The sequence below is a fragment of the Lysinibacillus sp. NPDC056185 genome (genome assembly GCF_047737915.1).
In the GTDB taxonomy this organism is placed as follows: Bacteria; Bacillota; Bacilli; order Bacillales_A; family Planococcaceae; genus Lysinibacillus.
On record NZ_JBLLLQ010000035.1, the window covers coordinates 1 to 46,971 of the forward strand.

General features: G+C 36.9%; 51 protein-coding genes and 1 pseudogene. 13 read left to right on the top strand and 39 right to left on the bottom strand.

Going from position 1 to position 46,971, the window contains the following annotated elements; translation table 11 throughout:
- Nucleotides 1–744 precede the first annotated feature (744 nt).
- Complete coding sequence (locus ACMZ42_RS22980; protein ID WP_142509674.1) at nucleotides 745–1,011, bottom strand: hypothetical protein; 267 nt, start codon at nucleotides 1,009–1,011, stop codon at nucleotides 745–747.
- A 740-nt stretch (nucleotides 1,012–1,751) separates the two neighbouring features.
- Between ACMZ42_RS22980 and ACMZ42_RS22985 the strand changes: the two genes are divergently transcribed.
- Complete coding sequence (locus tag ACMZ42_RS22985) at nucleotides 1,752–2,369, top strand: hypothetical protein (RefSeq protein WP_415732908.1); 618 nt, start codon at nucleotides 1,752–1,754, stop codon at nucleotides 2,367–2,369.
- Between the two features lie 216 nt (nucleotides 2,370–2,585).
- Here the strand turns inward: ACMZ42_RS22985 and ACMZ42_RS22990 are convergent, their stop codons facing one another.
- The gene (locus tag ACMZ42_RS22990) at nucleotides 2,586–3,062 is read right to left on the bottom strand and encodes a hypothetical protein (RefSeq protein WP_415732909.1); all 477 of its coding nucleotides are present in this window, start codon (nucleotides 3,060–3,062) and stop codon (nucleotides 2,586–2,588) included.
- Between the two features lie 447 nt (nucleotides 3,063–3,509).
- Here ACMZ42_RS22990 and ACMZ42_RS22995 point away from each other — a divergent pair, with 447 nt between their 5' ends.
- On the top strand, nucleotides 3,510–3,698 hold the full coding sequence (locus ACMZ42_RS22995) for a hypothetical protein (RefSeq protein ID WP_370078808.1): 189 nt from the start codon (nucleotides 3,510–3,512) through the stop codon (nucleotides 3,696–3,698).
- Nucleotides 3,699–3,916: 218 nt separating this feature from the next.
- On the top strand, nucleotides 3,917–4,363 hold the full coding sequence (locus ACMZ42_RS23000) for a GNAT family N-acetyltransferase (RefSeq protein ID WP_415732910.1): 447 nt from the start codon (nucleotides 3,917–3,919) through the stop codon (nucleotides 4,361–4,363).
- A 108-nt stretch (nucleotides 4,364–4,471) separates the two neighbouring features.
- Here the strand turns inward: ACMZ42_RS23000 and ACMZ42_RS23005 are convergent.
- A pseudogene (locus ACMZ42_RS23005) lies at nucleotides 4,472–4,834 on the bottom strand (IS3 family transposase); the annotation flags it as partial.
- A gap of 72 nt (nucleotides 4,835–4,906) precedes the next feature.
- A complete protein-coding gene (locus ACMZ42_RS23010; protein ID WP_415732911.1) occupies nucleotides 4,907–5,389 on the bottom strand; it encodes a hypothetical protein in 483 nt (160 codons plus the stop codon).
- 477 nt (nucleotides 5,390–5,866) lie between these two features.
- On the opposite strand from ACMZ42_RS23010, the gene ACMZ42_RS23015 reads away from it, so the two are divergent.
- A complete protein-coding gene (locus ACMZ42_RS23015) occupies nucleotides 5,867–6,265 on the top strand; it encodes a BlaI/MecI/CopY family transcriptional regulator (RefSeq protein WP_370078796.1) in 399 nt (132 codons plus the stop codon).
- 2 nt (nucleotides 6,266–6,267) lie between these two features.
- Nucleotides 6,268–8,160, top strand: a complete 1,893-nt coding sequence (locus ACMZ42_RS23020; protein WP_415732912.1) for a M56 family metallopeptidase — start codon at nucleotides 6,268–6,270, stop codon at nucleotides 8,158–8,160.
- A gap of 184 nt (nucleotides 8,161–8,344) precedes the next feature.
- On the opposite strand, the gene ACMZ42_RS23025 is transcribed toward ACMZ42_RS23020, so the two are convergent.
- Nucleotides 8,345–8,587: a hypothetical protein gene (locus ACMZ42_RS23025; RefSeq protein WP_415732913.1), complete on the bottom strand. Its 243-nt coding sequence runs from the start codon at nucleotides 8,585–8,587 to the stop codon at nucleotides 8,345–8,347.
- A gap of 526 nt (nucleotides 8,588–9,113) precedes the next feature.
- Nucleotides 9,114–9,998: a LysR family transcriptional regulator gene (locus ACMZ42_RS23030; protein ID WP_415732914.1), complete on the bottom strand. Its 885-nt coding sequence runs from the start codon at nucleotides 9,996–9,998 to the stop codon at nucleotides 9,114–9,116.
- Nucleotides 9,999–10,128: 130 nt separating this feature from the next.
- Here ACMZ42_RS23030 and ACMZ42_RS23035 point away from each other — a divergent pair, with 130 nt between their 5' ends.
- Nucleotides 10,129–10,887 carry an SDR family NAD(P)-dependent oxidoreductase gene (locus ACMZ42_RS23035; RefSeq protein WP_415732915.1) on the top strand — a complete coding sequence of 253 codons (759 nt, stop codon included), beginning with the start codon at nucleotides 10,129–10,131 and terminating at the stop codon, nucleotides 10,885–10,887.
- Nucleotides 10,888–11,222: 335 nt separating this feature from the next.
- Here ACMZ42_RS23035 and ACMZ42_RS23040 read toward each other — a convergent pair whose 3' ends face one another.
- The 3 genes from ACMZ42_RS23040 to ACMZ42_RS23050 all read right to left on the bottom strand — a co-directional run bounded on the left by ACMZ42_RS23040 (nucleotide 11,223) and on the right by ACMZ42_RS23050 (nucleotide 12,837).
- The gene (locus ACMZ42_RS23040; protein ID WP_415732916.1) at nucleotides 11,223–11,705 is read right to left on the bottom strand and encodes a hypothetical protein; all 483 of its coding nucleotides are present in this window, start codon (nucleotides 11,703–11,705) and stop codon (nucleotides 11,223–11,225) included.
- A gap of 123 nt (nucleotides 11,706–11,828) precedes the next feature.
- The gene (locus ACMZ42_RS23045) at nucleotides 11,829–12,473 is read right to left on the bottom strand and encodes a pentapeptide repeat-containing protein (protein WP_415732917.1); all 645 of its coding nucleotides are present in this window, start codon (nucleotides 12,471–12,473) and stop codon (nucleotides 11,829–11,831) included.
- A gap of 190 nt (nucleotides 12,474–12,663) precedes the next feature.
- Nucleotides 12,664–12,837 carry a hypothetical protein gene (locus ACMZ42_RS23050; protein WP_415732918.1) on the bottom strand — a complete coding sequence of 58 codons (174 nt, stop codon included), beginning with the start codon at nucleotides 12,835–12,837 and terminating at the stop codon, nucleotides 12,664–12,666.
- Between the two features lie 178 nt (nucleotides 12,838–13,015).
- Between ACMZ42_RS23050 and ACMZ42_RS23055 the strand changes: the two genes are divergently transcribed.
- A complete protein-coding gene (locus ACMZ42_RS23055; RefSeq protein WP_415732919.1) occupies nucleotides 13,016–13,420 on the top strand; it encodes a VOC family protein in 405 nt (134 codons plus the stop codon).
- A 215-nt stretch (nucleotides 13,421–13,635) separates the two neighbouring features.
- The gene (locus ACMZ42_RS23060) at nucleotides 13,636–14,793 is read left to right on the top strand and encodes a Ger(x)C family spore germination protein (protein WP_415732920.1); all 1,158 of its coding nucleotides are present in this window, start codon (nucleotides 13,636–13,638) and stop codon (nucleotides 14,791–14,793) included.
- 227 nt (nucleotides 14,794–15,020) lie between these two features.
- On the opposite strand, the gene ACMZ42_RS23065 is transcribed toward ACMZ42_RS23060, so the two are convergent.
- The 9 genes from ACMZ42_RS23065 to ACMZ42_RS23105 all read right to left on the bottom strand — a co-directional run bounded on the left by ACMZ42_RS23065 (nucleotide 15,021) and on the right by ACMZ42_RS23105 (nucleotide 23,203).
- The gene (locus tag ACMZ42_RS23065) at nucleotides 15,021–15,269 is read right to left on the bottom strand and encodes a hypothetical protein (RefSeq protein ID WP_402873708.1); all 249 of its coding nucleotides are present in this window, start codon (nucleotides 15,267–15,269) and stop codon (nucleotides 15,021–15,023) included.
- Nucleotides 15,270–15,365: 96 nt separating this feature from the next.
- Nucleotides 15,366–16,082, bottom strand: coding sequence for an MBL fold metallo-hydrolase (locus tag ACMZ42_RS23070; RefSeq protein WP_415732921.1), 717 nt, complete (start codon nucleotides 16,080–16,082; stop codon nucleotides 15,366–15,368).
- A gap of 566 nt (nucleotides 16,083–16,648) precedes the next feature.
- On the bottom strand, nucleotides 16,649–16,981 hold the full coding sequence (locus ACMZ42_RS23075) for a DUF1093 domain-containing protein (RefSeq protein WP_415732922.1): 333 nt from the start codon (nucleotides 16,979–16,981) through the stop codon (nucleotides 16,649–16,651).
- A gap of 367 nt (nucleotides 16,982–17,348) precedes the next feature.
- Nucleotides 17,349–19,217 carry a hypothetical protein gene (locus ACMZ42_RS23080; protein WP_415732923.1) on the bottom strand — a complete coding sequence of 623 codons (1,869 nt, stop codon included), beginning with the start codon at nucleotides 19,215–19,217 and terminating at the stop codon, nucleotides 17,349–17,351.
- Nucleotides 19,205–19,966: an ABC transporter ATP-binding protein gene (locus ACMZ42_RS23085; protein ID WP_415732924.1), complete on the bottom strand. Its 762-nt coding sequence runs from the start codon at nucleotides 19,964–19,966 to the stop codon at nucleotides 19,205–19,207. The genes ACMZ42_RS23080 and ACMZ42_RS23085 overlap by 13 nt, the downstream gene beginning before the upstream one ends.
- Nucleotides 19,967–20,001: 35 nt before the next feature.
- Complete coding sequence (locus tag ACMZ42_RS23090) at nucleotides 20,002–20,634, bottom strand: TetR/AcrR family transcriptional regulator (protein WP_415732925.1); 633 nt, start codon at nucleotides 20,632–20,634, stop codon at nucleotides 20,002–20,004.
- Between the two features lie 199 nt (nucleotides 20,635–20,833).
- Nucleotides 20,834–21,727, bottom strand: a complete 894-nt coding sequence (locus tag ACMZ42_RS23095) for a DnaD domain protein (RefSeq protein ID WP_415732926.1) — start codon at nucleotides 21,725–21,727, stop codon at nucleotides 20,834–20,836.
- 173 nt (nucleotides 21,728–21,900) lie between these two features.
- Nucleotides 21,901–22,320, bottom strand: a complete 420-nt coding sequence (locus tag ACMZ42_RS23100; RefSeq protein WP_415732927.1) for a hypothetical protein — start codon at nucleotides 22,318–22,320, stop codon at nucleotides 21,901–21,903.
- Nucleotides 22,321–22,687: 367 nt separating this feature from the next.
- Entirely contained in the window at nucleotides 22,688–23,203 is a 516-nt protein-coding gene (locus ACMZ42_RS23105; protein ID WP_370078757.1) for a gamma carbonic anhydrase family protein, read from the bottom strand.
- Between the two features lie 74 nt (nucleotides 23,204–23,277).
- Between ACMZ42_RS23105 and ACMZ42_RS23110 the strand changes: the two genes are divergently transcribed.
- Together ACMZ42_RS23110 and ACMZ42_RS23115 are read left to right on the top strand one after the other, a co-directional pair.
- On the top strand, nucleotides 23,278–24,255 hold the full coding sequence (locus ACMZ42_RS23110; protein WP_415732928.1) for an NAD(P)H-dependent flavin oxidoreductase: 978 nt from the start codon (nucleotides 23,278–23,280) through the stop codon (nucleotides 24,253–24,255).
- Complete coding sequence (locus tag ACMZ42_RS23115; RefSeq protein WP_415732929.1) at nucleotides 24,252–24,659, top strand: PaaI family thioesterase; 408 nt, start codon at nucleotides 24,252–24,254, stop codon at nucleotides 24,657–24,659. Before ACMZ42_RS23110 ends, ACMZ42_RS23115 begins: the two co-directional genes overlap by 4 nt.
- Before the next feature lie 1,223 nt (nucleotides 24,660–25,882).
- On the opposite strand, the gene paaX is transcribed toward ACMZ42_RS23115, so the two are convergent.
- The 15 genes from paaX to ACMZ42_RS23190 all read right to left on the bottom strand — a co-directional run bounded on the left by paaX (nucleotide 25,883) and on the right by ACMZ42_RS23190 (nucleotide 38,452).
- Complete coding sequence (gene paaX, locus ACMZ42_RS23120; protein WP_370078751.1) at nucleotides 25,883–26,707, bottom strand: phenylacetic acid degradation operon negative regulatory protein PaaX; 825 nt, start codon at nucleotides 26,705–26,707, stop codon at nucleotides 25,883–25,885.
- Nucleotides 26,708–26,737: 30 nt separating this feature from the next.
- The gene (locus ACMZ42_RS23125) at nucleotides 26,738–27,505 is read right to left on the bottom strand and encodes an enoyl-CoA hydratase-related protein (RefSeq protein WP_415732930.1); all 768 of its coding nucleotides are present in this window, start codon (nucleotides 27,503–27,505) and stop codon (nucleotides 26,738–26,740) included.
- A 68-nt stretch (nucleotides 27,506–27,573) separates the two neighbouring features.
- Nucleotides 27,574–28,776, bottom strand: a complete 1,203-nt coding sequence (locus tag ACMZ42_RS23130) for a thiolase family protein (protein ID WP_415732931.1) — start codon at nucleotides 28,774–28,776, stop codon at nucleotides 27,574–27,576.
- Complete coding sequence (locus ACMZ42_RS23135) at nucleotides 28,773–29,642, bottom strand: 3-hydroxyacyl-CoA dehydrogenase (protein WP_415732932.1); 870 nt, start codon at nucleotides 29,640–29,642, stop codon at nucleotides 28,773–28,775. The genes ACMZ42_RS23130 and ACMZ42_RS23135 overlap by 4 nt, the downstream gene beginning before the upstream one ends.
- A 74-nt stretch (nucleotides 29,643–29,716) precedes the next feature.
- Nucleotides 29,717–31,225 carry an aldehyde dehydrogenase family protein gene (locus ACMZ42_RS23140; RefSeq protein WP_370078743.1) on the bottom strand — a complete coding sequence of 503 codons (1,509 nt, stop codon included), beginning with the start codon at nucleotides 31,223–31,225 and terminating at the stop codon, nucleotides 29,717–29,719.
- A gap of 16 nt (nucleotides 31,226–31,241) precedes the next feature.
- Entirely contained in the window at nucleotides 31,242–32,015 is a 774-nt protein-coding gene (locus ACMZ42_RS23145) for an enoyl-CoA hydratase-related protein (protein WP_415732933.1), read from the bottom strand.
- Nucleotides 32,016–32,017: 2 nt separating this feature from the next.
- Complete coding sequence (locus ACMZ42_RS23150; RefSeq protein ID WP_415732934.1) at nucleotides 32,018–32,794, bottom strand: enoyl-CoA hydratase/isomerase family protein; 777 nt, start codon at nucleotides 32,792–32,794, stop codon at nucleotides 32,018–32,020.
- Nucleotides 32,794–33,096 carry an EthD family reductase gene (locus ACMZ42_RS23155; protein WP_370078738.1) on the bottom strand — a complete coding sequence of 101 codons (303 nt, stop codon included), beginning with the start codon at nucleotides 33,094–33,096 and terminating at the stop codon, nucleotides 32,794–32,796. The genes ACMZ42_RS23150 and ACMZ42_RS23155 overlap by 1 nt, the downstream gene beginning before the upstream one ends.
- A 20-nt stretch (nucleotides 33,097–33,116) precedes the next feature.
- A complete protein-coding gene (gene paaD / locus ACMZ42_RS23160; protein WP_370078736.1) occupies nucleotides 33,117–33,614 on the bottom strand; it encodes a 1,2-phenylacetyl-CoA epoxidase subunit PaaD in 498 nt (165 codons plus the stop codon).
- Nucleotides 33,615–33,643: 29 nt separating this feature from the next.
- On the bottom strand, nucleotides 33,644–34,444 hold the full coding sequence (gene paaC / locus ACMZ42_RS23165; protein WP_415732935.1) for a 1,2-phenylacetyl-CoA epoxidase subunit PaaC: 801 nt from the start codon (nucleotides 34,442–34,444) through the stop codon (nucleotides 33,644–33,646).
- Nucleotides 34,437–34,790: a 1,2-phenylacetyl-CoA epoxidase subunit PaaB gene (gene paaB, locus ACMZ42_RS23170; protein ID WP_370078732.1), complete on the bottom strand. Its 354-nt coding sequence runs from the start codon at nucleotides 34,788–34,790 to the stop codon at nucleotides 34,437–34,439. The genes paaC and paaB overlap by 8 nt, the downstream gene beginning before the upstream one ends.
- Before the next feature lie 23 nt (nucleotides 34,791–34,813).
- Nucleotides 34,814–35,767 carry a 1,2-phenylacetyl-CoA epoxidase subunit PaaA gene (paaA, locus tag ACMZ42_RS23175; RefSeq protein ID WP_415732936.1) on the bottom strand — a complete coding sequence of 318 codons (954 nt, stop codon included), beginning with the start codon at nucleotides 35,765–35,767 and terminating at the stop codon, nucleotides 34,814–34,816.
- A gap of 72 nt (nucleotides 35,768–35,839) precedes the next feature.
- Nucleotides 35,840–36,079 carry a ferredoxin gene (locus ACMZ42_RS23180; protein ID WP_370078728.1) on the bottom strand — a complete coding sequence of 80 codons (240 nt, stop codon included), beginning with the start codon at nucleotides 36,077–36,079 and terminating at the stop codon, nucleotides 35,840–35,842.
- 28 nt (nucleotides 36,080–36,107) lie between these two features.
- A complete protein-coding gene (locus ACMZ42_RS23185) occupies nucleotides 36,108–37,124 on the bottom strand; it encodes an NAD(P)/FAD-dependent oxidoreductase (RefSeq protein WP_415732937.1) in 1,017 nt (338 codons plus the stop codon).
- Nucleotides 37,121–38,452, bottom strand: a complete 1,332-nt coding sequence (locus tag ACMZ42_RS23190) for a phenylacetate--CoA ligase family protein (protein WP_370078724.1) — start codon at nucleotides 38,450–38,452, stop codon at nucleotides 37,121–37,123. The genes ACMZ42_RS23185 and ACMZ42_RS23190 overlap by 4 nt, the downstream gene beginning before the upstream one ends.
- A 449-nt stretch (nucleotides 38,453–38,901) precedes the next feature.
- Between ACMZ42_RS23190 and ACMZ42_RS23195 the strand changes: the two genes are divergently transcribed.
- Complete coding sequence (locus ACMZ42_RS23195; protein ID WP_370078722.1) at nucleotides 38,902–39,336, top strand: PaaI family thioesterase; 435 nt, start codon at nucleotides 38,902–38,904, stop codon at nucleotides 39,334–39,336.
- A gap of 104 nt (nucleotides 39,337–39,440) precedes the next feature.
- Here ACMZ42_RS23195 and ACMZ42_RS23200 read toward each other — a convergent pair whose 3' ends face one another.
- The 5 genes from ACMZ42_RS23200 to ACMZ42_RS23220 form a co-directional block, all read right to left on the bottom strand.
- Nucleotides 39,441–40,187, bottom strand: a complete 747-nt coding sequence (locus ACMZ42_RS23200; protein WP_370078720.1) for an ABC transporter ATP-binding protein — start codon at nucleotides 40,185–40,187, stop codon at nucleotides 39,441–39,443.
- Entirely contained in the window at nucleotides 40,180–40,977 is a 798-nt protein-coding gene (locus ACMZ42_RS23205; protein ID WP_415732938.1) for an ABC transporter ATP-binding protein, read from the bottom strand. Before ACMZ42_RS23205 ends, ACMZ42_RS23200 begins: the two co-directional genes overlap by 8 nt.
- Complete coding sequence (locus tag ACMZ42_RS23210; RefSeq protein WP_415732939.1) at nucleotides 40,970–42,022, bottom strand: branched-chain amino acid ABC transporter permease; 1,053 nt, start codon at nucleotides 42,020–42,022, stop codon at nucleotides 40,970–40,972. The genes ACMZ42_RS23205 and ACMZ42_RS23210 overlap by 8 nt, the downstream gene beginning before the upstream one ends.
- 12 nt (nucleotides 42,023–42,034) lie before the next feature.
- Nucleotides 42,035–42,916, bottom strand: a complete 882-nt coding sequence (locus tag ACMZ42_RS23215; RefSeq protein WP_370078714.1) for a branched-chain amino acid ABC transporter permease — start codon at nucleotides 42,914–42,916, stop codon at nucleotides 42,035–42,037.
- 90 nt (nucleotides 42,917–43,006) lie between these two features.
- Nucleotides 43,007–44,218 (bottom strand): ABC transporter substrate-binding protein, encoded by a 1,212-nt coding sequence (locus ACMZ42_RS23220; protein ID WP_415732940.1) that lies wholly within the window; start codon nucleotides 44,216–44,218, stop codon nucleotides 43,007–43,009.
- Between the two features lie 493 nt (nucleotides 44,219–44,711).
- On the opposite strand from ACMZ42_RS23220, the gene ACMZ42_RS23225 reads away from it, so the two are divergent.
- Nucleotides 44,712–45,620, top strand: a complete 909-nt coding sequence (locus ACMZ42_RS23225) for a LysR family transcriptional regulator (RefSeq protein ID WP_415732941.1) — start codon at nucleotides 44,712–44,714, stop codon at nucleotides 45,618–45,620.
- A 98-nt stretch (nucleotides 45,621–45,718) separates the two neighbouring features.
- Here ACMZ42_RS23225 and ACMZ42_RS23230 read toward each other — a convergent pair whose 3' ends face one another.
- Entirely contained in the window at nucleotides 45,719–46,027 is a 309-nt protein-coding gene (locus tag ACMZ42_RS23230; RefSeq protein ID WP_370078708.1) for a hypothetical protein, read from the bottom strand.
- 368 nt (nucleotides 46,028–46,395) lie between these two features.
- Between ACMZ42_RS23230 and ACMZ42_RS23235 the strand changes: the two genes are divergently transcribed.
- Nucleotides 46,396–46,908 carry an NUDIX hydrolase gene (locus ACMZ42_RS23235; protein WP_415732942.1) on the top strand — a complete coding sequence of 171 codons (513 nt, stop codon included), beginning with the start codon at nucleotides 46,396–46,398 and terminating at the stop codon, nucleotides 46,906–46,908.
- Nucleotides 46,909–46,971 lie beyond the last annotated feature (63 nt).

Consider the following 46,971-nt stretch of genomic DNA (forward strand, 5'->3'; position numbering starts at 1 on the left):
AAACAAAGCTATTACGACATATTAATAGTAATGTAAAGCTAATTTAGCCTTACACCTCCGAAGCTTGTTACTAAGGGTCACTCCTATCCCAAGTGACCCTTTTTATAGTTTTTTCCCATAATGAACTTAAAAGTATATCCCCTATGCTCTTTTCTATTGTCATAATATTATTATGAATTATGGCCGTGTAATTGTTATCAAAGAGTTCTCTGGAGTAAGATAGGAACCATTAGCGACAGAAAACTCTAACTGATGCCTATCAATTTCAGAGTAATGAACGACCTTCTCCTTGTTGATAAAAACTATTAAATAAATATCATCACTCGTGTCTATTCTACTATCATTAAATTCCAAACCTATCATCTTGTTAAGACTATCCCTCGGGGTATATGGCGAAAAGAGATATGCTTTTTCCCAATCAAATTTTATTATTTCATTCAAATCTATAGCTGTAGTATTTTTTGTATTGGCTGTTTTCGTATAGATTGTTGATATTAAAACAAAAAGACCAAGTTTAACCTACACATTTTGTAGATTAATCCGGTCTTTATGTTTTGAGCTTTCGTAAATTTTTCTTAAACTGGACAGTTTAGTTAACGGGATCATTGTCCCACGCACCCGTACGTCCTACTCTGGCTACTGATATAATAAATTCTATTAAAAAAGGTCAACCAGTAAAAACTGGTTAACCTTATAATACGAAACCACCCGTTACTTGAATACGAAAAACAATATTTATTACTTCTATTCGTTAATATTAAGTATCTTGTAATAAGCAAAAATGATGGTGGAGATACCAATCCCAAAAAGGATACTTCCAGCAGCTAAGAAATTATTTGTATAACCTTCAATTACAATTAGGTATTGCGAAGTGTCCATCCCACCTTGTGTAACTATCCGATATTCAGCAAGTGATAATCCAATATCAACACTGAAAAATAACAAAATAAAACCAATTGCAGTTATTACAGAACCTAAAGAAACTAAACCTTTTAATTTATTTTTTGTCATTACTCTTCCTCCAATCTATCCTTTCACTAAACTGCACCGTTAGTTGAATAGCAACAATCCTTACGAAAACAGCCTCTGTATTAAAAGGCTCTTGTAACTCCGTATTTAACAAATCTTTATTAGTACTGGATCCACCTATAACAACTATAAAAAGGATAATAAACATTTTTTTTCAATGACAACACCCTCTTAAAAAATTTGTTGATTTTTCCTGTTTTTTGTTTTATATTTACAATATCCATGTGCTGTTTAACAGGTAACTGTTAGGCAGCTTTTTAATTATCAGCATGCAATAATTACTGAATGAGTAACTCCCATATTACACAAAATTCTATATGTTTCTGATCTCAGCCATCCTCTGGCGTATAAAGATAATTCACTAACCGTTTCAGCTTCTGATCCATCACTTATCCACTAATACCAAGCATTCATGCAACGATAACTTTTTTGAACATTTGGCAACTCTAATTGTTGCAGTCCATTAATGATCCTATCCACTTCTATGAAATCAATTTTCTGACTTATTTGTAGTGCTTCTAAAATTTGAATAATATCATATGCTGTTTACATTATAATTTTCCAAAAACACATTTGTTTTCCCTTGCTCCGATAGCTTCGTAGATTGCCTTACGATGCTTGTTAGTCGTTAATACACGACCGTTGATTTATTCATGTTACAACCTCCTGAAAATTATCTAAGGTATTTCGTGGAATATTTACAAATAAAGGAGTTGTTATTAGTGTCTTCAAAAAAAGTATCTATTGGTCTAACGCAATTTACAGACTTTACTTTCAAAGGCGTTACTGGTAAGACTTCAATGGTTAGACAAATAAAATATCAAGATGATTACAATCCTGCTTTTGATTACTGGAAACCTTTACGGGATGGTATCCGAAAATTTCATGAGAAGGAATTTAGTAACGATTACCTAATTTCTCTTGCTAACAAAGTTTCTCAAGCTAAGCAAAAGAATTACTTGGAAGCAGTCAAAGCACATTTAAAATTTATAAAAAATAAAGAAATTGAATGGTTTGACCCTGGCAAATCCAATTGGTATAGCGATTATTTAACTGTCCGTTCATCACCAGAACTTGGATTAAAGATTGATGGTGTTCCACACTTAATCAAGTTATATTTCAAAGGGAAGGACGAACGAATTGATAAAAATAAATGCCGCTCATCTTTAACACTATTAAAACAATCTGATTTCACCATTGAGCATTCTCCTGATATAAAACCAGCAATTTTAAACGTTCAAAAAGGTAGGTTAATTTCAGATGAACCCTCTACTGAAGATCATCTAATTGCACTTGAATCTGAAGCAGCACAATTTATGGTTATTTGGAACAAAATCTAATCAAATTCGAGCCCCTGTGTGCATACACATGTGCTCCAAATCGAATTAGTGTTTTTTAAAAAATCTATTTCTCAGGCTATGAACTATACAAAAAAACTATCACGACATATTAATAGTAATGTAAAGCTAATTTAGCCTTACACCTCCGAAGCTTGTTACTAAGGGTCACTCCATCCCAAGTGACCCTTTTTATAGTTTCTTTCTTCAAAATATTCATCAATGGAATTCTACTGCTCCATTATCTGCAGCCATTTCGAACGCATCTTGCCATATTTCGTACTGACCTATCCACCAATCTCCATTATCTAGGGACTTTGCAAAATCCTCTGCTTTTTCTTTATTTTTCGCAAAATCCTTTGCAAGTTTCTTAGAAACTATTGGGCCTATAACTCCTTCGTTGTCGGCAAAATTTATTAATTCTTGGAAGTCATTACCATCAGAAAATTCCTCTAATTTTGCTCGCCACCAGTTATATCCTCTATAACTACCTGCACAAAATTCAATACCTTCTTCCCATGTATAAACTGTTTGTGGATTAACACCCTCACCACGACCAGGGAAATTTTCTTCAGACCATTCCATACTTTCACCAGGTTTCCATTGGTTATCCCAATCTAGTACTTCGCCATCTTCATCTAATTCAGGGTTTTCTACAACTACCAATTTTCTGTAAGCAGTAATATCTAATCCCATTTTCTAATTCCTCCTTAAACTTGTTATGACACATAATCCTCTAAAACGATTCACACATTCTTCTACTTTGATCAAATTCAAAATCACAATGATATGTGCCCTTCTCTAACCCCGCTATCTGAATAACCACAACTAAAACAAGTAACCCAATCGCAGTCATGGTCAGTCGCGTTTGCACCACAACCTATACAAATGTCGCTAAGACCTAATCTTTTCAATCTAAACACCTACCTGTAAATATCTTACAACCATTCTTACTAATGCGCTGTATTTTTTTAAATAAAGATTTAATGTGATACTCCCAGATTAATGACGGTATATCTCTATTGTTCCACAAAAATCAAGCACACCTTTTCCCTCAAATTGTGCAGTAATAATTTGGTTTTAACGCCTAATTTATGTTAACCTGAAATCGTAGTTTAATTAACATATATTGGAGGATTTAAAATGTCTCATAATTTTAGCTTTTATTCTCTCATTGTTTCTGCAATATTATTTGTCATCCTTGTATTCATGAATTTTTTTGGATATTGGACGGCAGATAGCTTCCAACAAATACTCTATTTCATTTGTATGGTATCAGTAGTTTTTGGTGCGGGTATTGAAACAGGAAAAAAACTAAAAAACAGAAGCTGATTAGAAGATTTTAATTGGCTTTTTTATTGCACATTTTCCTTCGAATTTTCACTTCGCGCATCTACGCATATTATTAATTTGCCATTTCCCGATGCTCCGTAGATGCCCATAAGTCGCTTTACTTTCAATATTTCCAACTTTAATATTATGGTAATAAATGAATAAAACGGAGTCTAAGTTCAATGTTTTCATAAAAATGATTTATTGGAGGAATTATTATGTTGATTAGAACTGCAAAAATTCAAGATTGTTATCTATTAAGCAATTTAGCTTATAAGTCAAAAGCCTATTGGGGATATACAGAAGATTTTCTACAACAATGTAAAGATGATTTAACTGTAACAAAAGAGTACATAGAAGAAAATCCAGTTTACGTAATGGAGAGTGACAATAAGATAGTAGCATTTTATAGCTTTACTATAAATGAACTGAAATTGGATGCATTATTTATAGATCCTGATTATATCGGTAAAGGATTAGGGAGAATGATATGGGACCATTTATTAAATAAAGCGAAGGAGTTAGGAATAAGCGAGTTCACTCTTGATAGTGAACCTAACGCGGAAGGTTTTTATTTAAAAATGGGAGCGAAGAATATTGGCTCTACTCCATCTACTGTGTTTCCTGACCGTCAACTTCCTCTAATGAAAGTTAACGTGTTTTAAATTTCAAGCAAAAACCAAGACAGCAATTAAGCTATCTTGGTTTTTAAATTTTATGTAGGTATAGGGTTTAATGTGGTACCCAAGTCAAGGACAAACTAAAAAAAGAGATTAAGCAGCTAAGAGATGGTTTCTGTATTGCACAGGAGCCATCCTTTTTAGATTCCATTGATAACGATAATTATTGTAATAGACCATATAGTGATTGATTTTCGCTTTTAGTTCCTCAAGTGTCTTCAAGGAGCTAAAATCTACTTCGTCTTTAAAATGACCGAAAAATGATTCCTGTGGCGCATTGTCCCAACAGTTTCCTCGGCGTGACATCGATTGACCTAAGCCATGTTTTTTTATGAGCGTTCGATAGCGTGGGCTTGTATAGTGAACCCCTTGATCTGAATGGATAAAGGCCTCTGGATGAAGCTGAGCGCGCTTATTACGGATCAGTTTTTCAATCATAAAACTAATTATTATTATTAAAGCGTATTCGATATCTCCCGAATACGCTTCTATTTTCTAATGGCGAATAAATTAAAATCGCCCCATTCTTTAATTATCCTTCGCCAACTCCAACTTCCTTTTATGTAAATAATTCAAATAAAATAAAATGATTAATACTAGGCCTACGATAAATGATACATTCCCTATTTTCAGAAAAACGATCTTTGTATAGTTGTCTAACGGAGTCAATTGGAAAATATAATATAGTGTCAAAGGGATTCCAACTAAAGAAACTAATAATATATTTATATTTTTCCAATAACCAAATAGCGTTTTTATGAAATAGGTGAAAAAAATCCAAAGACTAAAAACGATTAAAGCATGCGATATTCTATCAGCCAATTGTCCCTTCAGTACAGTTAAAAAAAGAATAGAAAACACGACTACTGTAACAAAAGGAGCAAACACAATTAAATTATCCATTCTTTTAATTGGTAATTGTAACTTTGAATCAGCCACCAATGAAAATGAAGCTCTTTGTAAATATAAAAATAAACAAGCAATCATGATCAATCCTAAATATAACAACAAAACACCTTCCTTCAGCCCTTTATCCTAATAAAGGAAACTTATTTTTGTTAAAAACATAGAATATTATACTAAAATATAGAACTTTATACCATATTTATTGCAACAATGCTCTGCCAATTTTTTATTAGAATATTTGGGTTTTGTTTCAATTAAAACAACTGTCCACCGAATAAACGAATACTTAATTTAACAGTATTAAATGCAAGTAATTTCACGAAATCACTTTAGGCCAAATTGCAGCCCCCTTTCAACAGAATGTCTTTTACAGTCATTGTAAAACCCCCTACTTTCACTACTATTCACATAATACCTGTGTTTTAAATGCTTGTTTAAGACGAGAATTGCTTTCTTCACTGTTGTTTAATTGTATTTCCGCTTCAAGAGCATTTATTTAGCAATTGGAAAATAGTTGACAACCAAGTATTACAACTGTAATATCGGATTACAGTTGTAATACTTGGAGGTGAATTTCAAATTATGAAAGAATTACCTAAAATATCTGAAGCTGAATTGGAAATTATGAAAGTTCTTTGGTCAAAATATCCACAAACAGCAAATGAAATTATTAAAGTACTAGAGTCAACAACAGATTGGAAACCGAAGACGATTCGGACGCTTATTAATCGGTTAGTTCAAAAAGAAGCTATTTCTTATCATCAAGACACAGGGCGTGCGTATGCTTATTATCCTTTAGTTTCTCAAGAATGTTATTTACAAGTAGAAACAAAATCCTTACTTAAGCGTTTCTATGGAGCAGCATTTAAACCATTACTTGTGAATTTCTTAAAAGAAGAAAAACTGTCTTCAGAAGATATTAACGAACTCAAACGTATTCTGGATGAGAAGTCTGAGGAAAATCAGAGGAAGGATCGCTAATAATGATAGATATCTTCGTAAATCTCTATCTACCTCGTTTTTTTGATTGGGTGTTAGAAACCTCAATTATGGCAAGTATACTAGTCGCTCTAATCTTAAGTGTGAAAATTTTGCTTAGAAATCAGTTAACTCCACGGTGGCAATATTTGTTATGGATGATATTAATTGTTAGACTTTTATTGCCTTGGTCACTAGATAGTTCCTACAGTATCTATTCTATCTTTTCATTTAGTAATGGAACTGTAGCTACTACTTCAAAAGAGCATGAGCAAGAATTAGAAGTTATAGACGATTCAAAGATAGCCACAAAAAATGTTTCATATATATCTAGTTCACCCAAAGTAGCTGAGGAAAATAAAAAACAAATACACAATAATACAAAACGAAATGATGAACCGTTTTCTTTTTATACAATCCTTGTATACATTTGGCTTACTGGAGTCATCATTTTGGGCTTTACTACCATCATTATAAACAGGCGTTTATTTCTTTACATAAAAGGACAATCGATGATAACAGATCAAAGGATTGTCACTATCTTTGAGAATTGTAAGAAATCTATGTCTGTACAACAGGATATCCCACTGTTTTTAGCTGGAAAGATATCGAGTCCAACTGTGTTCGGCTTTATTCGGCCAAAAGTTTTATTGTCAAACGTACACACGGAAGTGATAAATGAGCAACAGTTACGATACGTTTTCCATCACGAATTAGCCCACATCAAACGAAGTGATGTTGGTGTGAATTGGCTTATGTATAGCTTACTCATTTTAAATTGGTTTAACCCCATTCTTTGGTATGCGTACTCTCGCATGCGGGAAGATCAGGAACTAGCCTGTGATGCGTTAGCTCTTACATATATAAATCCAAAAGAGCAACTTGCATATGGTCATACTATTATTAACCTTTTAGAACACTACTCCAATTATTATCAAGTACCAAGTTTAGCAAACTTAAGTAGAAATAAAAGAACCTTAAAAAGGAGAATTTTGATGATTAAAAAGTTTAAAAAGAACTCTTATCGCTGGTCTCTATTTGGAGTTGCTACTGTAATTGCTGTATCTTCTATATCTCTAGTAAATGCACGAGCAGATATACCAACGAAAGAACAAATTGAAGTTAGTAATGATATGAAAGAAACAAAAACTGAAGTTCCTATACAGCAAATTGTAGAAAAAATGATTGGTACAAAAGAACAGGCATTTGCAGATTTTCATACCTCAGAGAATAGATATGAAGCTATACTTGAAGAAATTGAAGTAGCACGTAATGTGTTAACAAAAGAGGAATTTGATCAATTAATCAATTTGGAAACAGAAGAATATACTATTACTAAAGAGATGAGAGCCTTAGGGGGACCGGAACATTTTGATCCGGATAAACATAAAAAATTAGAGGAAATTAGTAAAGCTGCTGGACCCTTATGGAAAAAAATCTATTCACATTTCACATTTACTATAGAAGAAGCACAGGAGTTAGTTGATTTTCCGATAAAGAAGCCAGCTTATCTACCGGGAGGTTACGAACTAAAGAAGGAAGAAGTTGAAACAGCTATTACGACGAAGAAACTGAATCCAGTCATTCACTCAGAATATAGAGGCGAGAGGAAGTTTGGCTTTAAAATTTATCAATCTGCTATTTTAGAAAAACCAAGAAAACCTGGCATTATAGAAATTGGCAAAGATCCTTTCTATGAACGTATATATGACAACATAGAAAGTTATGAACTGGAAGGTACACAATTCACTTTTGCTAAAAGTACTGGAGAAAATAGTAAAGCCATGAAGATGATTGTTCCTGAAAAAGGAAAGGACAGTGCCTATCAAATAGTAATCATTGATGATGTTTTAAATAAGGCAGAGTTAGAAAAAATCATGATTTCATTTTTGAAATAAATGTAGTAAGTCTAATTCCATCAACAACAAGAAGAGATTTTTAAGGTAAAAATGAAAAAATTTCATATGTTAAAAATAGCGCCATTTTTAGGCGTTTATCATATCATTTATCAATACTAAAGTATCATTTTTGAATACAGCTTTATTTCATTCAAAAAGGGAGGGAAAAGAATCCCTTCCTTTTTTAGTGCACAACCTTTTTATTGATTAGCTTGGTACTACCAAAAGCAATTACTAGTGCTATTAAAGAAATAACAAGTGGCGGAATAAAGCTTGTATTTCCAAACACCACTTGTGATGATAAAGTCGAAGCCTCTTCCCATTGGTTGCTAGGCGTATAAAACATTGTTAATAGCATACCTGATAGTACTTGCAATACGACAAAAGCCAGCGTAAAAACCACTGCAAATAATAAGTATTTTTTCAAGTTAATCCCTCCCCTCTTATATATTACTACGACTTAAGTTTAAATAAGTTTCACAATATTCTATTTAGAAATTATTCTGTAACACCTCTGTATCCTTGTATGGTGTTATGATCAATGTTTCTAGTTCATCCATTGTTCATTCATTGTTCATTCATACTTATTTTGTTGTGGTACTACTTTCTCTAGCTAGCTTCTGTAACGCCTCAGCTGTTTTTATGATACAATTTACACAAATTACATAATGAGGTGATATTATGGAAAACGATAAATTGATTTGCAAGTCTTGTGGTAGTAATTCATTTTCTCAGGGGAAACTTGATGGATACGCTGCTTTAAGACCAGTTGACACAATTTTTTCTAATGGATCTCCACTTATTTTCACTCTGTGTCAGAATTGCGGAGAAATAGCTTCAATTAAGGTGAAAAAACCCCATAAGTTTACTAGTTCCATATAGTTTTATTCAGGGTCACCAGCCTGTAAGTGACCCTTTTTATTTAAACCAGCTTCATATACCTTCCCCACATCTTATATTGTACTATCCTTCAAAAATGAAATAGCAAAATCACGAAAACTATTTGCGACAAATGAACTTTTTCTCTTTTTATTCCAAGCAATCCCTACCGTTTGAAAGCAATCAGGATTTGAAATTTTTAATATCTTTACATTGTCTAAATACTGATCTAAAAATGAATATTTAAAAATAAAAGAGATGCCCTTTCCTTCGTTCACCAATTGTAAAATAATCGATAAATCTTCACCTTCAAAGGCAATTTGCGGAGTAAAGCCTGCTCTTTCAAATAAGTGATTTTCTGTTGTGCGGAAATTTTGTCCTGTTTCTGACAAAATAAACAATTCATCCTTAGCCTCGATTAGTGAAACACTTTCTTTAGCAGCTAGGGGATGATCTTTCGGCACTACTAAAAAGACTTCTTCTGTAAATAATGGCACCCACTCTATTCTGTCATCTTTAATTGGATTAATGACGATCATTAAATCAATTTCACCACAAATTAATTTTTGTAGCGCTAATTTATCAGGTAATAAATACTGTCGGATTTTAACATTTGGGCGTTTTTTATAAAAATCATAAAATAATTTTGGCAGTAGTTTTGAATTCATTACATTAATCGCTATACTATCTTCTCGTATATTTGCGAGTTCTTGAATTTCTGATTTTGCCTCTTGTAAATCATCTAGAGCCTTTTCCACCTTCTCATAAAAAATGCGTCCATATTCATTCAAACGAATAGATTTCCCTTTTCGATCAAAGAGTGGTACTCCAATATCATCCTCTAAACGAGCAATCGTTTTGCTTAATGAAGATTGCGAAACCTCTAATTCCAATGCCGCTTTCGACATATGCTCCAAGCGGGCTACTACTATAAAATACTCTAATTGAGTTAATTGCATTATTAGTCACCTTCTTATGCTTATTACTATAAAGGAATAAGCTCATTCATTCAAAAATATTGAATACGTTTTTTAGTGAAAGCTATACTACACATGTAAAGTAGACTTACAAATATGGGGAGGCAATATTATGAATGTTAGAGATTTTGAAGGTCGAGTTGTCTTAATCACTGGAGCAGCTACTGGTATTGGCCGTGCTACAGCAATCGCTTTTGCACGTCGTGGCGCGAAAGTTGCTATTGGCGATGTTGATGACCGTGCACAAGAAACTGTAGAACTAGTTCAACAAGCAGGCGGAGAAGCAGTATTCTTTAAAACAGATGTAACAAGCCCAGAGCAATTGAAATTACTTGTTGAAAAGACTGTAGAGAAATTCGGTGGATTACATCACGCATTCAACAATGCAGGCGTTTTAAACAAACCAGCAAAATTCGTTGATATTGAAGAAGTTACTTTTGATAAAGTAATGGCAGTTGACGTTAAAGGTGTATTTTTTGCGGTGAAACATGAACTTGAATACATGGTTGCTAATGGCGGTGGTACAATTGTAAACACAGCTTCAGTAGCTGGTGTCATTGCTGATCCAAATATGGCACCATACGTAACAGCAAAACATGCCGTAACGGGTTTAACAAAAGCAGCTGCAATTGACCACGCTCGAGACGGTATCCGAGTAAACGCTATCGCACCTGGTTTAACAGAAACACCAATGACTCAAATGTGGAAAGATAATCCTGAAGTTTGGAACGAAGTTGTTTCCAACGTTCCAATGGGCCGAGCTGCTAAACCAGAAGAAATTGCTGAAGTCGTTGTATTCCTTTCTTCAGACGCTGCAAGCTTCTGTAACGGTTATGTTTATGTAGCTGATGGCGGACAAGTTGCTCACTAAGTCAATTTCGGAAATATTTATTCCTAAATAATAGAATGACAAAAAATGATGCAGGTACAAAAGTATTTTAACTAAAGTAAAACCCGAACAAATTTGCAAGACACTCATACGGTGTTTTGCAATTGTTCGGGTTTTCTAAATATAGTGCTTATTTTATTTGAAAGTAATTCGGCTTTCGCGAAGAGCTAATTAGTTATGTCCCAGCCTCTATATACAATTTCGGAACAACAACAAACATATTATGGAAAAAACATGAACGTAATACAATCCTCGTAAACGTTCATGCCTTCCTCCTCTTTCATATGTATTTGCAAAGTTTATTTTAAATTTCTAAGTTACTCACTAATCTTCTCTAAAACATTCGTAAGTTCATTTTTCCAATTTTCCCCACCATAAACGACAAATATCGTTTCATTTTCTTCTCTTTCAAAAATATGGAGTCTTTGCGATATGAAGAGATTTAAGCCGAGTTCAGTTCGATCTATTTCTTTTAAATCCAACTCCCAATATAAATGAGGATTTAAATTGATAGCATGCGCACAAAAAATTAATCGTTGGTTTGTTAATAATAGTCGCCCACCATCAGAACGAGTTATACTGTAAAACATATTAGCAAAGCCTGAGCGAATTGGTAATTCATGTTCACGCATTTCATTTCCATGAAAAAAGATTTTTTTATATTTGGGTTCGTGTTCATCCAAATTATAAGTGATTTGTTTAGTTTTTGATGTAATAATATAGCTACCACAATACGCACAACTATTATCCTTTGGATCAAATGCTGCAGCACAGTTGGGACAATTTAAAGACTTTGCCATTGCTCATTCTCTCCTCTTATAATCATTAATTTACTAATACGGAAATTACCCCCTCATATAGTATGCTTTTAATTACAAAGAATACCAGTAAAGAATGGGATTCAATTGAGTAGCCAGTCAATATTATCGTTTAACCTTTAAACCTAGCAGTTCAGCAAAGCCAATTGCTTGTTCAGTGGAAACCACACAGCCACTTAAATTATTCAATGTTACATTTAATCGTTCAAAAGTGCATGTACTAATATCCACATTGTTGAGAGGCGTGTCGCTAAAATCAACTTCATCAATATTACAGTGTTCAAATTTCACTTTCTTAAATTGGCAGTCGTAATAGCTTGTCCCACGTAATGATGACTGCTCAAAACAAATTTGTTTTAGTCTTGCTACTCCAAAATTACATAAATTCATCACACAATCTTCAAAAGAAACATTCCCTAAATGGGCCTCCGAGAAATCAACACCTAACAGCTTACAGTTTTTAAATGTAACTCGATGTATAATTCCTTCGTTGAATTTTGAGTTAGATAAATCGCAGTTTTCAAAGATGACATCAGTCATATCAATTTTATTGAAATTCGAGTTAATCAAAGATACTTTTTGAAACATTACTTTGGATACTATTAAACGCTCAATACTATCATTCTCTCTACTTGTATTCGTAATTAGCTGATTCGATAGATAAGGCTCTTCATCATAAAAAATGTCTTCAAAAGTTCCTTGAGCCAAATCATTTGGAATAAGCGGTAGTTCAATTTTAAATTTTGTCATCATTCTATTTGTCCTTTCTCACTTTTATTATCTTAATTCTACTCTATTATTAATGATATATCTTTAATAAAAAGGAGTTTTACTTTAGCAATTTAGTTCCCTCATATGTTCTGAACAAATAACTCTTGCTCAATTCAAATTACCACAACCCAAACGATTGTGGTAGAAAATATTATGCGTTCTTCCTTAATTATTTATTACGTTTTGAGGAAGTGTTTTCGTTGTATTGTTTTTCATTGTATGCATTGTTCAATTGTTCAGTAGTTAGATCATTTTCTTCACGCTCATCTAAATCATCAGGGCTTAAATCTGCTCCAAATTCTACTTGTTCTTCTTCACTTTTATTGCGTTTTTCTTTTGCCAAAATTATCACCTCCGATATATAAATTATCCATTCTGGCGTAAATTATACTTGTCAGAATATATGCTAAATGTTACGCTATTTCCTCGGCAATAAACTATTCTGGTATCATTTAGGAAGTGTCATTTCAACGATGCGGATTGTTTCATTAATATAGATTAGATAAAAGGGGAAATAATTTATGGCTGAAAAATATGTACACCACATTTGCATACAAACGAATACATATGATGAATCTTTAAATTTTTACACTGAAATATTAGGATTTGAACTAGCACAGGAGTCACCAAATTTCCACAATAGATATTTTAATACTTGGTTAAAACTTGGAGCATTTTATATCGAACTCCAAACTGGAAAGTATAATGAAGAGCTTGATACATGCAATTCAAATGCTCAAGGCATTGTACATTTCTGTTTATGGGTGGACAATCTCTCTCAAGAAGTAGAACGGTTGAAGGATATGAATGTTCATTTTATTCGCAAAAATGATGAAATTATTTATAAGGTTGAAAATGGCCAGCTTTGTAAGTTAAAAGCACCTGAAGGAACTATTATAGAACTTCGCGATAATACGGGAATATAAAGTGATCAGGGATTTTTCTTCATATCTCTTCGCTTTTTTCAGAAATACGCCAGGACTCATTATAATAATGAGTCCTGGTCTTTTGTTTAGATGGCTAAATGTAGCTGTTCTAAGTTTTTCACTACTTATAATCCTTTCATTTTTTGTCCAAACTATAAGCAAAACCCCTTTACTCCGCAAGATTACACAGAATTTCTAAAAGTAGGGATCAAAAAATGAAGAAAAAAATGACGTTAATAGTAAGTTTAGCAGCTGTACTATTACTTTCCGGATGTTGGGATGTTACTGAACCACAAAGAATGTACTATATTGACGGGATTGGTATCGATTATAAAGATGGTCAATATGAAATATATATGCAAATCATTAATTTTGCGAATGTAGCTAAATCTGAAGCGCCTACTCCTCAAGCAGCACCGTCTGAAATTGGATTTGCTAAAGGTAAAACGATGGAAGAAGCCTTTTTTAAATTATATCGCTCCATCGACCAAAAAGTATTCTGGGGGCATATGACTTTTCTTCTTTTCTCTGAGGATGCCTTAAAGAACGGCAATTCCATTCCTATTATTGACAGTTTTTTACGTCATCGGGAAACGAGATATCAAATATTGACATATGTTACAAAGGACTCTATTAAAGATATTCTTTTAGTCACACCAATATTAAATAAATCACTAACCGCTTCAAAGCTAAGCAATCCAATGCATACAAGAGAGCTACAAACATATGTAGAGCCCGTGGATTTGCGAAAACTACTTATCGACTTAAATGAGCCGAGTCATGAAGTGAATATTCCACTTGTATCAATCAACAAAAACTGGGAAACGACTGATAAACCAACAGAGGAAACTTCTTTATCTGGTTTCGGAGTAGTTTCAAAAGATGGATTTAAAGGCTATATAAATGATGGGGATGGAAGAGGTATCCAATGGATGTATTATAAAAAAACCCGTGGAGACGTAACGATTAAATTAAATAATAAAGAAAAAGAATACTTAACAGTTGATTTAGAAAAATTAAGTACCAAAATTAAACCAATTGTAAAAAACAATGAAGTAACATTTGAAGCGGAAATAAAATTAAATGCAATCATCAATGGTTTCAAAGGGAATGTAACTACTGACCAAATAAGAGAAGGTATTATTAAGGAAGTTAAAAAAGATATAAAAGCATCCTATGAAGCAGGTTTACAATTGGATGTTGATGTTTTCCGCTTATCAGAGCAGCTATACCGAAAAAACATAAAGGCATGGAAAAAAATACAGAAAGATGGCAAAATTCCATTGACAGCCGACACTCTTAGTAAAATAAGTATTACTGTAAATAAAGTTAATCCTGGTCGAAAAACATTTGCTGAAACAATTAATGAATAGCGATATTAATGATGTATTGGCATAATGATGAAAGAAGTTAAAACACATTTGTGTCACCTAATATTCAATTCATTGAAATAAATTCTCATTCGAACTGTGATTTTTCGTTCTATGTGTTATAATGCTGTTGATGGCTAAGCCATTATAAGGGCAAGACCAATTCTGAGCTGTAGCGTTGTCATACGCTACAGCTTTTTAAAATGTTATTTTTTTAAAAATTCGGACGTTTAATCGGACGACGAACTACTATCACTGCAACTAGATGTATCACTATAACTAGAGACACTATCCGAGCAATTGTCTGTATTTGAATCTTCCATGGATACAAATGTATTTGTTGAACTATAATCTATATGAGTACTCGAATGATTGGAATGACTTCTTGTTGAACTATCATGATTAGTGAATTCCTTTTTTATTAAGCTAATCACACCTACTAAAATAATGAATCCGATAATTACAATAAAGAATCCCATTCTTCTCTCCCCCTTTCAGATAACAATTAAATTTTATCATTATGAGAGTTGATTAACCATTTTTAACCAAACGAAATAGAAGACGCTACTCGCTTTCTAAAAGGTTAAAAATTCGTTCGTTACAACATTGAACCCTAACGTTTCAGCTTCTTGACGGTCAAAACCTTCATCTACATGCATACACCAAAATTTCGAACGTTCATCAGGACTCACTAACTCACTCAATTTTCGTAATGACAAGTGCACATTGCCCTCATAATCAGCTTTACAAGTATCTACATAAACAAAATCGAAGACCTTTGGATTTCGTAAAGATTCTTTTAGGTAATTTGTATCTCCTGTATAATAAATAAGTTTGTCATCTATAGATAATTCAATTGAATAAGAAGGTATTTCTTTAACATGACTAGACCTTTCGAAAAGTACTTTACAGAAATTAAGTGTGTACTGTGTATCCGATTGACATTTTTTTATGAAACATTGAACTCCTGGCATAATGCCATTAATGGCCAACAATTCTTCAATTTTTACATCATAAGCGGAATAAACAGATACATTAGGTTTTGCCATTTCGCCATGGCAATAATAGCAATAAAAAATAAAATCAGCGAGGCTTCCAACGTGGTCCGCATGAGTATGAGTAATCAATACATGGATGTGCTCGATACCTTCCAGTAAATTATTTTCCTTAATTCGGTGAAAAATATTGCTACCACAATCAATTAACAACATCTGATTTCCTACTTTATAATACGCTGAATTATTACCTAATTTCGTATTAAATGCACTTCCAGAGCCGATAAATTTCAACATAAAGTAACCTCTCTTCCATATTTACTTTATTTTACAAAGAATATTATCAGTTATCCACTTCTCCCCCTAAAATGATAAAAGAATGAAACGCTTAAATTTTATTATTTACAAATGATGGCCCCTCTCAACAAATAATAAATAATAAATAATGTGTGTTATTTTAACGACTGGTCATATTCTTTAATACGCTTGGTTAGCGGCGGAATTTGATGTGTTAGCGGCGGTCTTCTCTTGGTTAGCTGCGGTACTTTATTGGATATGAATAAGCACCCTTATCCACCTCAACCATATCATATTATTATAAATTGTTTATTCAATGTGAGATTATTGGCGGGCATGCAAGAAATGGTTTGGAAACAAAAGGAGTACACTTTTATCATGAAGATAATTTACCAAACCTTTCTTTAGGGAGAAATACAGGTGCTCAAATCAAAATGCTTTTCGAATTCTTAAGAAATCCTCATAAAGATACGATTTTTGATTAATAGCTATAAAGTTAATGGAATGAAAAAAATCCAATTTCTTAATTTTAATGTTAAGAAATTGGGCTTTATAATGGCGTGGATTTAGCTCTGATTAAATTTTCCCTTAACATTTTCCGGTAAGTCATCCACATTCATTACTTTGGGATCACCAGTATATCCTTCTAAGCTTCTTGGGACGCGGACAATCGTTCCTTTTTTATAAGGTTTTTCTGCAAAAAAACTTACAACCTTTTCATTTCCATCCTTATCATAGCCCTCTAGAGCGTATACGAAATGGCCATTGCTATTTGGAGTTTGTAATTCCTCGTTAATTTGAACATAATAGTCTTTTTCTATCAAAGCACCCTTGTCACCACAACCAACTAAGAAAGTAGTGAATAAAATTGTCATTGCTAAGAATTTCATAATCTTCATTTCTTATGCCTCCTCTTTTATAACGAAATAATCTCGTTACACAAGAGTATAGATAAATTCTCCACTACCTTAAATTTCGGAACATGACAGTTAGTTGACAAAATTGTCATCTTTAAAAAATCTATGAACTGCCCTCTCGACCTTTAACTTAATATCTATACCTACCTAGCTCATCTCTCCTTTTAAGTATGGACATAGCCCTACCAATAACACACGAACAAAATATGCTACACAATCTCCCCAAAAAAGCCGAATTTCCTTTACTCTAAGGAAATCCGGCATAATTGTAAAAGCGCAATGGAGGATTAATCTTTAGGGTAATTAGCGAAGCTGTTACCAATAGATCAATCGTCATTGTGTTTTACCGCTACATATTCTTATGTTTACGAACTATTTTTCTAGTTATAATCAAAGCACTAACACCAGTTAGAACAAAGAAAATGCAAATAAGTAATTGGACGTTTTCTGGAAGATATAGAGCAATAAACCAACTGTGGACCTTTATGCCTGAAAGCTTTAGAATTATAGGCACAATCCCCTGCGGTAATGTGAAAATAATTCCCATCGTAACGAGTAGACCTACCAAAGCGGACTTTCCTGCAGATAGATTAGAAAATGTGTCGTCTGTTTGAGCTACTTTGTTATCCACGGATTGAGCTATTCCGCCGCTCTGCATGATTGCGAGGATATCTGGACCAAAAGCTTCCAAACGACGGTATGCCAAGCGTCCGAAATACCAAGCGATGAGTAAGCCGGTACACAATCCCACAGGAACACCAATCCATGTTAGTAAGTTTAGATGTAGCAACGTCCCTAAGGTCAATATGACTAATGTAGGTATCGAAGCAAAAAACAGCAATATCAACAACAATAAATTGGTTATAAATAATGCCCCTGCGTTCATGTCATCACCAGAGACTATGGTTCCGCGTCCACGCCGATGCGGGTCTGTCACAGGTATGAGCTTGTAAACTGAGAGGAATAGGATTAGTCCCGCTCCTCCACCTAACAGCGATGGAAGCAAGGCTAAAACCCATGCCCACGCCCAGTCCAACTTACTGACATAAAGGAATAGGAGAGATATTACGATCGATACGGGTGCTACAGCCATTATCCATGCAATTTGCCTGCCCCGCACATCGTTTCGTTCTGAGCCCGGTGTAGTAATAGACATCCAAAGAGCACCGCCATCAAACCCATAAAGATTGTTCGAGAACACGCAAGTGAACATCACAAGGACTATGCCGACCCAGGGCATTAATAAAGTAACACCGCTCAACGATACAAATAAGCCATAGAATAATCCCGTCCACAGCCCCATACGCAACAATCGCCCTCGCTGCGGATCACGCATCCAAGTCTTCAGTTCCTTAAGAACGACCACCCCAATTTTCGAAGTTTTTGTTGGTAGAATGTTGGCCCAAGTAAGGAACAATGATTTATTTCTGCTATAACGATTTATACGAGCCGCATTTTTCGTGCTCCCTGACAGCAGTCTTGCCCATGTCATCAATAGTAATCCACACAATAAAGCCAACCCACAGAGAACGCCGACAGCTAAAAAGTAACGGGATCGATTTACAGCTTCGATTGCTACCACAGCCCAACCCGATGGTAATATTCGAGCCACTAAAGAAATTGCTGGCGACGGTTCCTCTACGAACAAGCTAACCGAAGGAAGTAAATACCAACCGACGTTAAGAAAAGCTATAACGGCTCCTATGATCAACGCCCCGAATTCTAAACCTAATCGGGATTTCGATGCCTCTCCAATCACCCCCATCACCACTTTGGACAATAGCATGATGATTACTAGTTGCAACAACATCGCAGGTACGGCAACGATCACAGCCCAAAATCCAAGTCTTGCTGCATAAATGACGAGAGAGAAACAAGCGACTAAGCTAACGATCGGTCCAATACCGATGAAGGAGGTACCGAGCAACCCTATAGCCAATCTTCGTTGGGCGATAGGCAACAATGTGAAGTATTCCGTTTTCAATACCCCTTCTCCGCCAACTAACATAGGCCCTATGATCCAACCAATCATCCAAAAGCCAAAAGCGATACAGATAAGATCTGCTGATATTTCATGATTATATAGTACACTAAGCAGAATCGTACTAACTGCCAGCAATAGACCGATAACCCCACCGATAATCATGAGAGTCGCTCGTCCTCCGCTCATCGAGTGGCGAAGCAAGGAAATCTTCATTCGAATCATTACATTAACCATGATAATCTCTTTCCTTCTCCAGGGCGATTCCCAACTAACTGAACGAAAGCCTCTTCCAGACTTTCACCATTACGCACAAAATCCAATGGGCCTGCAGCAGCCACTCTCCCCTTCGCAATAACAGCAACATGATCACACAATTGCTCGACCAACGCCATGACATGGCTGGATAAGATGACAGAACCACCATTGGCAACAAAACTCTGCAAGATGGTTCTAATTGTTGACGCAGAGATGGGATCAACCGCCTCGAACGGCTCGTCAAGTACAAGAAGCTTTGGGGAATGTAGAAGGGCCGTGGCAAGACCAATCTTCTTTCTCATTCCAGTGGAATAGTTTATAACAAGCGTACGCTCATCATCACGGAATTCTAAAATATCAAGCAATTCTTCTGTACGCTGGGCAACAGTCTTCGCATCAAGTCCATGCAATAATCCCATATAAGTCAAAAGTTCACGCCCGGTTAGCCTTTCTGGCAATGACATGCCATCTGGCAGAACCCCAACTAATGTCTTTGCATGTAAAGGATTTGACCAAACATCAACACCGAATATTCTAGACGCTCCACTGTCTGGGCGCAGCAGCCCTACTGCCATAGATAATAGAGTCGTTTTTCCTGCACCGTTCGGACCTACCAAACCGAAAAATGAACCGCAAGGCACAGTCAGGTTGACACTATTAACAACAGTGTTTTCTCCAAATTGTTTGCTCAACCCGAGCAGTTGAAGGGCCGAATCCCCGTCTGTCATAACATTTTCCTCCTTAAATTGCCTACTGATTATGCTCACAAAGTTACGTTCTTATCGGTTGCCAATTTAAATAAAGTGATTAATTCTTGTGCATAAGCATCAAGATCCAGTTCGGGGTTCATCATCATTTGCGGCGGTAAAGCATCAATCGCCTGTCTAATGGTTATAGCCATTACTCTGGGAGAAAATGTTCGAAATTCCCCGTTCTTTTGCCCAAATTGCAAAATTTGCTCTAAATCGTAAATGGCTGCCTCCTGGAGATTAAAAACAAACGACTCCTTTCCTTCCTCAGGGCGAATTCCAGACCAAATTTCTAATAGAGCTAGCATATACGTCTTATGTGTAGACATAAAAGCAATGTTACTTTCGAGGTATACGCTTAACATATCCCTTGCGCTAGTGGCAGATTGTATAAGCGGACGCATATAAGAATCGCCAGAAGTATAAACCTTTTCAATGACATGCCGAATCAATGTTTCTTTGTTTTTGAAGTGGTAGGATATCACTCCCGTACTGATATCTGCACGTTTGGCTATTTGGGCTAAAGATGCTTGTGCAAATCCCAAACTGGCAATTGTCTCGATTGCGCATTCCACAATTTGCGTTTGCCTAGCGGCTTCAATAAAAGAAAGTTTTTTTTGACTGTTCGTATTATTATTTATATTCATATTTAAAAATTAGCATGACCGTTCAAAAATTTCAATTGTTATTTTGGTTAATTTTGTATTTATTTTGATAGTTATTGGAATTTCCTCATTCTTCATGTCATTCCTACTTGATACTCCATATCTTTTTTCGATTCGTGTTTAGGATATCGGAGTTGCTTTTAGACCAATTAACTCTCCAACCACGCAGTAGTTGCATTATTCACCTTGCACTCTCAGTTAGATTCCTTAATGTTTCCAATACTTTTTGTCGTTCCGCTTCAAAGTCAATTGCTTGTCCATCTTCTATTTCATTGGAATTTCCATTACGTTGATGGAACCAATCAGGGACAACCTCTTTATGCACTTGTAGATTGGATTGATAAGTACGCTGTTGTTGTTTTCGGGCTACAAATCGAAGTTTATCTGCTTCTACTTCCTCAATTGTTGTAAACTTCTTAGTAGTCCAAACGTGCAAAATCTTTTCAACGTAATTCCAACGAAGCACATTGTTTTCTATGGCTTGCTTCATAGCATGGATCACAAGGTCTTCCGACAATTCATTTATCCAATGACCGATTTTGTACGTGACATGAGCGACTAGAGAACCAAAGCCATTTTGCTCATAAAATTGGAACGCGCTTTGTGGTTTTGGTATGTTCTCTTCTGAGGAATGGCTCTTATTATAATAATTATTTAGTAAATTATTATTTAGTGATTTATTATTAATTAGTATTGACGGTTTTTCCGTGAACGGGTCTTCCGTCAACGGTTTTTCCATCAACGGATTAACCGTTATCGGATTTTCACTATACGGTTCAACTTGTGGTGTTTCGAACACTGAGAGTTCGACTTTCCTAAATTTACCCATGTTTGTTCTACCCTGCACTTTGTGAACATAGCCAGCTGTCGATAACTCCTTAATAATGTTAGCAGTAGATTCACGACTGCATTTGCTATGCGTGGCTAAATTAGAAATACAAAATGACCAATCATCTGGCAATGACAACATGTAAGCAAGCAAACCTTTTGCTTTCCAGCTTAAGCGAGTGTCATTCAGAAACCCTTTGTCTAACACAACATAATTCTCCTTTTTACGAACCCTAAATATTGCCATAATGTCCCACCTTTTGTTTTATTAGTACTTTGAGTCATTCATTAACTTATATACTGATTTGACACAAAATAAGGGACAAATATTTAGATTCTGAAAGAAGTTAAATAAGGCAAAAAACAGGACATGCTACAATAGCACGTCCTGTTTTCTCCTTTTTATGGTTCTTCAACGTTTTATTTATATAACTCTTTATAAACAACTACTTTTAAGGCCGTCATTTCTTCGTCTGTTAATTTACCTTCCATTTCTTGAATGACTTGATCTTTCGTCATCGAACCATTTTGTACTTTTACTCTTATATTATTAAGCTCCGAAATACCAACTTTTTGAATGATTACTCTTGTAGCTTCTTCTTTTGTTGTAAACGGCAACTTGCTGCTGTCTGCAGTTTTAGCCTCTTCCATAAATGATTTTAGTTGAGGGTCACTTTCAATCGTATTTTTAATTTCATCCATTTGTCCGCTTTGCTCTAATTCTGTTGAAATAGTATCAACAACCTTATCGGATGCATACTTCATTCCATAATGATAAACCCCATAACCAATAACACCGATGAAAATTACAATGATCAGAAGGAATTTAATAAATCTCATACTCTCACACTCCTTAATTCTAAACATAATAATACTATATAGTGTGGAAAGATGAAAAATGATAACCTTGCGAACAAAGCCTTTTACAGATTTTCCGAACGAGAAAGCCTATGCAGGGTGTAGCCCGTCTTTAGACATGGGATGAAAGTGAGGTCAGACAAGAGGTAACTATTGCTACCTTAATTGTCTGAAAGGGTGTTATACTTCATCTTAGACTAGTAAAAGTCTATAAAACACGCTCGTTCATTGAAAATTGGATATTTGAGAACTGTTCAAAACAGAAATGGACTGCGAACGCATAGTTACTCAGGAGTCCCACTGACATTATTCAGCTTGTCCCTTTAGGGCTGGGAGTCTCAAAAGCAAATTAACCCTCTACTATTTCTTTAAATTCTTTTCCCTTTTGGACGTATGTGTCGATTGATAACTGGATTAACTCGATGTCTTTGTCTTGTAGCTGACGTACGACTTTCCCTGGTGAGCCAACAACTAATGAACGTGGTGGGATTTTTGAGCCCTGTGTAATAAGTGTGTTTGCACCAATAATGCATTCTTCCCCAATTTCAGCATGATCTAAAATAACAGAACCCATACCAACAATCGAGCGGCGACCAATTTTGCAACCATGTAAAACTACTTGATGACCTACTGTTACTTCATCCTCTACAACAACTGGAGCCCCTTCATATAAATGAATGGTTGAATTATCTTGGATACTACAACGTTTTCCAATGGTAATACTATCTTCATCTCCGCGTAGTACAGCATTAAACCAAATAGACGATTGTTCACCAACCGTAACATCTCCAATAATATACGTGCCTGGCGCCTGAAAAACTGATTCATGAACATTTGGCTTCTTTAAAGCGTATGTAATCTCCATTAAAATCATCCTTTCAATCTTCCGAATATTTTGCTAGAATTTAGTATAACATATTTTTAACGGGGGTGCTATTTTTGAATCAATTATGTTCTGTATTAGCAATAAAATACCCTATTATCCAAGGGGGAATGGGTAATATCAGTAGTCCTAAACTTGTGGCAGCTGTATCGAATGCAGGTGGCTTAGGGACAATCGGCTGTGGGACAATGACACCTGCAGAAGTTGAAGAACGCATTGTTGCAACGCAGCAATTAACGCAAAAACCATTTGCCCTCAATGTGCCAATCAATGTCAATCCTTATACAAAGGAATTATTGCAATTAGCTATTACACATAAAGTACCGGTCGTTTCTTTATCGGCAGGTAATCCAACTTTATATATAGAGAAATTGCATGCTCATCATATTCGAGTGATAGCTGTTGTAGCATCTGTTAAACATGCGATTAAGGCCGAGCAAGGCGGTGCAGATGTGATTGTTGCTGAAGGTTATGAAGCTGCAGGCATTAACTCCGATTTAGAATTGACGACCTTTACATTAATCCCTCAAGTAGTCGATGCGGTTTCCGTACCTGTTATAGCAGCAGGTGGTGTTGGTGATGGTCGCGGATTAGCAGCTGCGTTAATGCTTGGTGCAGCCGGTGTTCAAATGGGAACTCGCTTCATTGCTACACAGGAAATGCCAGTACATCAGACCTATAAACAAAGACTAGTTGATGCAACTGATGTGGAAACGGTCATACTAGGACGTTCAGTTGGACAGGTTCGCCGTGTGTTATGTTCACCTTTCACCTCTTCGCTTCTTGCTGATGAAGGAAAAGGTATAACACTTGCTGACTATCAAGAACGTACATCCGAAACCTATCATATAAAAGGTGCTATGGAAGGAAATGAGCAAGGCGGTTTTATGAATAGCGGTCAAATCGCAGGGATTATTCAAGACCTACCGACCGTTACGACGCTTATCGAGACTATGATGGATGATGCTCAGCAATGTCTAAATCGGACATTACTGAATACTTTCCAAAACTCAGTTAGGGGTGTTCAATTATGACGACTATGATCGATTTAAAGCGAGTGATTGATGGAGAAATTGAACCACCGTCATGTGATAAAACATTAGGTATTCATGTAAAATCGGCTATTGCCGGTAAAGCCGTTTGCTCTTGGAACGTCGATGAACGCTTTTTAAATGGGCATCAAGTCGTTATGGGAGGATTCATCACTTCTGCAGCAGATATTACGATGGCCTATTCGATGGCTTCAATATTAGAAAGTAATCAAGGATTTGCGTCGATCAATTTACAAACAACATTTTTACGACCTCTTTTCATCGGAATGGCTACGGTTGAATCAACAATTGTCAAGCAAGGCCGAAAAACATGTTATGTGGAAGCAACCGTTTCTCAAAATGGACAGTGTGCAGCCAAAATAACATCTTCTATCATGATCCTATAAATGAATACGTTCTCGTAGTGTCGAAAAAAATTGTCGGGAAAATATTTGTAAAGATTGTCGCGCTTTATACCGCCCCAGGCTTTTCGCTTTTCTATTGGGCTTATTTCAAAAGTGAACACTATGAGTCGCCGAAGTTTCTTTTTATCACTATAAATTAGAGTAACATGCCAGAAGATTCATGCTAAAGTTCAGTGGTTGATTGGAGTGGAGGCTGGGCGACTCCTCGGGGATCAGCGATTGAGGAACGAAGGCTAAAAACATCACGTCCTGTGATAACGCCTTCGTGACCAATATCGTGTTTGCCTGAGACCCTGCAGCGAAGCGAATGTTTTCTATGCGAAAGCATGTTGCTAACGTAGCGTCAGCAAATGTTTTATCTGTGCGAAAGCGTAGCGACAGCAACAACAAAGCGGCTCATCGGACGCCCCCAGGAAACTTTGCTCTGCACGAAAGCGTAGCGTCAGCCGCAAATGTTTTCTGTGCGAAAGCGTAGCGTCAGCAATTGTTTTATCTGTGCGAAAGCGTAGCGACAGCAACAACAAAGCGCTCAGCCGGAAAGGAAATCACCCCCTCATTTTGCAGAAAAAACATATTTTAACACAACAAAAGAGCCTGAGACAGAACTCGATTATTTTGAAAAATAGCGAAAATAGATAATAACCTTTTTCGCTTCAATGAGTAGAGTGTTCCTCCTTAGTTTATCGAAACACTTCCATGCATTATCGACCAACTTTTAAGTTTTATCTACCAACTTTTGAATTTTATCTACCAACTTTCACGTTTTATCACCCAACTTCTGAATTTTATCGACATCCACCTTCCAAAGAACAAAAAAAGCTTATGTCATCAAGTCCGCCCGAATCAACTGATTCACATGACACACATTTTAACAAAATGTCATCCAACTTCTTAGTTTATCGAAACACTTCCATGCATTATCGATCAACTACCAACTTTTAAGTTTTATCTACCAACTTTTGAGTTTTATCTACTAACTTTTGAATTTTATCTACCAACTTTTACGTTTTATCACCCAACTTCTGAATTTTATCGACATCCACCGTTCCAAGAGCAAAAGAAGAGGCTGGGACAAAACTTGTCAAAACCTTAAAAAGCGCGAGAAATCAATTTTAGAAATTTTGATTTCTCGCGCTTTTTTGATGTGAATTTTTTAAATTTTGCTTTTAAAATATACTTATGCCCCTGCCTCCTTATTTCGTTTTTTAATTATCTGCATGGAATATTTCTTCAAAGAAACGGCATGATGGGCCTTCCAATAAATTATAATATTCTTGGAATAATAGCGCAGCATGATTTCCACTCCACATCGGCGGTAACAATTCTTGTGGCAGTCCTGGATCGATAAATAAAAATTTACGATATTCATGAACAAGATTTGTACGCTCTACAAAACACTCGGCATCTGACATTTCTTGTCTTGAGATTGCACTTTGATGAATAATATATTGCTTACTATATTGATCCATAAACTTCTCATAACGTGCCTCAATTTCAGCCAACGACCAGCTTTTTTCGATTAGTGCTTCATGATCATGAGGGCCGATGTATTCAGCCGTAAAAAAGTCTACATGATTAGCAATATCATATTTTTGAATGAGGAGTTTAACCTCTTCTTCTAAATTATTCGGGGATATCCAACAGCCATTCGAAAAGGAGCCAAATCCACTCCATAAGAGCTCTTTACGTAATTCATCTCGAATTTGTCGCTTGTCTTCTGGAATAGAGTACATTAAAAGTCTCCATTTCCCATCCCACTGAGTCGGTTTTAATTTGAAAATACGATTTGCCGCCTCTTGCATCCGTATTTCACCGCGTTTTGTTAAAAAATAATAACTACGGTTCCCTCGTTTTTCTGATTGTAGCCATCCTTGTTTCACCATTCTAGATACAGAAACGCGTACATTTTGCTCTGTGTGACCGAATTCTTTTAAATAACGAATCAAACTACCGATCCAAATTTTTGAACCGTAATGCATAATATAATCGCCATAGAGCGTAAAAATCATCGACTGTGTATTTGCGCCCATTCTCTCCCTCTACTTTCTAACTCATTTTCCTTAAAATGCAGGTTGCCTTTTCTCGCTGAACGCCTGTAAAGCTTCGAGACGATCTTCTGTCGGAATGACTAACTCATATGCCTTCGATTCGATTGCAAGACCCGTTTGTAGATCGGTATTCATTCCTTGTGTAATGGCATATTTTGCTTGACGAACAGCGACAGGGCCATTTTGCATAATGCGCATTGCGAGTGATTCACATTCGTCTAACAACGCCTCCCGAGGCACTGCTTTTAAAATGATGCCTAGAGCTTCTGCCTCTGTAGCTGTTATTTTCGCTGCTGTTAAAATCATTTCTTTAGCTTTCATTTCACCGATTAATCGTGGTAATCGCTGCGTACCACCTGCACCAGGAATTATTGCCCAACTTGTTTCAGTAAGACCTAGTAGTGCCTCGTTAACTGCAATCGCAAAATCACATGCTAATAACCATTCAAATCCACCACCTAGTGCATGCCCATTCACCGCTGCAATAGTTGGTTGTGGTAAATTTGCTATACTATTAAACACGTCTCGGATTGCGCGTACGTTCCGACGTACTTCTTGCGTCGTTAATGTTTTTCGTTCTTTTAAATCTGCACCCGCACTAAATGCCTTTTCGCCCGCACCTGTAAAAATGACAGCGCGGACATCCTCAGCTATATGTAATTCGTCTACTACTTGTTGCAGTTGATTTAAAGTATCATAATTAAAACAGTTTAACACCTCTGGACGATTTATTGTTACATAAGCAATATAATTTTCTATTCTAAATGAAATACTTTTCATTTGCAAACTCTCCTTTTCTATTCGATTTTTTAGAAAAAAACGGCACATTTTTGTGCCGTTTATAATGATTAATCAATATTTTCAATAATCGTTGCAATCCCTTGACCGACACCGATACACATCGAAGCAAGGCCATATTGTACGTTTTGCTTTTTCATTTCGTAAAGCAATGTAGTCATTATTCGGGCACCGCTTGCACCTAGTGGATGACCAAATGCAATAGCGCCTCCGTTGACATTAACTTGTGCTGGATTTAGTTCAAGCTGCTTAATGGATTCTATTGCTTGAGAAGCAAATGCTTCATTTATTTCAAATAAACCAATGTCATTTGTTGTTAGGCCAGCACGTTGTAATGCTTTTTTTGAAGAATAAATAGGGCCAAGACCCATAACAGCAGGCTCTAATCCTGTAACAGCACCTGTTATATATCGTGCAAGTGGTGTTATACCTAACTCTTTTGCTTTTTCTGCACTCATTAATAATAATGCCGAGGCACCATCATTCACACCAGAAGCATTACCGGCTGTCACAGTCCCATTTTCAAAAATAGGTCGTAGTTTAGCAAGTGCTTCTAAGGTTGTATCAGGGCGTGGATGTTCATCTGTATCCACGATGATTTCATTGCCTCTTTTATCTTTCACGTATACAGGTACAATTTCTTCGGCGAAACGGTTTGTGGCAAGCGCTTTTTTTGCACGTTGTTGGCTTTCAAATGCAAATGCATCTTGTTCCTCGCGACTAATATTAAAACGTTTGGCGACATTTTCAGCAGTTTGGGGCATTGTCTCCGCTCCATACATGCTTTGCAATTTTGGATTCGTAAAACGCCAGCCGATCGTTGTATCAAACATCTTTTGATCGCCTCTCGGATAATCCACTTCCGGTTTCCCCATCACAAAAGGTGCACGTGTCATACTTTCCGTACCACCCGCGATAAAAATATCGCCTTCACCACTCTTGATAGCACGTGCTGCATAATGTATAGCATCCATGCCTGAACCACATAGGCGATTAATGGTAGTTCCCCCGACCTCTATTGGTAGTTCAGCAAGTAATGCAGCCATACGGGCGACGTTTCGATTATCTTCTCCCGCTTGATTGGCATTTCCGAAAATAACATCCTCAATTTGTAGGACTGGCACTTTTGGGTTCCGCTCTATAAGCGCCTTTATGACAGTCGCAGCTAAGTCATCAGGCCGAACAGTTTTTAATGCACCTTTATAACGACCAATTGGTGTACGAACAGCATCTACAATTACAACTTCAGTCATTTTTTCACCACCTCTTTTTGCTCGCTATAGTCATAAACCCCTTTTCCACTCTTTCGACCTAGACGTCCAGCTTGTACATATTGTTCAAGCAGTGGTGCTGGGCGGTATTTTTCACCGAGCTTTTCATGTAAATAGCGCAAATTATTCAGACGTACATCAAGACCGACTAAATCGACCAGTTCGAACGGTCCCATTGGATAATTTAAGCCTAGTTTAATAGCTTTATCGATGTCTTCAGGACTACCTAAGCCTTCCTGTAACATATAAAATGCTTCATTCCCAACGAGTGCACTAATACGGCTTGTAACAAAACCTGGGAATTCATTGATGACGACCGTTTGTTTGCCCATTTGTTCAGCAATTTCGCAAATGTTTTGGACTGTTTCATCACTTGTTTCCAAACCTTTAATAATCTCCACGAGCTCCATCTTATGCACAGGATTAAAAAAGTGCATCGCAATCGTTTGTTCAGGTCGTTTTGCGTAGGAAGCAATTTCTGTTGGACTCATCGTTGAAGTATTTGTGGCAAATAAACAATGTGGTGAAGCAAACTGTTCCATCTGCTCGAAGACAGCCCGTTTAATGTCCCTTTTTTCGGGTACGGCTTCAATGATTAAATCTGCTTTATTGGCGACAGTAGCTAAATCTGTCACATAAGTCAGACGTAATGTTGCTTCCTGTACTTGTTGCGCTGTTAATTTTCCTCGTACAACAGATTTTTCGAAAATGGATGTAATTTCATTTTGCGCATTTTGTAACGCCTGTTCATTAATGTCTATAATAGCTGTTTCAAAGCCACTGATTGCGCTAACGTAGGCAATGCCGCGACCCATAACCCCTGACCCGATGACAATAATTTTTTTCATGAAAGCAACCTCCTTATTGTGAAAACCACATACGACGAGTGAAGATATCTCATCGCATATGGTTTTTGTGGTGGTTAGACGCCTAGTGGATTTAGTGGGCGGCTACCATAATATGAAATGATACTTTTCGTCTCTGTATATAAATCTAATGTTTCGATGCATAGCTCACGTCCGAAACCAGATTGTTTATACCCGCCAAATGGGGTACCTGGCATTGCGGAGAATGGGCAATTGACCATTACGATTCCTGCTTGGATTTGATTCGCAACACGAGTAGCACGTGCCCCATCTTTAGACCAAACTGCTGAGCCTAAACCAAACTCTGAATCATTCGCTAGTCGAATCGCTTCTTTTTCATCGCTAAATGGCATAACAACAACTACTGGACCAAATATTTCTTCACGCACAACTTTCATGGATTGCGTTACGTCTGTAATAATAGTTGGTTCATACCAGAAACCATTTTCAAAGCCCTCTACAGCCGCCACTTTACCACCTGTTAAAATGGTTGCGCCCTCTTCAATGGCTGATTTCACATAGCCATCGATTGTATTTAATTGGTCTTGATCGATAATTGCCCCCATGTGAGTACCTTTATCGAATGGATCACCTAATTTAATTGCTTTTGTTTTCGCAACAAATTTCTCTAAAAACTCATCATAAATGTCTTTGTGCACGTATAAGCGTGAACGCGCCTCGCAAGATTGCCCTGAGTTATAAAAAATGCCGTACAATGAACCATCTACCGCCGCATCAATATCAGCATCTTCAAACACTAGATTTGGTGATTTCCCGCCTAGCTCTAATGTAATGCGTTTTAATGTTTGAGAAGCTTTTTCCATAATTCCTTTACCGACTGGTGTGGAACCTGTGAAGGCCACTTTATCGACTTGCTGATGTTCCACTAAGTAATTCCCTACATCTTTACCTGAACCAGGAATAATGTTGACAACCCCAGCTGGTACACCCGCTTCTAAGCAAATTTCACCTAACACGATCGCTGTTAATGGCGTTAAAGAAGCTGGTTTAACAATAACGGAACAACCAACAGCAATGGCTGGGGCAATTTTCCAAGCAGCCATCATGAGTGGGTAATTCCAAGGAACAATTTGTGCACATACTCCGACAGGCTCTTTTTCTGTGTAATTATGAAATTGACCTGGCATATTATTTACGGCTCCACGATGGCCAACAATCGCACCTGCGTAAAATTCGAAATCTTCTATTGCTTGGTTTACTTGGCCCTGCGCAGTGCCAAGAGATTTCCCTGTATCAAGCATCTCAAGCTCTACGATTTCATTAAAGCGAGAGCGCATAATAGCAGCAATCTTATGGAGCACCTGTGCACGACGATTAACTGGATATTGCTTCCACTTCCCGAAATCAAATGCTTGTCGAGCTGCTTGCACTGCACGCTCTGCGTCTTCCTGTGAAGCTTTTGCAACAGTCGCTACGGCTTCTCCTGTCGCAGGATTAATCGTTTCGAATGTCTCACCATTACTGCTCTCTACTTTTTCACCATTAATAATTAAATGATAAAAATCGCGTTTCACTAATACTTTCTCTTGTACTTGTTGTGTCATTATCATTCACTCCTTTTTATTGTCCATTAAATTGAGGCTGTCTTTTTTCTGCAAATGCTTTCATACCTTCTTGATGATCATCTGTCGCTCCAGCAATACTTTGGCTTTGTGCTTCGTAAACAAGGAAGTCTTCGAACTTTAAGTGTTCTGCTGCCTTGATATTACGTTTAATAAGGCCGATTGCTTTTGTCGGTAACTGGACAATTTGTTGCGCGAATGAATGAACGTCATCTTCAAATGTTTCATTGCTATAGACAGCAGTTGTTAAACCTAATTGTTTGGCTTCCTCTGCTTTTATGCGTTGACCGAGTACTGAAATTTCAAGCGCTTTAGCATCGCCTACTAATCTTTTTAAGTAGTATAAATTCCCCGAATCAGGAATTAACCCTACATGGATAAAGGCATTCATAAAGAAAGATTTTTCCGACATTACACGAAAGTCGGCAGCAAGCGCTAAACTAAAGCCAGCACCTGCAGCTGCACCATTCACAGCTGCGATAATTGGTTTTTCACAGCTATGTAACTGTTGAACCATCGGACCATAGTTATCTGTTAAAATATCACCAAGTTTTGTATCTTCACCAATAACCGAAAGATCTTGACCTGAACAAAATGCGCGACCTTCACCACGAAGTACAATACAACGCACTTCATCATCTAATGACGCTTGTTTGACAGCAGTACGAATTTCATGATTCATCTGTGCAGTGAATGCATTTAATGTTTCGGGACGATTTAATGAAATATAAGCTACGGATTCTTTTAGTTCGTATTGTATAGTTTCAAACATACTTATCTCCCCTTAAAGTTCGGTTGACGTTTTTCAACAAATGCTTGCATGCCTTCTTTTTGATCTTCTGAAGAGAATAATAAATAGAAATTTTTCCGTTCAAACTGCATTCCTTCATAGAGCGAGTAGTCGACAGCTTTGTTGACAGCTTCTTTAATAAGACGTAAAGCGAGGGCAGGTTTTTGTGCGAGCATCATCGCTGTTTTATGTGTTTCTTCTATTAATATCTCTGGTTGTACAACCTTGTTGATGATGCCATATGCGAGCGCTTCATCAGCAGTAATCCTCGCTGCGCTCCAAATCCACTCTAATGCTTTCGTTCGCCCTACTAATTTTGTTAAGCGCTGTGTACCACCGGCACCTGGCATAACGCCAAGGTTTATTTCAGGGAAGCTAAATTCTGTGCCCTCTGCGGCGATTAATACATCACAACAAAGGGCTAATTCAAAGCCACCTCCGAAAACAAATCCTTTAACACTACCGATAATAGGCTTTTTAATTTGCCCTATGCGATCCCAATCAGCGAATTGATTTAATAGTTCTAAACGCACTGTATTGTCTGCCGCCATTTCATCAATATCTGCACCGGATGAAAACGCTTTTCCATTCCCGGCTAAAACGATGACCTGTACGCCTTCGTCACGATCAAACAATTCCATCGCCTGCACAATTTCTCGTACCATGGCACGATTTAATGAATTGTATTGGCGAGGGCGGTTTAAGTTAATAAACCCTATCCCTCCGTCAATCGTTACTTCAATAAATGTGAATGCTGTCATTATGCATCTTCACCGATGATTAATGTGACGATATCACTCGCAAAGCTCATTAAATCTTTGCCCGACGCTTTCCCTTCTGGTGACCGTAGTCCATTCTTTAAATCTTCTGGGCTATCATATGTCATTTCACACATTAAGTAATATGGCGTTTCTGTACCCATCGGAGTTGAATTAAATTTAGTTACTTTCATTTCACGTAAGCCTGGTATTTTCGCAGTAATCGGTGTATGAACTTTTTCGTAATGCTCATCAAATGCCACCTTATCAACAGGGTGTTTGTATAACGCGATTAATTTTGCCATCTTAAAATACGCTCCTTTGTCTACATGGAAGTAGAAATTATTTTCATTGCTTCAAATGGATTTTTACAGCTTTTGCAATACAAAATACTACGACAAGCTGTTGGACCAAAAATGTTTTCTAGCGTGACATAGGTAGAGCCACAGTATGGGCAATCTACATGCCAAGAGCCGTCTTCTTTTAAAAAACGAGGTGGCGGTGCAATACCGAATTTCTTTAGTCCTTCTCGTCCCTTTTCTGTTACACGATCAGAAGTCCAGGTAGGATGATTAATAAACACAACACTCACTTCCCGAACATCTTCTAGTCGTTCGACTGCTTTTTTTATATTTTGTTGAATAATTGTTAATGCAGGACATCCTGAAAATGTTGGTAGCACTTCAATACGGACATGACCATCATTCACTTGCACACGCTCAACCATGCCAAGGTCAATAATACTCACCGTATCAATTTCAGGGTCCTTCACTGTATCGAGTACTTCATAGATGTGTGCTTCGTGCAGACCCGTAGTTGCCATCGTTATCCCCCTTTTTTTGCAATAGATCGTTACCAGCTTGCCGCTAAATCTGATCGATACACCTCTGACATTGTTTCAATAGCCGAAGTTAAATCATCTGTATGTTGTCCGAGGCGACCATTGATGATCGGTTCTGGTAATACAGGTATTGCGATTTCTACTGCTTCAAAAATCGGACTTACAATGGCAAACCAACGTTCATTTATGGCCGCTTCTGACTCAATCAGTCCACATGCTGTTATATGCTCAGCTGTGTTGCCCAATGACAATAAATCCCCAGAATCTTTTATTACCTCTTGTAATGCTTTCGTCATACGTGAACGTGATTCTTCTGTTGCTGTACATAATTGCGTAAACCACGCTGTCCAGTGCATCTGATGATAATAAAGTTCCGTACTAATTTTCACAGCCACTTCTCGGATTGGTACATAGCTGCTCGCTTTGAGTGCATCTATCTTTGCTTTTTTCGCCGTTGTATAGACAAAATTACGTGCTACTGCGTATCCCCAATCATAATTCGGCGCTTCTTTGTAGTAACCTTCTCCATTCGGGCGTTCTACAAGTAGACTGTTACAACGCTCCTCTTTTGGTCGAAGCTGTGCTAATGAATCTGCAACGCCTTCGCCAAGCTCTTCTAAAAGCGTGTAATATAATTTTGCGTGTCCCATTGTATCTTGTGTTATGGATGAGAATGCTACATCTTCCTCAATATGCGGCGCTAGCCCAAGCCACTCAGAGCCACGATACGAAAATAAGTAATCATCATCCGCTAATTGATAAAGTACTGTAATGACTGCCTTTTTATATTCTGGCGTTACTTCATTAGTCATCTTTCTTCCCTCCCCCACCCCAAGATAGAATTTCTTTTTCGTCCAGCATGACTTGTTCATAGTGACGCCATTTTTTCTTTAAGTAGCCGTAACCTTTTGTTGTACGGTAATCTTTATTGTCTAGTCGTTTTAGCGCTTTTTTATTGTCTTGGGATAGGCCGTGTAAATGTTTACGATTGACTACCCAAATGTCTACCACAGGCTCACGACGCATAAAGTTTTCCTGAGCCATAACTAACGCCATTTCTCCATTCGGTGCTAAAAGACTAAATTGATGCTGGAAATGTGATGTTGGTGTTCGTTTACTAAATACTTCGAATTCTTGATAGAAAGATTGTTTTTCCACGATGATACCCCCTCTCTATAGCGTTAATTTACTAGAGCTGTTAATGCTTCCCGTACCCAAGCGTTATTTTCGTATGATGAACGACGAAGTGCTAAGCGTTCTTGAGAACATGGACCTTCGTTGCGTTGAATCTTTTTGAAATACTCCCAGTTTGGCTCTTGGTAAATCCATTTATTTTGCGCTTCATCAAAATGCAAAGTTGGGTCTGGCACAGTTAAACCTATTGATTGAATACGAGGAACGTATTTTGTTAAGAAGCTTTGACGTAATTCTTCATTCGTTAAGACACGAATTTTATATTTAATAGTCAAATCTTGTTTGCTAGAACCTGTTGTGTCCTTTGATGCTGGGCCAAAGAAAAATAATAGTGATTCCCACCAGCGATTTAACGCGTCTTGCACAAGTGCACGTTGTTCAGGTGTACCTTCTGCCAGCGCCATAATAATGGCTTCACCGTGTTGTGCATGGAATACTTCTTCTGCACAAATACGTTGTAAAGCACGTGCGTAAGGACCATACGAAGAACCTAACATGTTTGTTTGCGAGATAATGGCAGAACCATCTACAAGCCAGCCAATTAAACCCGCATCCCCCCATGATTTTGTTTCCATATGGAATACATTGTGGAACTTAAGACGCCCTTCGAATAAATCAATCATTATATCGCCGCGATCTTTACCATATGGTTTTAGTAAATCTTCTGCTACGCGTAATAATAATTGACCATGTCCCATCTCATCTTGAACCTTCGCCATAATTCCTAGCTTTCGATATAATGTCGGAGCTTTTGGAACCCATTCTTTCTCAGGAAGAGCACCCATTATTTCACTAATACCATGCATCGAAATTAATTTGATTAGTGCCAAACGGTATTCTTCTGGCATCCAATCATCTACTTCAATCTTTTCACCTGCAGCAATCCGCGCCTCGAATTGCTCTTGTAATTGTTGTTCAGATACTTGAGCAACGACACTCATAGTAAAAAACCTCCTTATATAACTATTATTCGATAATCGTTACTATTATGTTATGTTGAAGGGCAAAAAAAATCACACTTCCAACAAGACTTTATTATCGTTCGCTACTTTAATTGATTCTGTTGGACAACCTTCCATCGCATCCTCTAAATCATCATATAAATCGATCGGCACTTCTTTGCAACCTTGGTTATTGTCTAAAATAACAAAGGCGATTCCTTCGTCATTATAATCAAAAATATCCGGAGCCGATGCGCCACATGCGCCACAAGCAATACATGTATCTTGATCTACTCTAGTGAATTTCGCCATACACTCATTCCTTTCACAACCTTCTGCATTAGGTAAGCTGTTTCTTTTTTTCTTCCATTAGACTTGTACTATGCAACGGCTGCACTTTAGATGTCGGATCAATATATACTTTTGCGTTACTAATAGCAGTAGGCGCCTCTCCAAACCCACTAACAATTAGCTTCACTTTCCCATCATATGTGCAAATATCACCTGCCGCATAAATTCCTGGAATGTTAGTTTCCATACGTGAATTAACGACGATGGCATTTTTACTAATTTCCAAGCCCCAGTCTTTAATGGCCCCTATCGACGAAACAAAACCAAAGTTTACGATAATATCATCGACACCATAGATTGGTTGGATGGTTTCGTCTTTTGCATGCTTTAATTTGACATGTGTAATGTGCTCTTCTCCTATGAGTTCTTCGGGTACATAAGGTGTAATGACCTCAACAGTTGATTGCATTAAATTTTCTACACTATGTTCATGCGCACGAAACTTATCCCGTCTATGGACAATAGAAACCTTTTTAGCAATTGGTTCTAGCATCATCGCCCAGTCGACTGCTGAATCACCGCCACCAAACACCATCACGTGGCGATCTTTAAAAGCATTGAGATCATCAATGAAATAATGTAAATTACATTGTGCATACTTGTCTTCCCCATCTAATTCAAGCTTTCGAACTTTAAACGCACCGTTTCCAGCAGTGATCAATATTGTGCGAGAATAATGCGTACTCTTCGTAGTAACAATTTTAAAAATACCGTTTTCATCTTTTTCGATAGTTTGTACAGATTCATTCGTACAGACATCTACTGGGAAAGTATTCATTTGTTCTTTTAAATTATTGATAAGATCTTGTGCGCGAGTTTTCGGAAAACCCGCTATATCATAAATATATTTTTCTGGATAAAGAGCAGCTAACTGGCCGCCCAATTGAGGAAGACTTTCGAGAATTTTGACGCTCATGCCTCGCATACCACCATAGAAGGCGGCAAACATACCAACAGGCCCTCCACCTATAATGGTCACATCTTTTATTTGCTCAGTATCAATCATTGAAGAACCTCCTTCTGTTCCATTCTTCTATCAATGACACGAATTGCTTTTCCTTCAGAGCGTGGAATAGCACCTCTATTTTCAATGACTAGACTAACGGAAACTAAGCAGGCATTTTTTAAATCGTGCTTGATCTCCTTTGTCAGTAATTGTATAAGCGGATGGCTGAGGTCACCTCCTACTTTTTCGTATAATTTCGGCGTTAACTCAACATGTAGTTCAATCGCATCCATATTTCCTTTTTTCAATACATGGATTTGATAGTGTGGTGCCAACCCTTCTACTTGCAGTAACTCACGCTCGATTTCAGATGGAAAAACATTGACTCCACGAATAATTAACATATCATCTGTACGTCCCTTAACACGTGCCATTCGCATTGTTGTACGTCCACATTTACATTTTTCACGTGTAATCGAAGTAATATCACCAGTACGATAACGAATAATTGGAAGCGCTTCCTTTGTTAAACTAGTAATAACCAATTCTCCATCTTCTCCATCAGCTACAGGTTCTAATGTATCTGGATCAATCACTTCTACGAAGAAATGATCTTCCGCTATATGTAAACCATCTTGCGCTTCATAGCATTCAATCGATACGCCAGGACCTAGCACTTCACTTAAACCATAAATATCCATTGCGCGAATTTTTAATTTATCCTCTATGGCACGGCGCATTTCCTCTGACCAAGGCTCTGCACCAAAAATTCCATATTCAAGCCCGTTCGTCGCTGGATCGATTCCCATTTCCTCCATCTTTTCAGCTATGGTTAAAATATAAGAAGGTGTCCCAGCGATGCCTCGTGGTTTAAAATCTTCAATTAATGTAATTTGACGCTCAGTATTTCCACCTGAGACTGGTACAACTGCTGCGCCTAAAGTTTCGGCTCCGTAGTGTAAACCCATCCCGCCAGTAAATAAACCGTAGCCGTAAGCATTATGAAAGATATCTGATTTGCGTCCCCCTGCGGTAACAATAGCGCGAGCTAAAAGTCCCGACCACATCTCGATATCATTTTTTGTATAACCAACAATTGTTGGCTTTCCACTAGTTCCCGAAGAACCATGAATGCGGACTACATCATCCATCGGTACTGCAAAAAGTTTAAATGGATATTGCTCACGTAAATTTACTTTTTTAGTAAATGGCAATTTGCGAATATCTTCTAAGCTTTGAATATCAGCTGGTTTAACGCCAAGCTGATCAAACAGTTTCTTATAGAAAGGTGTATTGTTATACACTTTTTCTACTGTTGCTTTTAATCGCTCCAGCTGAATCTTTGCCATTTCTCCCCTTGAAGCTGTTTCTATTTCTAGATGATACATTCCCTAGCCCCCTTTATGCTATTACAATTCCCCTTGTATAACAAATAAATTACGATAGTTATAGTTTCGTAATTAAGATTAAGATAAACTTATTTGTCCGAATTGTCAATATATTTTATTATTTCTAATTAAAGTTGGTTAATTAGTCGTCTTCGAATGTTTTAGCTTAAATACTATTTGTTAACAAACACAAAAAGCTATTTTCATATATCCCCTTTAAACTCGCTATTAATAAGAGATAATTAAATAATATACACAAAAATAAATCGTAAATGCAAAATAATTCTACAAAACTACGTTAATACGTTTACTTTCCCAACAATAGATGTTAAATTGATTTTATATTTCACTTTAATTTCAATCGTTTTTAATTTGTATGTATGATTTGTCTATATTATACATATACACAAATGGTATAAATAATTTTTATAAATAAAGGGGGATTCACATTGACATTAACTGAGGCACAACTACACGAGAAATATTATGATGATATTTTTGAAGCTTTATCAAATGAACCATTTGCAAATTATTTAGGGATGGAATTAGTAGAATTAAAAGCAGGCTTTGCAAAAGTGACACTTTCTCCAACACCTCACATGCTCAATACACACGGGACTGTACATGGAGGTATTATTTTTTCTTTAGCCGACTATGCCTTTGCAGCCGCTAGTAATTCTTACGGCAAAACAGCTGTTGGTGTAACGAATACCATACATTACATGAGCGCAGGTTTGGCAGATCACCAACTAATAGCTATCGCAAAAGAGGTTAAAAAAACACGCCGTTTAGCTTGGTATCAGATCCATGTTTGGAGCAACGATGAATTATGCGCAACAATGGAGGCGATGGTTTATCGTAAAAATGAAAATTTCATCGAATAAGAGGAAGATGTGAGTAACCTGTGTTAAATAGGCTGCTCACATCTTTTTTGACATCGTAAAATCCCTCACTTGTTACAACAAGGAGGAATCTCGATGATGCTATCTTATACTTGCATAATATCCTTCGGCGTCGTCTGTGGTTTACCGAAGTATGCTTCTTGGATTTTTGGATCATTCAACAACTCTTGTGCTGTACCTGAAATGGCCATCTTCCCATGGGCTAAAACGCATGCACGATCGGCCACCTTCAATGCAGCTTTCACATTCTGCTCGACTAAAATAATCGTGACACCTCGTTCATCACTCAATCTACGTAAAATAGTCATAATGTCTTTGACGATTAGAGGAGCAAGTCCTAATGATGGCTCATCAAGCATCAACACTTTTGGATTGGCCATTAAACCTCGCCCAATCGCTACCATTTGCTGCTCTCCACCTGACAGTAAACCACCCGGGCGATTAAGCATTTGCTTTAGTCGAGGAAATAATTCCACAATTTCCTCATAGTCTCGATGCACAGTTTTTTTATCTCGACTATAACGGTGATAAGCACCGAGCATCAGATTGTCCTTGACAGACAAAGAAGAAAAAATCTGTCTTCGTTCTGGCACTAAACATATGCCATTGGCAACTGTCTTTTGTACACCATCTTTCGTAATATCTAACCCTTTGTATTCAATTTTCCCTTCACTTGGTGAATACACACCTGCTAATGTACCGAGGAGCGTACTTTTCCCCGCACCATTTGATCCGACAATCGATAATAACTCTCCTTCTACTAGTTCAAATTCAATACCTTCAAGAACATGTAAATGCCCGTGATAAGTATGTAAATTTTCAACTTTAAGCATAGACAACACCTTCTTCCGCTTCATCATCGCCTAAGTACGCTGCTACAACCTTTGGATTTTTGTAGATCTCTTCTGGTGTACCTTCTCCAATCTTAACCCCGTTATCGACAACAACTAAACGATCTGAAATAGACATAACGGTTTCCATATCATGCTCGACGAATAAAAAAGTCATTCCCTCTGCGCGCATTTTTAATATGACATCGACTAATTGCCTTGATTCCTCAGCGTTTAGGCCCGCCATTGGTTCATCTAATAAAATGAGTTGAGGTTTTGAAATCGCTGCGCGTGCAATTTCAAGAAGTCGTTGGCACCCATAAGGTAATTTATCAGACATTTCATAAGCAAACTCAGCAATACCTACATCTTTTAAACATTGCAATGCTCTCTCCATCGTATAAACTTCTTCTTTCACAACATTCGGTAAGCGTAAACCGGCCGTTAAAATATTAGTTTTCATCGTAATATGTGCACCGGTCATGACATTCTCGATCACGGTCATATTATCGAAAACTTCTAAGTTTTGAAATGTTCTTGTTACACCGGCTTGCGCAATCTGATACGGCTTTTTTCTTGTTAACCGCTCCCCTTGGAAATAAACATTCCCTGATGAACTTGGCAATACCCCTGTTATCATATTGAAAAGTGTTGTTTTCCCTGCACCGTTAGGACCAATAACTGCGAATATTTCACCTTTATTAATAGTGAAGGATACATTGTCTACAGCAACAACTCCTCCGAATACTTTCGTTAAATTTTCTACACTTAAGATAAGCTCTTTATTAGTCATTCGCTTCCCCTCCAGTAGCTTGTGTATCGATTGTGAACGCTATCGGTGCAGGGCGCTCTTTCTTCTGAAACTTCCCGATAATTTTCAGAAATTGAGGAACTAAACCATTAGGCATATAAATCAACGTTAAAACTAGCAATAAACCAAAGAAAACGATTTCGAATTCCCCTCCAATATTAGGGAAGAATACTGGTACAAAATGTTTTAATAGTTCACCAAGTAGAACATAAGTAGCTGAGCCGACAATGGCTCCCCAAATATTATTTAATCCACCGATAATAACCATTATCAATAAATAAATGGAGGTATTGGCTGTAAATAAATTCGGATTAATAAATGATACATAATGTGCTAAAAGTGAACCCGAAATAGATGTGAAAATAGCACTTATCACAAAAATTTGTAATTTATATTTCATTAAATTTACACCAACGGCATCTGCCGCAATCTCACTCCCCTCAATCGAACGTAAACCACGCCCAATTCTTGAGTGAATAATATTCCGTGAGAAAATAAGTGCCATAAAAACAAATAGCCAAATTAGATAGAAGTAACTTTGATCTGTAACGAATTCAAAGCCGAATAACTGAATCGCCGGTATACCGAAGAAGCCATTCGAGCCCCCTGTAATAGATGTTAATTCTTTAAATGCTGTATACACAATAATGCCAAACCCTAGAGTTGCTAACGCTAAATAATAGCCTTTCAACTTAAAAGTAGGGATCCCGATTATGAAAGCAACAAACGCAGAAATGAGCGCACCTACCAATATTGCTAACCATGGAGATAACCCTAATGTAGCTGTCATATAAGCAGATGTGTAGGCACCAATCCCATAAAAGGCCGCATGCCCTAGTGAAATTTGTCCTGCATAGCCTGTTAACATCGTTAAACCTATACATACTAATGCATAAAAGCCAATCATCGTAAAAATAGCGAGCATATAATTAGATCCAACTAGTGGGATACAAAATAGTAGCGCAAAAAAAATACTTGGTCCAACTAAGCTGTTATTATAGATGAGTTTTAAGCTCTTTTTGTTCATCGTAGTCCCCCCCTACACACGTTTTCCAGAAGCTTTTGCGAATAGACCTTCTGGTTTTACAAATAAAATTAATAGCAATAAAGAGAAACTCACTAAATCTTTTAAACCAGATGACCATAATCCCTCTGTAAATGCTTCAATAATTCCGATGAGAAAGGCACCAGCAATTGCCGCTGGGGCATTTGTTAAACCACCGACAACTGCTGCAACAAACGCTTTAATGCCAAGCATCATCCCCATATCGTAGGATGCACCGGAGATTGGCGCGATTACTGTACCCGCTAAAGCTCCCACACCCGCACTTACAATAACAGCAAACAATGACATTTTATTTGGATTGATGCCCATTAAACGTGCAGCAAATGGATTTATAACACAAGCTGTTAATGATTTTCCTGTAAATGTATAGTTATAGAAGTACATCATGGCGATTAAAATAACGATTGAAAGGCCAATCGCCCACAAATTTTGTGGCAGTAATACCGCTTCAAAAAATTGAATAGGTGTATTATCCGTAAACGGCGGTAATGTTTGGGCTTGTGTTCCCCAAATTAAAATCGCAATACCTCGAAATGCAATCGATACACCGATTGTAATGATTATTAGCGTTGTCATGGACGATTTACGAGCTGTATGAATTGCTGTTCGTTCAAATACAGCACCAATTGCCGCCACAATGACGATACTCAAAATAATAGCTAACCATAAAGGTAGATTAGCTTTCGCCAGTGATATACTGATTAACGCACCAAACATAGCAAATTCGCCTTGCGCAAAATTAAGGATGCCCGTCACGTTATAAATAATGACAAAGCCAACCGCAATCAATGCATAAATGGCTCCTATTGTTAAACCTGAAAATAATAATTGCAACATTTGAGAAAATGTTTCCATATAGTCTTTCACTCCATTCTTTTCGAGGTTACTAAGCTCATAAATGAATGAACAGTGATAGAGAGATACCACTGTTCATTGAAGTTGTATTTATTTATCTTCTAAAGTCCACTTACCGTCAGCAATACGTACCATTGCAAAACTATCCGGACTCAATCCCATATGATTATCCGCAGTTATGTTAAAAGTACCTGTCAAACCTACATATTCACCGAGTTCTTTTTCAATGTAATCTCGAAGAGCCTCGCTATCACTACCTTTTGCTTCAATTGCTTTCGTAGCAATCGAGAAAGCATCTGCTGCATAGGCACCAAATGTACTTGCTGGTTTATTGTATTTCGCTGTGAAAGCTTCGTTATACGCTATTAATAATTCTTTTTGCGGATTTGAATCTTCTAATTTGTCCGCAATTAATAATTTACCCGTTGGTAATATTACATCGTTTGCTGCTGCACCTGCTACTTCGATAAATTGGTCCGTTGCAACACCATGACTCGCAAGAACTGGTATATCTAGTGCTAATTCACGAATATTTTTAATGACAACCGCTGACTCTTGAACAGTTCCCCATACAATTATTGCATCAGGATTTGCTTTTTTTACACGAGTTAACAACGGCTTTGCATCTGTTACCGTCGCTTCAAATTCATCTTCAATGACTGATTCCACACCGTAATTTTCTATGTGTTTAACAAATTCTTCATGCCCACCCGTTCCAAAAGAGTTTGCAACGTTTAACCAGGCAACTTTCGTTAAGTTATTATCTTTTAAATATTGTAAAATCCTCTCCACAGCTTGTTGATCATCTTGTGGCATTTTGAATACCCATTTGCGTGCTTGTCCATTTTCATTCATGTAAATTTGTTTACTAGCAGCAACAGAAATGTAAGGTACCTGATTTTGCTCTGCCAAAGGTAACATCGCTAATGAGTTACCACTTGTTGTCCCTCCAATAACGAGCGATACATTGTCTTGTGTTAATGCTTTTTTCATGGAAAGAATGGCTTCATTTTGGTCAGATTTATCATCATATGTTACTAAGTCAATTTTTCGACCGTTAATCCCCCCATCCGCATTTTTTTGATCGACTAACATTTTCAGCGTTTGCATTTCTGGTTCCCCAAGAGCAGCTGCCCCACCAGATGCAGAAAAAATTCCAGCTATTTTGATTGAATTTGCTGATGCTTCACTGCCAGAACTAGCGGAAGATGCATCACCTTTCCCCGAATCCGATGATGAACTACAAGCCACCATCAATAGTGCCCCCATCAATAGGAAGAGAGACAATAAAGTCTTTTTCATAAACACTACACCCCTTAATAATTTTTATACCTATAGAAACCGCATCCCCTTTTAAAGTGACGGTATGTATAGCCCTCCGATGGAACGAAAATAAACATCTCTGATATTACCTGTAATCGATATTTTTTAAGAATAATAAAAAAACGATTATTTGGAGATCAAACGCTACATTAAGCAGAATTTTCTGATTTTGGTTAATCAAAAGAATAACATGTATTTTAATAAATGATAAATACTAAATATATACATTAAAAACTCATATATATATGTTTTCGGTATACTCGTACGTTAATTGTTATATAAAATCCATAAAGAACACGTCATTCAATAATAAGTAAAATCCTTGCTAATTCTAGGTTTTACTAAATTATTTAACTAAAAAATCAGAAATATCTAACAAATTTAACGAAAACAAGCGAAAAAATGTTACTATACTGAATAAGTATACAAATTGCATAAACTATTTAATTTTAAGTATAGGGGTGAGAGATTAATGGATTTAAGACAATTAAATTATTTCATTACAATTGTTGAAGAAAAACAAATTACAAAAGCCGCTAAAAGACTGCATATGGCACAACCGCCACTTAGCAATCAATTGAAAATTATGGAGAAAGAATTAAATTGTAAACTATTAGATCGAAACGGCAGAGTATTAGAGCTTACTGAACCAGGAAAGATTTTATATGAAAAAGGCAAAGCACTATTAGCCAATTTCGAAGATACAATTTCAGAAATAAAAGAAGTTGGAGAAGGGTTAAAGGGAGTACTATCAATTGGGGCAGATCAAACCTGTTTATCTTACCTTCCTGAAAAAATTAAGTTGATGCATGAGAGATACCCTAATTTATGCTTCAAAATTATTGAAGGAGATACATTTTTCTTAAAGAATAGTCTTGTAAGTAAAGAAATCGATTTAGCGATCCTGCAACAACCAATTGAAGATGATAATTACTTTTCAATCGGGTTAGAATTGCAGGAGTTTGTACTAGCCACACCTGCACAATGGCATTTACCGAATCCCATTCAAATAGAAGACTTAAAGGATATACCGTTTCTTTCGTTTTATCGTCATCGTAGTTGTAGTACGTTTCGCATTATAATCGATGAATTCAAACGTCACGGTTTTGAGCCTAATATTATTTGTGAGTGCATTGATATTGCGATGGTTATTTCTTTAATAAGTGAAGGTTTGGGGGTAACGATTTTACCAAAAACGAGTCTCGATAAATTTTCAATTCACGGCATTCGAATCATTCAATTTTCTAATTGCCATATCCAATCAAAAGCGAATATTGTTTGGTCAAAAGATCGCTATTTAGCAAAGCACGCAATGAATTTTCTAGAATTATTTACAGATGAAACTGCTCTGCGATCCAGCAGAATAATTCGCGAGAGTTAATGAACTACATGAGGAAAATTCATCTCGCGCTAAGGTGATGAATTGAAGGTTAATAAATCTAAATCTCCCGGTTGAAATTTTGACCGGGAGATTTAGATTTATTTAACATACTTCAAATACTTTTTCACAAAGTCTACAATGTAAAGCACTTCTTCTTCTGAAATATTGAATAGACTGCTAACTTTTCGTAGTTTGGCTGGTGATTTTAATTGTTCATGCACTTGATCAATTCTCATGTATTTACATTTTCGAGGGTTTACACTATCTCGAATCTGCTTGTAACGAAGGTAAGCATACCGAGCAAAAGCATTTAACATCTCCCTCTCCTGCTCATCTCGTTGCAATTTTTTTGCCGCTTCATCGATCGTTTCCGAATCAAATGTCCATGTACCATCTGTTATTTCCATAGTACCACCTCTTTCGTTGCGTAAAGTTGATGACAAATATGGCTTATAGCTGCACCTTAATTAGATAGCATTAAGATTGCCTCCATCTCTTCTATTCATAGCTAGTAGATGCATAAGAAAAAGCCACACCTAGTTAAATGTGACTCTTTTTGTATTTTTGTTCAGTTTTACAAGCTGAAATCCATTAACTCTTAGATTCCGCTTCAATACATGATTTTTGTTTTTCTACCCTTTTCTTATCTTTACTATAAATGAATTATGCCACTGTATAATTGCATCCGGAGACAAAAATCAATATACATAAATCTTCCAATTAGCTAAAATAGAAATAGAATGATTTTATGAATTAGTAATAAGGGAGGTACCCTATGAACAACCAAACTTATGTGAACTGGAGCGGGCATCATCTTAAACTGACATGGTTACAAAATCATACAATTGACGATTTCAGCAAAGTAACAAGTGTACATGGAGTTTGTTTTTATCAAGGGAATGTTTTGTTAGTTCATGTAGACGGGAGAGGATTTAACTTTCCTGGTGGACATATTGAAAAAGGAGAAACACCTGAAGAAGCATTCCACAGAGAGGCATTGGAAGAAGGTTATGTAAAGGGGCAGATCAATTATTTGGGAGCCATTGAAGTCAGTCACGAAGAGAACCCTTTATTCAATGCTGATAGTAAGTATCCTTTAATCGGATATCAAATGTTTTATAGCATGGACATTCAAGAGTGCCTCCCATTCCTTCGAGAACATGAAACGATTTCGCGTATTTGGGTTGAGCCAGAAGAAATACCTTTTGTAATTAATGACCATGAGTTTGCACACATAGTATTACAAGCAGCTTTAATTGAGACTCCCACCCCTAAAGGGACAAGCTGACTAATGTCAGTGGGATTCCTGAGTAACTATGCGTTCGCAGTCCATTTCTGTTTTGAACAGTTC

Bases quoted from the DNA above. Each gene is read 5' to 3' on its own strand.
- ACMZ42_RS23135 (WP_415732932.1), bottom strand. From the start codon at position 29,642: ATGAAAAAAATTATTGTCATCGGGTCAGGGGTTATGGGTCGCGGCATT.
- paaD (WP_370078736.1), bottom strand. From the start codon at position 33,614: ATGGCAACTACGGGTCTGCACGAAGCACACATCTATGAAGTACTCGAT.
- ACMZ42_RS23225 (WP_415732941.1), top strand. From the start codon at position 44,712: ATGGATTTAAGACAATTAAATTATTTCATTACAATTGTTGAAGAAAAA.
- ACMZ42_RS23150 (WP_415732934.1), bottom strand. From the start codon at position 32,794: ATGACAGCATTCACATTTATTGAAGTAACGATTGACGGAGGGATAGGG.
- ACMZ42_RS23230 (WP_370078708.1), bottom strand. From the start codon at position 46,027: ATGGAAATAACAGATGGTACATGGACATTTGATTCGGAAACGATCGAT.
- ACMZ42_RS23070 (WP_415732921.1), bottom strand. From the start codon at position 16,082: ATGTTGAAATTTATCGGCTCTGGAAGTGCATTTAATACGAAATTAGGT.
- ACMZ42_RS23190 (WP_370078724.1), bottom strand. From the start codon at position 38,452: ATGTATCATCTAGAAATAGAAACAGCTTCAAGGGGAGAAATGGCAAAG.
- ACMZ42_RS23115 (WP_415732929.1), top strand. From the start codon at position 24,252: ATGACGACTATGATCGATTTAAAGCGAGTGATTGATGGAGAAATTGAA.
- ACMZ42_RS23100 (WP_415732927.1), bottom strand. From the start codon at position 22,320: ATGAGATTTATTAAATTCCTTCTGATCATTGTAATTTTCATCGGTGTT.
- ACMZ42_RS23235 (WP_415732942.1), top strand. From the start codon at position 46,396: ATGAACAACCAAACTTATGTGAACTGGAGCGGGCATCATCTTAAACTG.
- ACMZ42_RS23085 (WP_415732924.1), bottom strand. From the start codon at position 19,966: ATGACAGACGGGGATTCGGCCCTTCAACTGCTCGGGTTGAGCAAACAA.
- paaX (WP_370078751.1), bottom strand. From the start codon at position 26,707: ATGGGCGCAAATACACAGTCGATGATTTTTACGCTCTATGGCGATTAT.
- ACMZ42_RS23060 (WP_415732920.1), top strand. From the start codon at position 13,636: ATGAAGAAAAAAATGACGTTAATAGTAAGTTTAGCAGCTGTACTATTA.
- ACMZ42_RS23020 (WP_415732912.1), top strand. From the start codon at position 6,268: ATGATAGATATCTTCGTAAATCTCTATCTACCTCGTTTTTTTGATTGG.
- ACMZ42_RS23200 (WP_370078720.1), bottom strand. From the start codon at position 40,187: ATGCTTAAAGTTGAAAATTTACATACTTATCACGGGCATTTACATGTT.
- ACMZ42_RS23045 (WP_415732917.1), bottom strand. From the start codon at position 12,473: ATGACAAAATTTAAAATTGAACTACCGCTTATTCCAAATGATTTGGCT.
- ACMZ42_RS23220 (WP_415732940.1), bottom strand. From the start codon at position 44,218: ATGAAAAAGACTTTATTGTCTCTCTTCCTATTGATGGGGGCACTATTG.
- ACMZ42_RS23075 (WP_415732922.1), bottom strand. From the start codon at position 16,981: ATGAAGATTATGAAATTCTTAGCAATGACAATTTTATTCACTACTTTC.
- ACMZ42_RS23210 (WP_415732939.1), bottom strand. From the start codon at position 42,022: ATGAACAAAAAGAGCTTAAAACTCATCTATAATAACAGCTTAGTTGGA.
- ACMZ42_RS22990 (WP_415732909.1), bottom strand. From the start codon at position 3,062: ATGGGATTAGATATTACTGCTTACAGAAAATTGGTAGTTGTAGAAAAC.
- ACMZ42_RS23055 (WP_415732919.1), top strand. From the start codon at position 13,016: ATGGCTGAAAAATATGTACACCACATTTGCATACAAACGAATACATAT.
- ACMZ42_RS23185 (WP_415732937.1), bottom strand. From the start codon at position 37,124: ATGATTGATACTGAGCAAATAAAAGATGTGACCATTATAGGTGGAGGG.
- ACMZ42_RS23000 (WP_415732910.1), top strand. From the start codon at position 3,917: ATGTTGATTAGAACTGCAAAAATTCAAGATTGTTATCTATTAAGCAAT.
- ACMZ42_RS23145 (WP_415732933.1), bottom strand. From the start codon at position 32,015: ATGTTTGAAACTATACAATACGAACTAAAAGAATCCGTAGCTTATATT.
- ACMZ42_RS23065 (WP_402873708.1), bottom strand. From the start codon at position 15,269: ATGGGATTCTTTATTGTAATTATCGGATTCATTATTTTAGTAGGTGTG.
- ACMZ42_RS22980 (WP_142509674.1), bottom strand. From the start codon at position 1,011: ATGACAAAAAATAAATTAAAAGGTTTAGTTTCTTTAGGTTCTGTAATA.
- ACMZ42_RS23040 (WP_415732916.1), bottom strand. From the start codon at position 11,705: ATGGCAAAGTCTTTAAATTGTCCCAACTGTGCTGCAGCATTTGATCCA.
- ACMZ42_RS22995 (WP_370078808.1), top strand. From the start codon at position 3,510: ATGTCTCATAATTTTAGCTTTTATTCTCTCATTGTTTCTGCAATATTA.
- ACMZ42_RS23095 (WP_415732926.1), bottom strand. From the start codon at position 21,727: ATGGCAATATTTAGGGTTCGTAAAAAGGAGAATTATGTTGTGTTAGAC.
- paaA (WP_415732936.1), bottom strand. From the start codon at position 35,767: ATGAGTGTCGTTGCTCAAGTATCTGAACAACAATTACAAGAGCAATTC.
- ACMZ42_RS23155 (WP_370078738.1), bottom strand. From the start codon at position 33,096: ATGGCAAAATTAATCGCGTTATACAAACACCCTGTTGATAAGGTGGCA.
- paaC (WP_415732935.1), bottom strand. From the start codon at position 34,444: ATGACTAATGAAGTAACGCCAGAATATAAAAAGGCAGTCATTACAGTA.
- ACMZ42_RS23140 (WP_370078743.1), bottom strand. From the start codon at position 31,225: ATGACACAACAAGTACAAGAGAAAGTATTAGTGAAACGCGATTTTTAT.
- ACMZ42_RS23090 (WP_415732925.1), bottom strand. From the start codon at position 20,634: ATGAATATAAATAATAATACGAACAGTCAAAAAAAACTTTCTTTTATT.
- ACMZ42_RS23215 (WP_370078714.1), bottom strand. From the start codon at position 42,916: ATGGAAACATTTTCTCAAATGTTGCAATTATTATTTTCAGGTTTAACA.
- ACMZ42_RS23030 (WP_415732914.1), bottom strand. From the start codon at position 9,998: ATGCAATTAACTCAATTAGAGTATTTTATAGTAGTAGCCCGCTTGGAG.
- ACMZ42_RS23035 (WP_415732915.1), top strand. From the start codon at position 10,129: ATGAATGTTAGAGATTTTGAAGGTCGAGTTGTCTTAATCACTGGAGCA.
- ACMZ42_RS23180 (WP_370078728.1), bottom strand. From the start codon at position 36,079: ATGGCGAAATTCACTAGAGTAGATCAAGATACATGTATTGCTTGTGGC.
- ACMZ42_RS23125 (WP_415732930.1), bottom strand. From the start codon at position 27,505: ATGAAAAGTATTTCATTTAGAATAGAAAATTATATTGCTTATGTAACA.
- ACMZ42_RS23080 (WP_415732923.1), bottom strand. From the start codon at position 19,217: ATGGTTAATGTAATGATTCGAATGAAGATTTCCTTGCTTCGCCACTCG.
- ACMZ42_RS23205 (WP_415732938.1), bottom strand. From the start codon at position 40,977: ATGACTAATAAAGAGCTTATCTTAAGTGTAGAAAATTTAACGAAAGTA.
- ACMZ42_RS23105 (WP_370078757.1), bottom strand. From the start codon at position 23,203: ATGGAGATTACATACGCTTTAAAGAAGCCAAATGTTCATGAATCAGTT.
- ACMZ42_RS23130 (WP_415732931.1), bottom strand. From the start codon at position 28,776: ATGACTGAAGTTGTAATTGTAGATGCTGTTCGTACACCAATTGGTCGT.
- ACMZ42_RS23015 (WP_370078796.1), top strand. From the start codon at position 5,867: ATGAAAGAATTACCTAAAATATCTGAAGCTGAATTGGAAATTATGAAA.